Raw genomic sequence first — 50,101 nt, 5'->3', positions numbered from 1 at the left:
CTGCTGCGCAGGCTGGCCTCGGGCGCCGTCAGCAGGCCGGCCAGGGGCAGGGCGGCGACCGGGGCCGAGCGAACGGCCGGCGCGGCCGTCGTCACCGGCAGCGGCTTGAACACCGGCGCTGGCGCGTCGATCACCGCCGGGCGCGGGGGTGCCTCGGCCTGCGCCGCCGGCTGCCCCCACCAGGCCCAGGCCAGCAGCGCCAGCCCCATGGCCAGCGCCGCCGGCGGCGCGATCACCAGACCGCTTGTGGCCATGCGTCCGAGCCCCAGGTCACATTGCCCATGAAGAGCACCGGCGCGCCGTTGTTCTGCGCGTCATAGGCATGCCAGGCCATCACCGAGCCGTCGGCCAGCAGGGATTGCCCGCCCGGGCCCTTGAAGCGCGAGCCGCTGGACGCGAGGACGGTGCCGCCGCCGGACATCATCGAGACGCCGGCCTTGTCCACATAGGGGCCGGTGATGGAGGCCGAGCGGCCGACGACGATGCGGTAGGTGCTGTTGGCGCCCTGGCAGCAGGCGCCCTTGGAGGCGAACAGGTAATACCAGCTGCCCCGGCGGACGACGAAGCCGTTCTCGATGCCGTTGGCGGTGTCCTTGGCGATGTTGACGATGCCGCCCGTCGGTGGCTTCAGGTTGACCTTGCTGACCCGGGTGATGTGGATGCCGTTCCAGAAGGAACCGAAGACCATGTAGGGATCGCCATTGGCGGCCACGACGAAGGCCGGGTCGATGGCGTTGTAGCCGTCGCCGGACTTGGAGGTGAGGATGGCGCCCTGGTCCACCCATTGGCCGGCCTGGATGCCGCCGGCCGAGGTGGTCAGGCCGATGGCCGACTTCTGCGAGCCGAAGCTGGAGATGGCGTAGTAGCAATAGCCCAGGCCGTTGTACTCGCCGCAGCCGGGCGCCCAGACCATAGCCGTCTTGTTGCTGGGCAGATAGGTCTTCCACCAGGCCAGGCCGCTGCTGAAGATGGGGCCGCCCTGGGTCCAGGCCGTGCCATTGCTGGAGTATTTGACGGCGATGCCGCCGTTGTCGGTGGTCTCGAACAGCCACCAGGTCGAGCTGGTCTTGTAGACGTGGGGGTCGTGGGTGCCGATGGCGCCGGTCAGCGTCCAGGGCGCCGCCTGGGCGGGGGCCAGCAGTGCGCTGAGGGCGCATGCAGCAGCCCAGCGCGCGAGGCGCTTGCAAATCAGGAACATGGTTTGTCTCCGGGTGTGGCGGGCCGCCTCGTGCGAGCGGGCCTCGTGGTGCCCCGAACCGGCGCCAGTTCCGGGCGAATGAATTAAACATGACTATTTGCTGATAAACACCCCGCGATTACGCCGATCCAGCAATTGGCATCGATTAAAAGTAATACTTAAAGTTTTATGGCATCGACAAGGCATGTAAGCGTTGCCATGCAGCCCGGCAAATCTGCGGCGGCGGCTTCCTACAATGCTGCGATGCCCGAGACCGCTGTCCAAGACCTGCAAGAGCTGCCCTTTGTCCACCTGCGCATGCACACCGAGTTCTCGGTCGTGGACGGCACGCTGCGCACCGATGACGCGGCCGGCGCGGCGGCCAAGGACGGCCAGGTGGCGGCGGCCATCACCGACCTCGCCAACCTGTTCGGCGGCATCAAGTTCTATTCGGCGGCGCGCAAGAAGGGCGTGCAGCCCATCCTCGGCGCCGACTGCTGGGTCGAGAGCGACGCCACCGACAAGCCGCCGACGCGCCTGCTGCTGCTGGTGCAGGACAAGCAGGGTTATCTGAACATCTCCGAGCTGCTGTCGCGCGCCTGGATCGACAACGTGCAGCGCAACCAGGCCTGCCTGAAGCTGGAATGGCTGCAGGAGCTGGGCGGCGGGCTGATCTGCCTGAGCGGCGCCCAGCATGGCGGCCTGGGCCAGGCCCTGATGCAGGGCGACAAGGTGCGCGCCACCGAATGGGCGCAGAAGCTGTCGGCCCTGTTCCCGGGGCGCTTCTATATCGAGCTGCAGCGCGCCGGCCTGCCCGGCCAGGAGGCCCTGGTGCAGGCCAGCGTGCCGCTGGCCGCGGAGCTGGGCCTGCCGGTCGTCGCCACCCACCCCATCCAGTTCCTCAGCGAAGAGGACTTCGAGGCCCATGAGGCCCGCGTCTGCGTCGCCGAGGGCGAGACCCTGGCCAACCCCAAGCGCATCAAGCGCTTCCTGCCCAGCCAGTACTTCAAGACCCAGGCGCAGATGCGCGAGCTGTTCAAGGACGTGCCCAGCGCCATCCAGAACACGCTGGAGATCGCGCGGCGCTGCTCGCTGACGCTGGTGCTGGGCAAGCCGCAGCTGCCCAACTTCCCGACGCCGCTGCTCGAAGACGGCACGCCCATGCCGATGGACCAGTACTTCCGCGAGCTGAGCCATGAAGGCCTGGTCGGGCGGCTGAAGCACCTCTTTCCCAACGAGGCCGAGCGCGACAAGGAGAGGCCGCGCTACGTCGAGCGCCTGGACTTCGAGCTCGACACCATCATCAAGATGGGCTTCCCGGGCTACTTCCTCATCGTGTCGGACTTCATCCGCTGGGCCAAGGAAAACGGCTGCCCGGTCGGCCCGGGCCGGGGCTCGGGCGCGGGCTCCCTCGTTGCCTATGCGCTGCTGATCACGGACCTGGACCCGCTCAAATACAACCTGCTGTTCGAGCGCTTCCTGAACCCCGAGCGCGTCTCGATGCCCGACTTCGACATCGACTTCTGCCAGGGCAACCGTGACCGCGTCATCGACTACGTCAAGGACAAATATGGCCGTCCGGCGGTCAGCCAGATCGCGACCTTCGGCACCATGGCGGCCAAGGGCGCGCTGCGCGACATCGGCCGCGTGCTGGGCATGGGCTTCGGCCATGTGGACAGCGTCGCGAAGCTCATCCCGGCGCCGCCCGGCAAGACCGTGACCCTGGCCAAGCTGCCGCCCAACTTCGACCCGGACAAGGCCAAGATGGTCTATGCCCGCCACGAGTCGCCCGAGATCGAGGAGCGCGAGAAGGCCGACGAGGAAGTAGCCGGCCTGCTGGAGATGGCGGCGCGCGTCGAGGGCACGGTGCGCTCCATCGGCATGCACGCCGGCGGCGTGCTGATCGCCCCCGGCAAGATCACCGACTTCTGCCCGCAGTACCAGCAACCCGGCTCGACCAGCGCGGTGAGCCAGTTCGACAAGGACGACGTGGAGGCCATCGGCCTGGTCAAGTTCGACTTCCTGGGCCTGGCCACGCTGACCATCCTGGAGCTGGCCAAGGACTTCATCGTCGCCCGCCACCCCGACCGCAAGGACTTCGACTGGGCCCATGTGCCCCTGGTCGACAAGAAGGTCTTCGACCTCTTCGGCAAGGGCTACTCGGAGAGCGTGTTCCAGTTTGAATCGCCCGGCATGCAGCGCCTCTTGAAGGACGCCAAGCCCTCGCGCTTCGAGGACCTGATCGCCCTGGTGTCGCTCTACCGCCCGGGCCCCATGGACCTGATCCCTTCCTTCGTCGCGCGCAAGCACGGCAAGGAAACCATCGAGTACCCGCATCCGCTGCTGGAACAGGTGCTGGCCGAGACCTATGGCGTCTTCGTCTACCAGGAGCAGGTGATGCAGTCCGCCCAGGTGCTGGGCGGCTACAGCCTTGGCGGCGCCGACATGCTGCGCCGCGCCATGGGCAAGAAGAAGGCCGACGAGATGGCCGCCCACCGCGCGATGTTCCGCAAGGGCGCGGCGGAAAAGGGCATCAACGAGGAGAAGGCCGACGAGGTCTTCGACCTGATGGAGAAGTTCGCGGGCTACGGCTTCAACAAGTCGCACGCCGCCGCCTACGCCTTGCTGTCGTATCACACGGCCTGGCTGAAGACGCACTACACGGCCGAGTTCTACGCCGCGAACATGACCATTGAAATGGACGACACCGACAAGCTCAAGGTGTTGCTGGGCGACGCCAAGATCTTCGGCGTCGAGTTCCAGTCGCCCTGCGTGAACAAGGGCATGTACCGCTTCGAGCCGCTGTCCAACCGCCTGGTGAACTACGGCCTGGGCGCCGTCAAGGGCACGGGCCGCGGCGCCATCGAGGCCATCATCGCGGCGCGCGAGGCCGGCGGGCCTTTCCTGAGCTTCTACGACTTCTGCCTGCGGGTGGACCGCAAGTCGGTCAACAAGCGCGTGGTCGAGGCGCTGATCAAGGCTGGCGCCTTCGACGCCATCAACCCCGAGCGCTCCAAGCTGCTGGCCAGCGTAGCCCGCGGCTACACGCATGCCGAGACGACCGAGGCCAACGCCGACCAGGGCGGCCTGTTCGACTTCGGCGACACCCACGGCTCGTCCACCGCCGAGCCCGAGCTCGTGCATGCCGAGCCCTGGAGCATCAAGGAGAGGCTGTCGCTGGAGAAGACGGCCATCGGCTTCTATCTGTCGGGCCATCTCTTCGACCAGAGCGGCGCCGAGGTCAGGCGCATCGTCAAGCGCCAGATCGCCGACTTGGTGGACAGCCGCGAGCCCACGCTGGTGGCCGGCATCGTCAGCGGCATGCGCGTCATCAACGGCCAGCGCGGCCGCGTCGCCATCTTCAAGATCGACGACAAGAGCGACGCCGTCGAGGCCGTGGCCAATGAAGAGTTGCTGAATGCCAACAAGGAACTGCTGGCCGAGGACGAGCTCATCATTGCCCAGGGCAAGGTGCAGAACGACCGCTTCTCCGGCGGCCTGCGCATGAATGTGCAGGCGGTGTGGAGCCTGTCGGCGGCGCGCGCCAGGTTCGGCCGCCACCTGCTGCTGGGCAATGCGGGCGCGGCCGGCCTTGTCCACGAGCTGGTGCAGCGCTTCCCGCCCCGCGAGGTCGAGACCGAGGAGGGCGGCACCCGCAAGCAGGGCCTGCCGGTGCGGGTGGCCATGAAGGCCGAGCCCGAGAACGGCCGGGTCGGCGCGCGCTGGCTGGTCGAGCTGGGCGAGGCCAGCCGCTTCTGGCCGGCCGACGAGGCGCTGGCCAAGCTCGGCACGGCCGCAGAAGTTATCTACGAGAACTAGCCCAGTTGCGGGGTTGTTCGCCCCTGAGGACCCGAGCATTTCGGCGATGATTTCGCCAGATGCTGCAAGCCGTACCCAAGCCTTCTGCTCATTCAGCCGGGCTCGTCCGCCCGCAGCCGGTCACGGGGCTGATCCTGACCGGTGGCGGCGCGCGTGCGGCCTACCAGGTGGGTGTGCTGGCCGCCATCGCGCAACTGCGGCGCGACGCCGGCCAGACCCAGCACAACCCCTTTCCCGTCATCAGCGGCACCTCCGCCGGCGCCATCAATGCGTCGACGCTGGCCTGTCATGCCGATGACTTCGACGGCGCCGTCGACGGACTGCTGCATCTCTGGCAGGGCCTGCATGTCGAGAACATCTACCGCGCCGATGCCTTCGAGGCGGTGAGGAGCGGCGCGCGCTGGCTCAGCATGCTGAGCCTGGGCTGGGCCGTCGCCCGCTGGACGCGCAGCCGGCCCAAGAGCCTGCTGAACAACGCGCCGCTGCGCGAGCTGCTGGCACGCTATCTCGACATGCCGCGCATCGAGTCCATGCTGGACGGCGGCCATCTGCGCGCGCTGGCGCTGACGGGCTCGAGCTACACCTCGGGCCAGCACGTCACCTTCTTCCAGACCCATCACCACGTCGTGCCCTGGCTGCGCGAGCAGCGCATGGCGGTGCAGGCCAGGCTGAGCCTTGCGCATCTGATGGCCTCGTCGGCCATTCCCTTCATCTTCCCGGCCGAGCTGATCGAGCTCGAGGGCATGCCGGAGTGGTTCGGCGACGGCTCCATGCGCCAGAGCGCGCCCATCTCGCCGGCCGTGCACCTGGGTGCCGAGCGCGTCCTCGTCATCGGCGCGGGCCGCATGAAGGAGCCCGAGGGCCGGCGCGTCGCTGCCAACGAGCAGCATCCCAGCATGGCCCAGATCGCCGGCCACGCCCTGTCCAACATCTTCCTGGACGCGCTGTCGGTCGACGTCGAGCGCCTGCGCCGCATCAACCGCACCCTGGCCCTGCTGCCGCGCGAGACGCGGGCGGCGACGGCGCTGCGGCCCATCGAGCTGCTCGTCATCGCGCCCAGCCGCCGCCTGGACGACTTGGCCGGCGAGCATCAGGCCAGCCTGCCGCACTCGGTGCGCGCCATGTTGAGGGCCTTCGGCGTCAGCGGCAAGGGCAACAAGACCAGCGGCTCGGCCCTGGTCAGCTATCTGCTGTTCGAGCCCAGCTTCGTCAACGAACTGATCAACCTGGGCATGAGCGATACGCTGGCCAAGCGGGCCGAGGTGCAGCGCTTCTTCGGCTGGCCGGCGCGGGCGCCACAGATCGACCCGGCCGCGCTGCGCCGCAGCCGCTCAGCCGGCTTCGCCGCCGACTGCTGAGTAGGCCGCGCCTGCCACACGCAGGCCCGCCGCCGACAGCTTGCGCGCCGCGGCAGCCTTCACGCCGGGCACGCGCCGCATCAGGTCGGCCCAATCCTTGAAGGGCCGCGCGGCCAGCAGGCGCCGGACCAGGGATGGGCCGAGGCCGGGCAGGGATTCGAGTTGGGCGCGAGTCGCCGTATTGGCTTCGACCTCGGTCTGAGCCAGGGCAGGCGCCGCCGCCCACAGCAGCAGCGCCCTTCGCTTCACGGTTCGCCCGCCTGGGCCCTCACCATGGCGGCATAGGCGCCATCCCGGGCCAGCAGTTCGGCATGCGTGCCGGTCTCGATCAGCTTGCCGGCCCCCAGCACATGGATGGCGTCGGCGTCGCGGATGGTGGACAGGCGGTGGGCGATGACGATCAGCGTCTTGCGGCCGGACCAGGCCGCCAGGGCCTGCTGCACGGCGCGCTCGCTCTCGGTGTCGAGAGCCGAGGTGGCCTCGTCGAAGATCCAGATCGGCGCGTCCTTGTACAGGGCCCGCGCGATGGCCAGGCGCTGGCGCTGGCCGCCGGAGAGCTTGCTGCCATTGGCGCCGACGCTGGTCTCGACGCCCTCGGGCAGGTTCTGCACGAAGTCCCACAGATGGGCGGCGCGCAGGGCGGCTTCGAGGCGCGCTTCATCGCGCGGCTGGGCATAGGCGATGTTGTTGGCCACCGAGTCGTCGAAGAGCACGATGTCCTGGGACACGACGGCGAACTGGCGGCGCAGGCTCAGGCGTGTCAAGGCCTCGACGTCGTTGCCATCCAGCAGGATGCGGCCGGCGTCGGGCGCGCCGAAGCCCAGCAGCAGATGGATGATGGAACTCTTGCCCGCGCCCGAGGCGCCGACCAGGGCGGTCGTCTTGCCGGCGGGGAAGGTCAGGCTGAGGCCGTCCAGGGCCGGCTGGCCGGCGCCGGGGTAGGTCAGGCTCACGTCTTCCATGGCCAGCTCGCCATGGGCATGAGTCGGCAGCTCGAGCGTGCCGTTGTCGACCTCCTTGGGCGCATCCATCAGCTCGAAGCAGCCCTTGGCGATGACCGAGGCCCGGGTCAGCGGCGCCGCCAGGTCGGACAGGTGGCGCAGGCGCGAGGTCAGCAGCAGCAGGGCGGTGACGAACTCGGCAAAGGCCTGCACGCCGGTGCCTTCGGCGCGGGCCTGCCACAGCGTCACGCAGATGATGAAGGACAGGCCGATGGCCGCGACGAGCTGGGACAGGGGCTGGGCCAGGGCGCCGGCGGTGGCTGTCTTCAGGTTGTTGCGGCGCACCTCGTGGGCCGTGGCCGCGAAGCGCTCGCGCTCATGCGCCTCGGCGCCGAACTGGCGCACGACGCGCCAGGCGCGGGCGAGGTCGTCGACCTTGTTGACCAGCAGCAGCTGCGAGTCGTAGGAGCGCGAGGCCATCAGCCGCATGCGCTGGTTGACCTTCTTCATGATGAAGGCCATCGCCGGCGTGACGATCAGGCTGAGCAGCGTCAGCTTCCAGTTCAGGTAGAACAGATAGCCCAGCATGGCGATGGCCGGCAGGCCGTCGCGCAGCAGGCTCATGCCGACGTCGCCGACCAGCTGCAGGATCTGCTGCGGGTCGTTGACGACCTTGCTGACGGCCGTGCCCGGCTGCATCCGGGTGTAGTTCTGGGCGTCCAGGCGCAGCAGCGCATTGACGAGGGCCGCGCGGAAGTCCATCACGCTGCGCGTGACGGTCCAGTTGAAGAGGTATTGGCCCGCAAAGCCGAACACGCCGCGCATCAGATAGAGGCCGATCAGCACGACCGGGATCATCCACAGCGGAAAGGCGTCCTTGGCAAAGCCCTCGCCGAAGGCATAGCCGATCAGCTTGGGGATCATGGGTTCGGTGGCCGCGGCGCCGACATAGGCCAGCACCGTGAGCAGGGCGCCCCAGCGATGGGGGTAGACGAACTGGCCGAGGCGGCGGGCCGGGGAGACGTTGGTGTCGAGAGACATGGGGCGCGATTGTCTCTCCTACACTGCGCGCCCAATGCCGAACGATTCCGCCTTGAGAGCGCGCCCGAAAGTCGTTCACTTCGTGACCGGTGGCTTCTCCGGTGCGACCCAGGTGGCCGTCGACCTCTGCCTGTCGGCCCTGCAGGGCGGGCCTTTCGAACCCGTCCTCATCCTGAGGCAGAAGCCGCATACGCCCATGGCCCGTGTCGAGGCGCTGCTGGCCCAAGGCCTTCGAGTGCTTCTCGTCCCCGCTCATTGGATCCATAGACGCACTCAGATCGAGCTGGCACGCCTGCTGGCGCAGATCAAGCCCGTGGCCCTCCTCGCCCATGGCTTTCCCGAGCATCTGATCGGCCGCCAGGCCGGGCTGGACGCCGGCGTGCCGGTGCTGATCCAGGTCGAGCACAACTCGCGCGAGCGCTACATGCCCTGGAGCCTGCGCGAGAGCCGCAGCCTGGCCGCGAAGAGCGCGGCCCTGGTCGGCGTCAGCGAAGGCGTGCGCGAGAGCCTGCTGGCCCAGGGCCTGCCGGCGGACAAGACCCTGGCCATCCCCAACGGCGTCGACCTGTCGCGCTTTGCCGTGCCGGGGGGGCTGCGCGAGGCCGGCCTGGTCATGTCGGCCCGCTTCGCGCGCCAGAAGGACCATGCAACGCTGCTGGAGGCGCTGGCAAGACTCGCCGCGCAGGGCCTGAAGCCGCGCCTGCAACTGGCCGGCATTGGCCCGCTGCTGGCTCGGATGAAAGCCAAGGCACGGCAGCTGGGGCTGGACGGGCAGGTCGCCTTCCTCGGCCATCACGCCGACATGCCCGGCCTGCTGCGCTCCCAGGCCCTGTACGTGCTGTCCACGCATTACGAGGGCATGCCCCTGGCCCTGGTCGAGGCCATGGCGGCCGGCTGCGCCTGCATCGCCTCCGACGTCATCGGCGTGCGCGGCGTCATCGAGGAGGGCGTGACCGGCCTGCTGGTGCCGGAAGGGGATGCCGCGGCCCTGGCGGACGCCATTGCACGCCTGTTGCGCGACCCGGCGCTGGCCGCCCGCCTGGGTGCCGCTGCGCGCGAGCGCGCCCTGGCCGAACATGGCCTGGCGCTGATGCGGGAGCGCTACGAGGCGCTGATCACGCGCTGCGCCACCACTGCAGGCCACGCAGCCAGCGTCCCCGCCTGAAATAGGCGGCCAGCAGCGCGCGGCGGCTCAAGGGCGAGCTGCGGTCGAAGCGTTCGGCATCGGTGGGCAGGCCGGCCAGTGCTTCGCCGCCCAGCTGCTGCCGGCGGCGCTTGGCCCGCAGCAGGGTGCGGGCGCAGAAATGGGCGATTTCGAAACGCGTGTCGTCGTTCAGCGGCGGCAGCTCGGCGGCCAGGCCGGCCAGGGCCCAGGTCCAGTCATCCAGCCGCTTCAGGTCCAGCGTCGACAACAGGCTGCCACCGCGCTGGCGGTAGGCGATCCAGACCTCCGCCACATGCAGATGCCGCGGCGTGTGCAGGAACAGGCGCGGGTAGACGGCCATGTCCTCGAAGACGCGGCCTTGCGGAAAGCGCAGACCGGCGGGCCAGCAGGCACGGCGCACGATCTTGCTCCAGGGGTGGAACTGGCCGTGCACAAAGAAGCCGTTCAGGCGCTGGTCCACGTCGTCCATGACGACGCCGGCCGGGCCATCGAAGCTGGCGATGTGGCGGTGGCGCGGCTTGAGGGATTCGGTCGACGGGCCGTCGTCGAAGACGCGGAAGTCGCAGCTGACGAGGTCCGGCCTGTGCTGCTCGAGCAAGGCCTTCAGCCGCGGGATGACGCCGGGCTCGACGAGGTCGTCGGGGTCGATGAACCAGAGATAGTCGCCTTGCGCCTCATCCAGCAGCCGGTTGCGCGCCGCGCTGACGCCGCGGTTCTCGGGCTGGCGGATCAGCCTCGCCTGCGGCAGCAGTTGTTCAACCAGCGCTGCGGATCCGTCGGGCGAGGCGTCATCGACAAAGACCAGCTCCACGCCGTCGTCCAGCTGAGGCTTGAGCGAGTCCATGCAGGCTTTCAGCCAGGGCTCGACCCGATACATCGGGAACAGCAGGCTGAGCCAGGGCCGCATCACTTCTTCGGGCGGTCGACGAGCTGGACCAGGGCGCTGAAGGGCGAGACGAGTCCACGCCGCCAGTTGCGCTCCGCGACGGCGCGGTCACCGCCGCGCAGCTTCAGCACGGCGGGCAGCACGCGCGGGCAGGGCAGCAGGGCCAGGCGGGCATAGAGGTGGCGCTTGCGCCAGCCCACGCCGGCATGCCAGGCGAAGGGGCCGTCCTCGGCGCGCAGCAGCAGCAGGCGCGCCGCCTGGGGCTCGCGGTCCAGCAATTCGCCGGCGGCCACATGCATCAGCAGATAGCGCTGGAAGTCCTCCGTCAGGGCCTGCACGACGCGAGCGTGCCGGCCTTCGTTCTGCAGGCGCTGCAGCAGCGCCTCGGCGCCTTCGTCCAGCGCGCGGTCGAAGGCTGCGGCCAGGGCTGTCGCAAAGCGCCCGCCGGGCACCGAGGCCATCAGCCAGTTCTCGACGATGGGCAGTTCGGGCCGGGTCGTGTAGCGGTCGATGTAGAAGCCGACGTAGTCCGCGGCGCGGCGCTGGCGTGTCTCATGCAGCCAGGCCAGGTCGCGGCTCAGCAGCATGGAGGCGTCCATCCAGATGCCGCCGTGGCGGGCGAGCAGCTGGATGCGCAGCCAGTCGGCCTGGCGGTAGGCGGCCAGGGCGTCGAAGTCGGCGCGCAGCTCGGGCAGCCAGCTGGAGACGCTGTCGCGGTCCAGCAGGCGCACTTCATGGTCGGGCGCGAAGCGGCGCCAGTTGTCCAGGCAGGCCTGGATGAAGGCCGGGGCCGGCGAGGGCTGCCAATAGGTCCAGATGACCTTGGGAATGTCTTGCTGGCACAGCGGCGCGTTGTCGCCCACCATGACGGCGCGGGTCTGCGTCGGCACCTTGGCGCGCAGCAGGGTGGCCAGCTCGCGCAGCACCAGGCCGGCGATGATGGCCATCAGGCCCAGGACGACGATGTTCATTCTTTCCAGTGGTCGGCGATCCAGCGTGCCGGCCGCGCATGCCGCCAGTTGCCGTTGCTGCGGCCGGCCAGCGCGTCGGGCGGGTTCATGACGCCGTGGAAGATCAGGATGCGCGCGCCTTCGGGAATGAAGGGATCACGCCAGTAGCTTGTCGGCCAGGCCGGGATGCAGTGGTATTTGTAGCTGGCGCACCAGGCGTCATCCCAATACTTGAGCTTGCCCTGGCGGTGCAGCACGGCGGAAAGAAACGCCTGCTCGTTGCGGAAATCGGCCTTGGCCTTGGCCTGGTCGGCAACGAACTCGGTCAGCACGTCCTGGTGGGCACCCAGCTCCCAGCGGTAGACCGAGGAGTTGCCGGTGATGCGCCAGGGGCGCTTCCAGTCGTGGATGACGAGGAACTCTCCGGAGACCTCGAAGAAGGGCGTGATGTCGCCCACGATGACGACGTCCAGGTCCAGGAAGAGGGCCGTGCCGCTGAGGCCGTACTCGTTGACGAGGACGGGGCTGAAGGTGGTCAGCTTCTTCCAGCCGCGCTCGGGCTCGCCATTGGGCAGGGTCAGCTCGGGGATGGGGAAGCACTTCACCTCGGCGCGGATGCCTTCGGTGCGGTCGGTCAGGCAGACGAACTCGAAGTCGCCGCGCAGATGGCGGCGCACCATCGCGTAGAGGCGATTGACGTACTCGGGGCCGTACTTGGTGCCCCACTTCATGCAGACGATGGTTCTAGAGCTCTTCGACATGGCGTGGGGGGTAGGTGTCCCAGTTCAGGCAACCGGGGCACTGCCAGAAATAGTGGGCCGCCTCGAAGCCGCAGGCGGCGCAGCGGTAGCGAAGCAGGGGCTTGGTGGCCTTCTCCAGCGTCTGCACCAGGGGGCCGGCCTCGTCGGCGGGCAGGGCAGCGGCATTCAGCTTGAGCAGTTCGGTCGCCGCGGACAGGGCCGGCTGCTCACGCAGATGGGCCGCCAGGCGTTCGCGCTGGGGTTCGGCCTGCAGCGTCGCAAGCGCCCGCAGCAGATGCATGCTGGGCGCGCGCTGGTATTGCTCCAGCAGCAAGGCGATGGCGCGTTCGGGCTGGCCGAGGGCCTTGGCGGCCGCGGCGCAATCGGCTGCGACGAGATTGAAGGCGGCCGGGTTGGCGGCCAGCAGCTTGGCGAAGGCGGCCATGGCGGCTTCGGCCTGGCCCGCCTTCAGCAGCAACTGGCCCTGCAGCACATAGGCGCGGGCGGCTTCGGGGGCGCGGCGCTGGGCCTGGTCGAGCAGGGCGGGTACGAGGTCGGCATGGCCCTGCGACTGGGCAACGAGGGCTTGCTCGCAGAGGTAGTGGGCAATGCGGTTGGAGAAGGAGCCGGTGCCGGCCGATTCCAGCTCGGCGGCGACTTCAGCGGCCTTGGTCCAGTCGCGCGAGCGCTCGTACAGCGACAGCAGGGCCAGGCGGGCCTCGCGTTCGAAGGCGGTGCCGCGCAGCTCGGCATAGGCGGCCTCGGCGCGGTCGAACAGGCCGGCCTTGAAGAAGTCCTGGGCCAGCTCATGCTGGGCGCGGTCGCGGTCGGTCTTGGGCAGGTCGCCGCGGCGCAGCAGGTGTTCGTGCACGCGCACGGCGCGCTCGGTCTCGCCACGGCGGCGGAACAGGCTGCCGAGGGCGAAGTGCAGTTCGGAGGTGTCGGGGTCGTTCTGGACGGCCTCGATGAAGGCGTCGATGGCCTTGTCCTGCTGCTCGTTCAGCAGCAGGTTGAGCCCTTTGAAATAGGCCTTGGGCGACTCACGCTGCTCGAGCTTCCATTGCCGGGAGTCGAGCTTGGAGGCCAGCCAGCCGAGAACGAAGACGACGGGCAGGACGAAGAGCAGCCAGCGCGGATCAAACTCCATCTTGGTGGGCGGCGTAAGGGGCGGCGGGAACGTCGGGAGTGGGCGAGGGCGCGCCGGGCAGGGGCTCGACTCGCTGGGCGGCGCGGCGGTGGCGCCACCAGGACGGCACCATGGCCAGCACGCCAAAGGCGGCGCCGAAGCCGAAGGCCAGCAGCACGATGATGACTTGCGGCGCACGCCACTCGTGGCCGAAGAACCAGCGCACGACGGCCTCGTGACTGTTGTTCAGCGCGAAGGCGAACAGCGTGAAGAAGAGCAGGGCCCGCAGGAGCCAGACAAGGGTGCGCATGGCCCTGGATTCTGGCTCAGAGGCCGCTGTGTTTTTCGGGCCGAGCGCCGGGCCGCTCCCAAGCCGGCCCGTCTTGGCGATGTGCTTGCCGGTTGATCCGGCAAGCATCGCCGTCTCCGCGGGGGACCGGCCAAGGCAGTCCTTGGACGAGGGGCGTCATTCCGTCACGGGAAGATGCTTGTCGACTGCTTCGCGCAGGGCCTTGCCGGGCTTGAAGTGCGGCGCCAGCTTCTCGGGGATCATGACCTGTTCGCCACTGCGCGGGTTGCGGCCGACACGGGGCGGGCGGCGGCTGATGGAGAAGCTGCCGAAGCCGCGGATCTCGATGCGGTGGCCGCGCGCGAGGGCATCGCTCATCGCGTCGAGGATGGTCTTGACCGCGAACTCGGTGTCGCGCTGCGTCAATTGGCCAAATCGTTCAGCGAGGACGGCAACGAGGTCGGAGCGGGTCATGGCGTGCATCTGGAAAAATGAACAGGCTCGCTGGCGAAAAGGCCAAGCGAGCCTGTGGGGAGCATACCCGGCCTTCAGCAAAATGCTTCAGGCCGGGCAGGTCAACCGAGGGCTTAGTTGCCTTGGTTGTCCAGCTTGGCGCGCAGCAGGGCGCCCAGGCTGGTCGTGCCGGCGTTTTCACGCTCGCTCGACTGGCTCAGGCGCTGCATGGCTTCCTGGTTGTCGGCGTTGTCCTTGGCCTTGATCGACAGCTGGATGTTGCGGGTCTTGCGATCCACGTTGACGATGATGGCGGTGACTTCGTCGCCTTCCTTCAGCACGTTGCGGGCGTCTTCCACGCGGTCGCGGGAGATTTCCGAAGCGCGCAGATAGGCCATCACGCCGTCAGCCAGCTCGATCTCGGCGCCGCGCGGGTCGACGGTCTTGACCTTGCCGGTCACCGAAGCGCCACGGTCATTGATCGTGGTGAAGGCGGTGAAGGGGTCGCTGTCCAGCTGCTTGATGCCCAGGGAGATGCGCTCGCGCTCGACGTCCACGGCCAGCACGACGGCTTCGACTTCCTGGCCCTTCTTGAAGTTGCGAACGGCGGTCTCGCCGGTCTCGTCCCAGGACAGGTCGGACAGGTGCACCAGGCCGTCGATGCCTTGGGCCAGGCCCACGAACACGCCGAAGTCGGTGATCGACTTGACCGGGCCCTTGACCTTGTCGCCGCGCTTGACGTTCTCGGCGAACTCTTCCCAGGGGTTGGCCTTGCACTGCTTCATGCCCAGGCTGATACGACGCTTGTCTTCGTCGATTTCCAGGACCATGACTTCGACTTCGTCGCCCAGCGAGACCAGCTTGCTGGGGGCGATGTTCTTGTTGGTCCAGTCCATTTCGGAGACGTGCACCAGGCCTTCGATGCCCGGCTCGATCTCGACGAAGGCGCCGTAGTCGGCGATGTTCGTGACCTTGCCGAACAGGCGCGTGCCGGTCGGGTAGCGGCGAGCAACGCCGAACCACGGGTCGTCGCCCAGCTGCTTGATGCCCAGCGAGACACGGTTCTTCTCGGCGTCGAACTTCAGGACCTTGGCGGTCAGTTCCTGGCCGACCTGAACGACTTCGCTCGGGTGGCGGACACGGCGCCATGCCATGTCGGTGATGTGCAGCAGGCCGTCGATGCCGCCGAGGTCCACGAACGCACCATATTCGGTGATGTTCTTGACCACGCCCTGGACGATCGCGCCTTCCGACAGCGTTTCCAGCAGCTTGGCGCGCTCTTCACCCATGGAGGCTTCGACCACGGCACGACGCGACAGCACAACGTTGTTGCGCTTGCGGTCGAGCTTGATGACCTTGAATTCCATGGTCTTGCCCTCGAACGGGCTCATGTCCTTCACCGGGCGGGTGTCCAGCAGCGAGCCGGGCAGGAAGGCGCGGATGCCGTTGACCAGGACGGTCAGGCCGCCCTTGACCTTGCCGGAGACGGTGCCGGTCACGAAGTCGCCGGACTCCAGGGCCGTTTCCAGGCTCAGCCACGAGGCTAGGCGCTTGGCCTTGTCGCGCGACAGGATGGTGTCGCCGTAGCCGTTTTCGATGGCGTCGATGGCGACAGAGACGAAGTCGCCGACTTGGACTTCCAGTTCGCCCTGGTCGTTCTTGAATTCGTCGATGGGCACATAGGCCTCGGACTTCAGGCCGGCGTTGACGACGACGAAGTTGTGCTCGACACGAACGACCTCAGCGGAGATCACTTCGCCAGCGCGCATGTCGGAGCGCTGCAGCGACTCCTCGAACATGGCGGCAAAGGATTCCATGCCGGAGGCTTGGGCGGTTTGGGATTGGGACATGTTGATGGATCCTGATGCGCCGCTGATGCGGCGCTGCGGTGCAGGCGAACCTGCGGGTTAGTTGTTGAGTTCCGCCGGTCACGGGGAACTTGCGTTCCCCTGCCAATCGAACTGGCGTTCGATGGAGGCCGGCGGGCCCTGGCTTCTCAGGCCTGTGCCGTTCCGGCAATCGACGTACCCGAGGCGGGTCGCGATGTCAGAACGGCCTGCGCTGTTGCCACCAATCCAGCACCTGGTTCACCGATTCCTCGATGCCCAGTGCGGAGTTGTCCAGCAGCAGCGCGTCTTGAGCGGGAGCCAGAGGTGAGGCCGAGCGGTTCTTGTCCCGTTCGTCCCGCGCCTCCAAATCTTCGCGCAAGCCCACGATATTAGCCGAAATTCCTTTGGAAATCAATTGCTTATGGCGGCGCTCGGCGCGCGTGGCGGCGCTTGCCGTCAGGAATACCTTCAGCGCGGCGTCCGGGAACAGGGCCGTGCCCATGTCGCGGCCGTCGGCAACGAGGCCGGGCAGGCGACGGAAGCCCAGTTGCAGCTCGTGCAGGGCCTGACGCACGGGGGTGTGCACGGCCACCTGGGAGGCCAGCAGGCCGGTGGCTTCGGCGCGCAGCCGGGCGCTGACGTCCTCGTCGCCCAGGAAGACATGGCCGTCCCGGAAGCTGAGCTTGAGCGTCGGCACGATGGCGGCGACGGCCTCTCCGTTGTCCAGGTCCAGGCCGGCGCGGCGCGCGGCGAGGCCCGTGACGCGATACAGCGCCCCGGAATCCAGCACTTCGTAGCCCAGGGCCTTGGCGGTTTCGTCGGCCAGCGTGCCCTTGCCGGAGGCGGTGGGACCGTCGATGGTGATGACGGGGATGTCCTCGGCCCTGGCAGTCACGACGCCGAACAGCGTTTCGAAGTAGTCCGGGAAGGTCTTGGCGACGCAGTGCGGCTCCAGGATGCGGACCGGCACGGCGTTTTCGGTGACCAGGCTGTTGAAGGCCGCCAGCGAGAAGCACATCGCGACGCGGTGGTCGTCATAGGTATGGATGGCGGCGGCCTTCCAGTCGCCGAGCGGCTGCACGCGGATCCAGTCCGGGCCTTCCTCGACCGTGGCGCCCAGCTTGCGCAGCTCGGTGGCCATGGCGGCGATTCTGTCGGTCTCCTTGACGCGCCAGCTGGCGATGTTGGTCAGCGTCGTCGGGCCGTCGGCGTACAGCGCCATGACGCTCAGCGTCATCGCCGCGTCGGGGATGTGGTTGCAGTCCAGCGTGATGCCCTTGAGCGGCCAGGCGCCGCGGCGGACTTCCAGCCAGTTCGGGCCGGCAGTGACCTCAGCGCCCATGGCAGCGGCGGCTTCGATGAAGCGCACATCGCCCTGCAGGGATTCGCTGCCCACGCCTTCGATGCGCATGGGCGCGTCTGTCGCTGCGATGGCGCCCAGGCCGACGAAATAGCTGGCGGACGACGCGTCGCCCTCGACGAAGACTTCGCCCGGGGACACATAGCGGCTGCCGGCGGGGATGACGAAAGCCTCCCAGCCCTCGCGCCTGACCTCGATGCCGAAGCGCGCCAGCAGGGCCAGCGTGATCTCGATATAGGGCTTGGAGATCAGCTCGCCGATGACCTCGATGCGGATGTCCTTCACGGCCACCAGGGGCAGGGCCAGCAGCAGGGCGGTCAGGAACTGGCTGGAGACGTCGCCGCGCACCTTGACCGGTGTGTGCAAAGCGAGGTCAGACGGCCCGCGCAGTCGCAGCGGCGGGAAGCCGGGGTTGCCGAGGTCGTCGATGGCGCAGCCCAGGCCGCGCAGTGCATCGACGAGGTCGCCGATGGGGCGCTCATGCATGCGCGGCACGCCCGAGACTTCGAAGCTGCCGCCTTGGGTGGCGGCCAGGACCGCCAGAGCGGCGGTCAGCGGACGCATGGCCGTGCCGGCATTGCCCAGGAAGAGCTTGGCCTCCTTGGCGCGCAGGCGGCCACCCAGGCCGTCGATGACGATGGCGTCACCCTCGCGCCAGACGCCGCAGCCCAGGGCCCGCAGCGCGTCCAGCATGACGGCTGTGTCGTCGGAGGCCAGCAGGTCGCGCACGACGGTCTTGCCCTCGCTCAGCGCGGCCAGCAGCAGCACGCGGTTGGAAATGCTCTTGGAGCCGGGCAGGCGCACCGTGCCCGCGGCACCGCGCAAGGGCGGCAGGTCGAGGAAGGGGATCTTGAACATCACTTGCCGGCCGGGCGGCCGGGAGGGGTGGCAGGGGGCGGATTGCCCCAGGCGGAGCGGCCTTCGGCGATGGGGCGCAGCGCGGCTTCCAGGGCCGCGGTGTCACCGGCTTCGATCAGGGCTTCGAGCTGGTCCAGCATGGTGCGGAACCGCTTGGACTGGGCCAGCACCTCATGCTTGTTGGCCAGCAGGATGTCGCGCCAGACGGCCGGCTCACCCGCGGCGATGCGCGTGAAGTCGCGGAAGCCCGGGCCGGCCAGGCTGAGGTAGTCGCGTGCCGCCGGCTGCTCGGCGATGGCCTGGAAGTAGGCGAAGGCCAGCAGATGCGGCAGATGGCTGACGGCGGCGAAGGCGGCGTCGTGGTTGTGCGGGCGCATCTTCAGTACCGTCGAGCCCAGGGCCGACCAGACGTCGGTGGCCTTCTGCACCAGCTGCGGATTGGTGAAGGGCTGGGGCGTCAGGATGACCTGGCGGCCTTCGTAGAGATTGGCCTCGGCGTGCTGGACGCCGCCCGACTCCTTGCCGGCAATCGGGTGGCATGGCACGAAGCTGGAGGCGCGCTCGCCCAGGGCCCGGCGCGCGGCCTCGATGACGTCGCATTTGGTCGAGCCGACGTCCATGAAGAGCACGCCCGGATTGACCAGATGGCGGATGGCCTTGAGCGTGGCCTCGGTGGCGGACACCGGCACGGCGATCAGCACGATGTCCGAGCCCGAGACGGCCAGCAGGGCCGATTCGGCGGCGACGTCGATGACGCCCAGCTTCTTGGCCTGCTCGGTCGTCGACGGCGACTTGCTGTAGCCGACGACCCGACGCACCAGGCCGGCCTTCTTCATCGCCAGCGCGAAGCTGCCACCCATCAGGCCGCATCCGATCACGCCGAGCTGCTGGAACATGGTCAGACCTTAGTTTTTGACTGGGTAGGCGCCCAGCATCTTGAAGAAGGCGCAGAGCTCGCGCAACTCGGCCAGCGCGCCCGCGACATGGGGCTGGGTCGGGTGGCCGTCGAGGTCGATGTAGAAGTAATAGTCCCACTGGCCGGTGCGGGCCGGGCGGGATTCCAGGCGGGTCATGGACACGCCGTGCTTTTTCAGCGGCACCAGCAGGTCATGCATGGCGCCAGGGCGGTTGGGCACGGAGACGACCAGGCTGGTGCAATCGCGGCCGGTGGCCGGCGGTGTCGCCATGGTCTGGGGCAGGCAGATGACGGCGAAGCGCGTGCGGTTGTAGGCCTCGTCCTGGATGGCATGGGCCGTGATGTGCAGGCCGAACAGCGTCGAGGCGCGTTCGCTGCCCAGGGCCGCCCAGGCCGGGTTGGTGGCCGCCAGACGCGAGCCCTCGGCATTGCTGGACACGGCGCGCCGTTCGACGTCGGGCAGGTGCTTGTTCAGCCAGTTCTGGCATTGGGCCAGGGCCTGGGGATGCGCCAGCACGGCCTCGATGCCGTGCATGGACGGCTCCTTGCGCATCAGGTTGTGGCGGATCAACAGGCTGACCTCGCCGACCACATGGCAGGGCGTGTGCAGGAAGAGGTCCAGGGAGCGGGTGACCACGCCCTCGGTCATGTTCTCGACACCGACGACGCCGAACTGCGCACTGCCGCTGGCCGTCGCGTGGAAGACCTCGTCGAAATTGGCGCAGTAGGTCATGTCGGCGGCGCCGCCGAAATATTCCAGCGCCGCCTGCTCGCAGAAGGTGCCCATCGGGCCCAGCACGGCGACGCGCTGGGGCGATTCCAGCGCCAGGCAGGCGGACATGATCTCGCGCCAGATGGCCGACACATGCTCGGCCTTCAGCGGGCCGGGGTTGGCGGCGCGGATCTTGTCGATGACCTGGGCGACGCGGTCCGGGCGGAAGAAAGGCGTGCCTTCGGCGCGCTTGATCTCGCCGACCTGCTCGGCGACGCGGGCGCGCTGGTTCAGCAGTTCCAGCAGCTGCTTGTCCAGGCCGTCGATCTGGTCGCGCAAGGCGAGCAGGGCCTGGGAGGCGACGGGTTCAGCCATGGCGGGCCTCGAAATCCTTCATGAACGACACCAGGGTCTGCACGCCTTGCAGCGGCATGGCGTTGTAGATCGACGCGCGCATGCCGCCGACCGACTTGTGACCCTTGAGCTGCAGCAGGCCGGCCGCCTTGGCCTCGACGAGGAAAGTCTCGTTGAGCTTCTCGTCCTTCAGGAAGAAGGGCACGTTCATGCGCGAGCGGCAGGTCGGCTCGACGCGGTTTTCGTAGAAGCCGGAGCCATCCAGCGCCGCATAGAGCAGGGCGGCCTTGTCGATATTGCGCTGCTCGATGGCCGCGAGGCCGCGCTTGCCGGCGTATTCGAGCTGCTTGACCCACTGGAACACCAGGCCGGCGACGTAGATGCCAAACGTCGGCGGCGTGTTGTACATGGAGTTGTTGTCCGCCACGGTCTTGTAGTTGAAGGCAGTGGGGCAGATCTCCATGGCACGGCCGAGCAGGTCCTCGCGCACGAAGACCAGCGTCACACCGGCGGGGCCGATATTCTTCTGCGCGCCGCCGAAGGCCAGGCCGACGCGGCTCCAGTCGATGGGGCGGGACAGGAGATGGGACGAGCAGTCGATGACCAGCGGCACGCCGTTGTCGACGCGCGGCAGGTCGTGGAACTCGACGCCGTCGATGGTCTCGTTGGTGCAGACGTGGACATAGGCTGCGTCGCCGCGCAGTTGCCAGTCCCGGGGAATGGCGCGGCCGTTGCCTTCGGCGGCCACCTGCACATCGGCATAGCGGCGCGCTTCGGACGCGCTCTTGCGCGACCAGGAGCCGGTAACGACGACATCCACCTTGCCGCCGCGGCTGAGGTTCAACGGCACGATGGCGTTCTCGCCCAGGCCGCCGCCCTGCATGAAGAGGATGCGGAAGTTGGCCGGCACGGCGAGCAGCTCGCGCACATCGGCGAGGGCGCCCTCGAGGATGGCGCCGAACTCCTTGCCGCGGTGGCTCATCTCCATGACGCTCATGCCGCTGCCGCCCCAATCCAGCATCTCGGCCGCCACCCGGTGCAGCACCGGTTCGGGCAGGGTCGCCGGGCCGGCGGAGAAATTGAAGGGGCGGGCTGAGGTCATCGAGATTGGAAGGCTACTTCTTGGCGGGCGCCGAAGCTGCGGGCTTGGCAGCGGGCGCTGCAGGCTTGGGCGCGGGCGCGGTGGTGGCCGTCGGCGGGGGCGTCAAGCCCAGCAGCTTGGCGAGGCTGTTCTGCAGGGTCTTGAGGCGGCCTTCCAGCGTCGGGCCGGACTCGGCCATCACCTTTTGCGCGACGGCCTTCTGCAGTTCGATGCTGGCGAGGCCGAACTTCTGGCTGACCGGCGATTCTGCCCAGGCGATGATCTGCTTCAGTTCGTCCTCGTTGAAGCGTTCGTCCAACAGCGCCGAAGCCGTGGTCGGGACCGCCTTGGAGATCTTGTCCTTCAGATAGGGCACGTTCTCGTCGATGAACTTCTTCAGCTCGGCGTCCATGGCCTTGGCCGTGGCGTCGCGCTTGTCCGCCGGCACCTGCTGCAGGGCGGCGCGGCCGCCTTGCATCAGCTGGGGCAGCGGGCCCTGAACGAGGTTGGCCGCCAGGCTGTCGGCCAGGCCCTGCTGCTGCAGGGCGACGATCTTGTCGATCAGCGCCTTCTTGGCCGGGGAGGGGTCGGCCACGGCGGTGCCGGCGGCCAGGGCGAGGGCAAGGGCCAGGCCCAGCTTGCGAGAGGTCATTGATCAGTCCTTGGGGGCTTCAGGGGATTCATCGGCCGAGCCAGTTTCGCCGCCTTCGGCGCCGGCATCGGCTTCGTTGGCATCGTTCTCGACGATGCGCTGCAGGCCGGACAGCTTGCTGCCGTCATCCAGCGCGATCAGCGTGACGCCCTGGGTGGCGCGGCCGAGCTCGCGGATCTCGGCGACACGGGTGCGCACCAGCACGCCCTTGTCGGTGATCAGCATGATCTCGTCCTCGGGGCGCACCAGCGTTGCGGCGACGACGCGGCCGTTGCGCTCGCTCTGCTGGATGGCGATCATGCCCTTGGTGCCGCGGCCGTGGCGGGTGTATTCGACGATGGAAGTGCGCTTGCCGTAGCCGTTTTCGGTGGCGGTCAGCACGCTCTGGGTCTCGTCTTCGGCCACCAGCATGGCGATCAGGCGCTGGTCGGGCTCGAGCATCATGCCGCGCACGCCGCGGGCGGTGCGGCCCATGGGGCGCACATCGTCCTCGTCGAAGCGCACCGCCTTGCCGCCGTCGCTGAACAGCATCACGTCGTGATGGCCGTCGGTCAGCGCAGCGCCAATCAGGTGGTCGCCCTCGTCCAGGTCGACGGCGATGATGCCGGCCTTGCGCGGGTTGCTGAAGTCCTTGAGGGACGTCTTCTTGACCGTGCCCATGGCCGTGGACATGAAGATGAAGTGGTCTTCAGGGAAGCTGCGGAACTCGCCCGTCAGCGCCAGCACCACGGTGATCTTCTCGCCGGCCTGCAGCGGGAACATGTTGACGATGGGCTTGCCGCGCGAGTTGCGCGAGCCCTGCGGCACTTCCCAGACCTTGAGCCAGTAGACGCGGCCGCGGTCGGAGAAGCACAGGATCCAGTCGTGGGTGTTGGCGATGAAGAGCTGGTCGATCCAGTCGTCTTCCTTCGTCGCCGTGGCCTGCTTGCCGCGGCCGCCGCGGCGCTGCGAGCGGTATTCACTGAGCGCCTGGCTCTTGATGTAGCCGGTGTGCGAGAGCGTCACGACCATGTCGGTCGGCGTGATCAGGTCCTCGGTACCCAGCTCCTGGGCGTTGTGCTCGATGACGCTGCGGCGCGCGCCCAGCTTGGTCTGGCCGAACTCGGTCTTCAGCTGGGTCAGCTCTTCGCTGATGATGGTGGTCACGCGCGACGGCGTGGCCAGGATGTCGAGCAGGTCGGCGATCTCGGACATCACTTCCTTGTACTCGCCGACGATCTTGTCCTGCTCCAGGCCCGTCAGGCGCTGCAGGCGCATCTGCAGGATTTCGCCGGCCTGGGCTTCGGACAGGCGGTAGAGGCCGTCAGCCTGCATGCCGAACTGGGCTTCCAGGCCCTCGGGGCGGTAGGCGGCGCTGCCGCCTTCGGCGCGGGCCAGCATCTCGCGCACCAGCGACGAGTCCCAGCTCTTGGCCATCAGGGCCGCCTTGGCGACTGGCGGCGTCGGCGAGGTCTTGATGGTCTCGATGAACTCGTCGATGTTGGCCAGGGCGACAGCCAGGCCTTCCAGCACATGGCCGCGTTCGCGGGCCTTGCGGAGTTCATAGATCGTGCGGCGGGTCACCACCTCGCGGCGGTGCTCCAGGAACACGATGATCATGTCGCGCAGATTGCAGAGCTTGGGCTGGCCGTCGACGAGCGCGACCATGTTCATGCCGAAGCTGTCCTGCAGCTGGGTCTGCTTGTAGAGGTTGTTCAGCACCACCTCGGGCACTTCACCGCGCTTGAGCTCGATGACGACCCGCATGCCGGACTTGTCGGACTCGTCCTGGATGTGGCTGATGCCCTCGATCTTCTTTTCCTGCACCAGCTCGGCGATGCGCTCGAGCAGGGTCTTCTTGTTGACCTGGTAGGGGATCTCGTCAACGATGATCGACTGGCGGTTGCCCTTGTCGATGTCCTCGAAGTGGACCTTGGCGCGCATCACCACGCGGCCACGGCCGGTGCGGTAGCCGTCGCGCACGCCGGCCAGGCCGTAGATGATGCCGGCGGTCGGGAAGTCGGGCGCCGGGATGATCTCCATCAGCTCATCGACGGTCACTTCCGGGTTCTTCAGGGCGAACAGGCAGGCGTCGACGACTTCGTTCAGGTTATGCGGCGGAATATTCGTCGCCATACCCACGGCAATACCCGCCGAACCATTCACCAGCAATTGCGGCAAACGGGTCGGCAGAACCAGGGGTTCCTTATGGCTGCCGTCGTAGTTGGGCCCGAAATCGACGGTTTCCTTGTCGATGTCGGCCAGCATTTCGTGAGCGATTTTGTCGAGGCGAATCTCGGTGTATCGCATCGCCGCGGCGTTATCGCCGTCGATGGAGCCGAAGTTGCCCTGGCCGTCGATCAGCATGTGGCGCAGGCTGAATGGCTGGGCCATGCGCACGATGGTGTCGTAAATGGCCGAGTCGCCGTGCGGGTGGTATTTACCCATGGTCTCACCCACCGCCTGTGCCGACTTGCGGTACTTGGCGTTGTAGGTGTTGCCCATCTCGTTCATCGCGTACAACACGCGGCGGTGCACGGGCTTCAGGCCGTCCCGGGCATCGGGCAGGGCGCGTCCCACGATCACGCTCATCGCGTAGTCGAGGTAGGAGCGGCGCATCTCCTCCTCAAGGCTGATCGGCAGGGTTTCCTTGGCGAACTGGGTCATGCGCAGCATTGCGCGCGCCTACATGGGCGCGACGTCCTTGAAGGTAGGTGAAAGGCGCGAATTCTAAGGGCCGCGCCACCCTGTAGCAGCAGCGCAACATCGTCACCATGCCCTTGAACGTAGGCCGCCACAATGCGTCCGTCTCGGTGCCCCCATGGCACAATCGTCGAGTCCCTAGGAGAAACCCTAAAGTCTCTCCTGAGGTTAGAGGTTGAGTACTGACTCTCGCAGGGCAACTGCGGCATTCCTTGAGAGGAGAATCATGAAGAAACTGAATCGTGTGGCGTCGCTGTTTGCGGTGGCCGCTGTCGCCGTTGCTACGTCTGGCGCTTCGGCCCAGGCCATTGACAACTGGCGTGCAACCGACGGCACCGTCTGGAAGAACGGCACCAACGAATACTGCTGGCGTGACAATTTCTGGACGCCCGCCACGGCCGCCAAGGGTTGCGACGGCGAAATCAAGCCGGCGCCCAAGGCCGAACCGGTTGCTCCGGTCGCCCCGCCGCCCCCGGCTCCCGCCCCGGTTGCCCCGAAGCCCGCCGCTCCCCCGCCGCCGGCTCCGGTCAGCGAGAAGGTCACCTTCGCTGCTGACGCCTTCTTCGACTTCGACAAGTCGACGCTGAAGCCCGAAGCCACCGCCAAGCTGGATGACCTGGTCAGCAAGACCAAGGGCATCAACCTGGAAGTCATCATCGCCGTTGGCCACACCGACTCGGTGGGCAGCGATGAGTACAACCAGAAGCTGTCGATCCGCCGCTCGGAGGCCGTCAAGTCCTACCTGGTGAGCAAGGGCGTCGAACCCAACCGCGTCTACACCGAAGGCAAGGGCGAGAAGCAGCCCGTGGCCGACAACAAGACGACCGAAGGCCGCGCCAAGAACCGCCGCACCGAGATCGAAGTCGTCGGTACGCGCAACAAGTAAGCTCAGGCGCCCTCGGGCGCTTTGCGCAAAGCCCCGCACGGCCCGCCGTCCGGGGCTTTTCTTATTTCCGATTCCGTCATGACGATCAACGCCGACCCGCAAGAACTCGCCAAATTCGGCGAGCTGGCCCACCGCTGGTGGGACCCCGAAAGTGACTTCAAGCCCCTGCACCAGATCAACCCGCTGCGCCTGGGCTGGATCCAGCAGCAATGCCCGCTGGCGGGCAAGCGGGTCGTCGACGTCGGCTGCGGCGGCGGCATCCTGAGCGATTCCATGGCCCGGGCCGGCGCCCAGGTGCTGGGCATCGATCTGTCGACCAAGCCGCTGCGCGTGGCCGAACTCCATGCGATGGAAGCCGGCACCGAAGGCGTCGAGTACCGAGAGATTGCCGTCGAGGCGCTGGCCGCCGAGCAACCTGCAAGCTTCGACGCCGTCACCTGCATGGAGATGCTGGAGCATGTGCCCGATCCGGCCTCCGTCGTGCGTGCGCTGGCCACGCTGGTCAAGCCTGGCGGCTGGGTCTTTCTGTCGACGCTGAACCGCAACGCCAAGTCCTTCCTGCTGGCCATCGTCGGTGCCGAGTACGTGCTGCAGATGCTGCCGAAGGGCACGCACGAGTACGCGCGCTTCATCAAGCCGTCCGAGCTGGCCAAGTACTGCCGCGATGCCGGCCTGGAGCTGCAAAGCAGCCGCGGCCTGAGCTACAACCCGCTGACCCAGCGCTACAGCCTCGGCAGCGACACCGACGTGAACTACCTGCTGGCCTGCCGGCGTCCCGCTTGAAGCTCGCCGATCCCTGGTCACATCTGCGTGCCGTGCTGTTCGACCTGGACGGCACGTTGATCGACAGCGCCGCCGATCTCGCGGCGGCAGCGAATGCCATGCGTGTCGATCGAGGCCTGCCCGCTTTGCCCTTGGCGCAATACCGCCCGCATGGCGGCTCGGGTGCGCGCGGCATGCTCGCACAGGCCTTCGACGTGGCGCCGGGGCAGGCCGGGTATGAACCGCTCAAGCGCGAATTCCTTGATCGCTATGAACTGCTGATGCACGACAGCACGCGGCCGTTTGATGGCATCGAAGCGGAGTTGCTGGGTTTGGCCGACGGTGGCCTGGCCTGGGGCATCGTCACCAACAAGGCCGAGCGCTTTGCACTGCCGCTGGCCAAGGCCCTGGGCCTGGCGGCGGGCGCCATCGTCGGTGGCGACACCACCGGCCACACCAAGCCGCATCCGGCGCCTCTGTTCGAGGCGGCGCGTCGACTGAATGTGGCGCCCGAAACCTGCCTCTATGTCGGAGACGACGAGCGCGACATCCTCGCGGGTCGTGCTGCGGGCATGGCGACGGCCGCCGCCACCTGGGGCTATCTCGGTCACAGCGGCGAATTCCGCTGCTGGGGTGCAGACATCGAACTCGCCGCGCCCGGCGACCTCTTGAAGCAGCTCGGACTGGCCTAAGATAGGCAGTTCTGGGGCCGACCTGGTTTCGACGTGGGTGCGGATCCGGAGTAGGGCATGCCGAGCACCAGTCCGCTCGTAAAACCACTGGAAACAAAGTAACTGCAAACGACTCTACGTTCGCACTCGCCGCTTAATTGCGGATGAGCTTCTCAACGGCAGGCCGATGGGCCGGGCTGAGTTCCGCAAGGGGCAAGGCTGAGAAGTCACTCACATCGGCTGGCGTCTGACCGGGTCACTCGGTGGGGCGTGAGATCAAGTGACTGGCGGGAAAGCTAGCGTGCCACTGCGCGAGTTGACCGTGAGATTCAAATCAGCCGGCTAAGCATGTAGATCTGCCCGGTGATGGCTTGCGGACGGGGGTTCAATTCCCCCCGGCTCCACCATTACAGAGTTCAGCGAAGTGCGCTGAAGTGCAAAAGGCCTAAGTCAATCAACGACTTAGGCCTTTTTCTTTGTGCGTCAGCGTGCGGGTAAGTGCGCCCTCTTCCGGCTTCGGACCGGGTAACTTTCCGGGTAACTGCGATCGACCGGGTAACATGCTCCGCAGCGTTACCCGGTGTGATGCCGGACTTCGGGGGTGACATGGCGGCAAGTGACTTGCTCACAGACAAGGCGATCCGGGTGGCGCTCAAGGTGGCGGCCGAGTCCGGGAAGGCCCGAAAGATCAGCGACGGTGCCGGCCTGGTGCTCGATGTGCGCCCCACGGGCGCCGGCTGGTGGCGCCTTCGGTACTGGCTCGATGGGAAAGAGCGCATGCTGTCCCTTGGCACTTATCCCGATACCTCGCTAGCTCAGGCCCGCGCCAAGCGCGATGAAGCCCGGCGGCGGGTGGCTGGGGGGACCGATCCCAGCGGCGTTCGCAAGGCGGACAAGGCGGCCCAAGCCGAGGCCGCGAAAGCCCTGGCCCTGGAGGACGCCGGCCTGCCTCCTGCAGGCTCCTTTGAGGCGGTGGCCCGTGAGTGGCTGTCCACGGTCCACGCCGCAAAGGTCAGCGCCGGCCATCATGACCGGACTCGCGTCCGCCTTGAGCAAGACGCCTTTCCGTGGATCGGCCGGCGCCCGCTGGGTGAGATCGACGCGCCCGAGCTGCTGGCCGTGCTGCGGCGGGTGGAGGCCCGGGGCGCTATCGAGACTGCCCACCGCGTCAAGGATGCATGCGGCCAGGTGTTCCGCTTTGGCATCGCGTCGGGGGCCTGCGCGCGCAACCCAGCGGCGGACCTGAGAGACGCCCTGCGCCCGGTGCAGACGCGCCACCATGCCGCATTGACCGAGCCGGCCGAGGTGGCAAAGCTGCTGCGCGCGGCAGTGGGCTACGGCGGCCAAGCCGTGACGCGGGTGGCGCTCCTGCTGTCGCCCCTGCTGCTGCTGCGACCGGGCGAGCTGCGGCACATGGAGTGGGCCTGGCTCGACCTTGAGGCGGGCATGCTGACCGTGCCGGGCAGTGTCATGAAGCGAACGAAGGCGGACAAAGCGAACGGCCCGCCGCATCTGGTGCCCTTGGCACGCCAGGTCGTGGCGCTGCTCACTGAGCTTCAGGCCCTGACGGGTGAGGGCCGCTACGTGTTCCCCGCGCTGACTTCTCGTCAGCGCTGCATGAGCGAGAACACCGTGCGCAGCGCGCTACGCCGGCTGGGCTATGGCAATGACGAGATGACAGCGCACGGCTTTCGGGCGATGGCCCGCACCATGCTGGCCGAGCGTCTGAACGTGGCGCCCGAGGTGGTGGAAGCCCAGCTAGCCCACGCAGTGCCGGATGCCCTGGGGCGGGCCTACAACCGCACGCAGTACCTCGACCAGCGGCGGCACATGATGCACGCATGGGCGGATTACTTGGACCGGCTCAGGCAAGGAGCCGAGGTGCTGCCTATGGCCGGGCAAGCCGCCTGACTGCTGCGGCACTCACCACGAGCCGGACGGCCAGCCGGCCCCTCTTTACTGCGCGCGGTGGGGCGCGGCCGGGATCACCTTCGCGCGTTGAGCCCAAGCAGCGGAGCCCCAAGATTGAACACGGCGGCCCAATGCCTCCGCCCCGTGGGCTGCACTCGCAACTGCATCGGGGACGCGGGGGGCAAGGGCGTATGACGGCCAGCTTATGGGAAGCAATCCCAATAGCCATCGGGGTTCCCGTTCGATGGGCAGGGCTAGAAGGCAGACGGGGACAGAGGCGGGGACAAAACGGGGACATGGGGACAGTAGGTAGGAGCAATCTCTCTCATCTCTCGTGGGTCCTTCTGGGCCTCACCCTGCTGCGGGTAATTCGAACCGCATCGTCGGCCTGTTGCGGGACTCTCATAAGGGGGTTATGTGATGGGCCGAGGCAGCGTGCGCAGGCGGCGAAGCGTGCCGTGGGTCCTCCAGGTCAAGTTGGCATGCGGGTAATTCAAACCGAGGCATTGCTTTAGCCTAGACGCTGGCGACATAGGCAACACGCAACAGTCCCAAGGACTCCGCATGCATCCGCTAGCTTCCGCCAAGTGGCGCCCATGGCTGGCAGTGGAAAACTCCGCGTCGACGTTGTTGCGTCCGCCAAGGTGGGTGTGGGAGGCAGTTGCAAGCAGCTGCCCTGGCGCTCAGTGGAGATTGCCGGAAACGTCGCGCGACTGGATTGCCCGGCTCCCCGCGTGCTGGCTGTTCCCAGTCGTGCCGAAACTTGCTTGAACCTGTCGATGCGCCCAACTCGTGCGCCCAACTACGAGGCTTGGTAGTGGTGCGGCTTGGGGGCACGGGCCGAGACTCGCGTAGGAAACGGCGGCGCATTGGCGGCGCACGATCAATCGCGCCCCGCGTAAACGTTTTCGCCGAATGCGCGCCCATCAACAGGAGGTTGGAGCGGTCGGAGTGAATCTTTCCCGGCCCGCCCGTCTGAGTGGAGGCACCCCTTACTCCGAGGATTAGTTACGCGGAAATGACCTGTCTTCTCCGGACAATCCGGCCCGTCAAGAAACGTTAAGCCTGCTTGAGCGGGCACGCCGTCCCCATGAATCAGTCAGTTAGCCGACCGGCACTTCAGCCGGCCGCGGGCGAAGCATTGCCATCTGAAGCAACACACGAAGTTCAAGGAGACTCCCCAACCGCGCCACCAACCGATCCCCTCCAAGCGCTGAGCATCTTGGCTCGTCTGCACCATGTGGCAGCCGAACCGCATGCGCTTCGGCATCAGTTGGGCCTGGGTGAGACGGATGCCGTCACTCGGCAGGACCTGCTGCTGGCGGCCAAGCACATTGGACTCAAGGCCAAGGCAACACAAAGCTCCGCGGAGCGATTGACGTTGGTGCCGCTTCCGGCGCTCGCCGTCATGAGCGATGGTCGTGTGGTCGTGCTGGCTCAGTGCGATGGGCAGCGCGTCCTCTTCATGGATCCGTCCGCGACGGCCGCTGACGGTGCCCAGGCCGCCCGCCCCACCATCGAACCACTGGAGGTCTTCGCCGGACAGTGGGGCGGCGAACTCATCCTTGTCACCAGCCGCGCCTCCCTGGCCGGCTCGCTCGCCAAATTCGACTTCTCCTGGTTCATCCCCAGCATCGTCAAGCACCGCAAGTTGCTCGGCGAGGTGCTGCTGGTGTCGTTGTTCCTGCAGCTCTTCGCGCTGGTGTCGCCGCTCTTCTTCCAAGTGGTGATGGACAAGGTTCTGGTGCACCACGGGGTGACGACGCTGGACGTCATCGTCATCGGCCTGGTGGTCATCATGGTGTTCGAGAGCGCGCTGACCGTCTTGCGCTCCTACGTCTTCAGCCACACGACCAGCCGCATTGACGTCGAACTCGGCGCTCGCCTGTTCCGTCACCTGCTGAACCTGCCGCTGGCCTATTTCCAGGCTCGCCGCGTGGGTGACTCGGTAGCGCGTGTTCGCGAGCTCGAAAACATCCGCCAGTTCCTGACCGGCAACGCGCTCACCCTGGTGCTGGATGTACTGTTCTCGGTGATCTTCATCGCGGTCATGTTCGCCTACAGCGTGCCGTTGACCCTGATCGTGCTGGCATCCCTGCCGCTGTACCTGATCCTGAGCCTGGCGATCGTGCCCGTGCTGCGCGGGCGGCTTAACGAGAAGTTCGCCCGCGGTGCGGAGAACCAGTCACTGCTGGTGGAGACCGTGACCGGCATCCAGACCGTCAAGGCCAGCGCCCTTGAGCCGCAGATGGCTCGCCGCTGGGACGAGCAGCTGGCCGCCTACGTCAGCGCGTCACTTCGCACACAGACGCTGGCCCAGTATGGCCACGAGGGCATCAACTTGATCGGCAAGGCCGTCAACGCCGCGACGCTTTGGTACGGCGCCCACCTGGTCATGGAAGGCACGCTGAGCGTGGGCATGTTCGTCGCCTTCAACATGTTCGCCGGCCGGGTCGCCCAGCCCATCATGCGCATCGCGCAGATGTGGACCGACTTCCAGCAGACGGGCCTGTCGATGGAGCGATTGGGCGACATCCTGAACACCCGGACCGAACTGCCCGCGCAGAGCACCAGCCCGCTGCCCCGCCTGCAAGGTCGCGTGACGCTGGACAACCTGACCTTCCGCTATCGCCCCGATGCCCCGCCGGTTCTTCACGGCGTCAGCCTGGATGTGCGCCCTGGCGAAATCATCGGCATCGTCGGCCGCAGCGGCTCGGGCAAGAGCACCCTGACCAAATTGATCCAGCGTCTGTATGTGCCCGAGAGCGGCCGGGTCCAAGTTGACGGCCATGACATTGCACTGATTGACGCTGCCCAGCTGCGCCGTCAGGTCGGCGTGGTGCTGCAGGAAAACATGCTGTTCAACCGCAGCGTGCGCGAGAACATCGCCATTGCGGACCCCGCTGCCCCGCTGGAAACCGTTATCCATGCGGCCAAACTCGCTGGCGCCCACGAGTTCATCTCTGAACTGCCCCAAGGCTACGACACCATCGTCGGCGAGCAGGGCAGCAGCCTGTCAGGCGGTCAGCGTCAGCGCATCGCGATCGCGCGGGCGCTCTTCAGCCAGCCGCGCATCCTGATCTTCGACGAAGCCACCAGTGCGCTGGACTACGAGAGCGAGGCCATCATCCAGAAGAACATGCGCGCCATCTGCCAGGGCCGCACCGTCTTCATCATTGCGCACCGCCTGAGTGCCGTGCGACATGCCCATCGGATCATCGCGATGGACAAGGGGCGCATCGTCGAGATGGGCAATCACGACGAACTGATTTCCAAGCCTCAAGGCCTCTATGCCCATCTATGGCGCATGCAGGCCGGCAGCAGCGTGGAGGCCTCATGAACACGACCAATACTGTTTCAGCAGCGCAGGAAGCGCCACGCCACCCAACCATGGAATTGCTCGGCCGCTACCGGGCCATCTTCAAGGCGGCCTGGGATCGTCGCGATGAGCTGGCTGGGCCGAAGCGGATGCTGGACGAGCAAGCGTTCTTGCCAGCCGCCATTGCATTGCAGGAGACGCCGCCCCATCCGGCGCCGCGTCGCGCCATCATCGCCATCTGCGCGCTGTTCACCATCGCGCTGCTCTGGGCCTGCTTTGGCCAGATCGACATCGTCGCCGTGGCCCAAGGTCGTGTCGTTGTCAGCCAGCGCAGCAAGACGGTGCAGCCGCTCGAGACCAGCGTTGTCAAGGCGATCCACGTCAAGGACGGCGACAAGGTCAAGGCTGGCGACCTGCTTGTCGAGCTCGACAGCACGCTCACCGCTGCGGACAGCACGCGCGTGGCCGAGGAACGCAGCGCGACCAGGTCGGAAGGGCTGCGGTCCCAGGCCCTGCTCGCATCTCTTCGTCTGGGCGGCGTGCCTTCTTTGCCCGTCGCGGGCTTGAAGGACCTGACCGATGCGGATCGAGCCGGAGCCCAGATTCAGCTGCAAGGTGAGTGGGCGGATATCAGCGCGAAGCTGGCCAAGTACGCCGCGGAGGTTGCTCGACGAAAGGCCGAGATTGCCACCGCCGATCAGCTCGTTGGCAAGCTGCAGACAACTCTGCCTCTGGCCCAGCAGCGCGAGAAGGATTTCAAGTCGCTGACCGAGCAAGGCTTCATTGCCAACCATGCCGGACAGGACCGCACGCGCGAGCGCATCGAGCTGGAGCGTGATCTCGCCACAGCGCAGGCGCGCCTGATGGAAGTCAAGGCAGCTCTCGTGGAGGCTGAACAGGGCCTCAACGCCTATCGCGCGGAGACGCTCAGAACGCTGCAGGACCGGGAGGCCCAGGCTGGCCTCAAATCACGACAACTGGCGGAAGAGGGTGCTAAGGCCAACAAGCGCAACGAGCTGACCCGACTGACTGCCTCGGTAGCCGGCACTGTCCAGCAGCTAGCTGTGCATACGTCTGGCGGGGTTGTCACTCCTGCGCAGGTTCTTCTCATTCTGGTACCCGATGACGCCGAGGTCACCGCCGAAGTCGTGCTGGAGAACAAGGACGTGGGTTTCGTGCGCCAGGGGCAAGAGGCCACGATCAAGCTTGAGACCTTTCCGTTCACGCGTTACGGCACGGTGCAGGCCAGCGTCGAAAGCATCACCGCGGATGCGGTGCAGGACGACAAGCGCGGGGCGATCTTTCCGGCCAGTCTGGTGCTGAGCCAATCGACGATCAATGTTGATGGCAAGCGCATCAAGCTCGCGCCTGGCATGAACCTCACGGCGGAGATCAAGACCGGCAAGCGGCGGGTCATCGACTACTTGCTCAGTCCTGTGCAGCAGCACATGGACGAAAGCCTCAAGGAGCGTTGAGCATGCGCGTGCTCATCATTCATCAGAACTTCCCTGGTCAGTTCAGGCACGTCGCGAAGGCTTGGTCAGAACGGCCGGGCTGGCAGGTCATCGGCATCGGGCGCGATACCGCGCCTGGCATGCCTGAGCTGGAGAAGTCCGGCCGGCTCACCCTGATTCGCTACAAGCCGCACCGGGGCGTGCACGAAGCTCAGCACCACTACCTGCGCCGTATGGAAGACGCGGTGCTGCACGGTCAGGCGGTCGCGCGCGTGCTGCTCGGGCTCAAAGCAAAGGGCTTCACTCCCGACATCATCTTGGCTCACCCAGGGTGGGGCGAGACGCTCAACGCCAAGGATGTGTTCCCCGATGTGCGCTTGGTGCACTTCTGCGAGTGGTTCTACAACGCGCCGGCGGAAGGCAACGGTCTCGATCCGAACTGGCGGGGGGCGGACATCGGCTTCGATCCAGAGTTCCCGGTGACGTTCGACGATCGCGCGCGCATTCGCGCATGGAATGCGCTGCATCTGCTGAACCTTGAGAACTGCGACGCGGCGATCAGTCCGACGCACTGGCAGAAGGCCCAGCACCCCAAGGCCTATCTGGACAAGATCACCGTCGCTCATGAAGGTGTCGATACCGAAAATCTCGGACCGAATCCCAACGCCGCTATCAAGTTGCCCAACGGAGCCGTGCTCAAGGCCGGTGATCCCGTTATCACCTACGTCGCGCGGAACCTTGAGCCTTATCGCGGGTTTCATCAGTTCATGCGTGCGCTGCCGGCCATCCAGAAGGAACACAAGACTGCCGAAGTTGTCATCGTTGGCGGTGACGACGTCAGCTATGGACGCAAGCCCGAAGGTGCAAAGCACTGGCGAGAAAAGATGCTTAGAGAGGTTGGTTCTCGTCTAGATCCGGCCCGGACGCATTTTGTTGGCAAGTTGCCATATGAAGGGTACAAGCGAATTTTGCAGGTGTCTTCAATCCATGCCTACCTGACATACCCATTCGTTTTGAGTTGGTCGTTGCTGGAAGCAATGGCAACGGGTTGCGTCGTACTTGGTGCAGATACATCACCTGTCAGAGAGGTGCTGGTTGATGGAATTAACGGACGATATGTCAGTCCCCTTGATTCTTCGGCTATTGCATCTGCAATGATTGATGGGATGACCCTTTCTGAGGGTGCGAGGGACGCGCTTCGGGAGCGCGCTCAAACCTCTGTTCGGAATGCATATGGAATTCAAGGCGGAATTGACATGCTTTCGCGCATCTGTTGTGGCAAAAATATGCTTCGCGCATATTATTAATTGAATTTTGAGGCAGGAGATTATTGTGGCATTCGTGAACGAACACATCCCAGCATCGGATAAGGTTAAGTATGGAATCGTAGATGATTCCAACTTCTATCGTGCTGGAAGCTCGCAGTGGACGGTGGATAGAGATGAGGGCATGTTTCTGGTTTTTCGGGCGGCATATGGCCCAGAGGGTGCGCGGGATGAGAATTTTTGGGCATTTCAATGGCGGGGCCAATTGCTCGATGTACACATCAAGAACATTAATACAGAAAGCGATGCCAACGACAACGTGCGCGCTCGCAAGAAGATTCTGCACATAGGGGGAATGAGTGCCGAACTCACTGCGGCGAGACCCCAAATTGTTGAGGACCTAAAGCGGGCGCTTTCGGTTTACGGAGTGGCGGGTCTATTGGTTCCTGCCAAGTCATACCACCTCGACCTTGAAGACTGATAACTCGAATTGCTGAACATATGTCTTACTCGCTTGATGATGCTCTGTCGCTGCTCAGAACTACTCCAAGGACTCCGGAGGCACTAGTTGATCTTGTAAAGCAAGTCTCTGTTGAAGCTTCTGGCTCGATAACAGTTTTATACGGTGGCAGCTTGCCAGACGGCAGCAGTGCAACTGCAGTTGTTGCCAAAATGGTGGATGCGGGCGAAGACATCCGCGTTATTGATAAAACTGCGGTCGGTAAATTCCTTCTTACCAAGGAGTTTCTGACTGCTGCTGGTGAGGCTTCTGGGTTGACCGGCAACGATCTTAGAGCCTTCATTGACGGCACCCTAGGTCGACATGCTGCGACTGATTGGGTTTTTGCGACCGATATTAATAGCGGGCCGTGGGCAGCTGCATCGAAGAACTTCGCCGCCGCTACATCTGGGGAGGTACGCCTCCTGGCTTCAAGTGCTGCGCCAACAAGAATTTTCAACGTTGCAGAGTTGCCGGAACTGTTGAAAAACCCTTTGGTTACGAAGATTGAGGGGTACGAGGTTTCAGCTTTAAAGGCAATGTATCCTGGCGCCGGCAGAATACCGCCGGATACAACCGAATTGCTAGGTGGATTGAAGCTGGCGAGTGAGAGGAATATCGTTGTAAGCGGATTGACTGCCGTCCGAGATGCGGGGGGCACTGTCGTCAATGTATCCAAGGGCGATTTTTTGACGGCCAATCTTCATGAGGAAATTTTCCTTAGAACGCACTTGGATCGGCTAAAAGCCTGGAACGACCATTTATTGGCTGATCCTGAAAGAACGCGTGCATTTAAGGCGTTTGCCGATTTGCATGTAGAAACCCATACCGGCCTAGTTAGGCAGGGTGGGCAAGCGGTCTTGAAGGTCGCCAAAGGACTTGGTCTACTTGGAGGGCTGCTTTCCTTTGGCGTTGCTAGCGCACAAGCTGCGGACGCGGAATCGAGTGGTGATTCAGAGCGCGCAAAAGATATTATGACAGAATGGGCCGCCGATATGGCAGGCTCTGAAATCGGCCAGCTTGTCGGAGTGTCTTTCGGCACTCTGGCTGTTGCAGTTGCTGCGGCCGTGGGTATTACCATTAGCGCCCCATTGGGTGGAGCAATAGTTCTTGGAGCGGGCCTGATAGGAGGATTCTTTGGGTCGGATGCGGGAAAGGCTTTTGCAGAATATTTGAAGGATCGCGATCAAAATGGTAGAATTGATGCATTGGATAAGTTGCGAAATCTTGTATTTGGCGCGACTTGGACTGTTTCAGATGATCCCCCGCCAGATTTGATCGCCAAGGCGCTGGAGCAGAATGCAACTATCGTTCGAAGCTCGCTCAACCTTGCATACACGCGAGAGGATATTGTTGACCTCGCGAAAACGAGCATTGCGTGGCGCTACGCTCTGCGCGAGCTTAATGGTTTTGCCATTGAAGGGTTGAATTATTCTGAATTTAACCAAGATAAGAGTCTTGACCTGTTTGACCCCGCGACGGAGGTCGGTGCAATGTCCGAGGAGTACCTTAAGGACCGTGCTGCGATGCTCATGTGGAAGATTCGGTTTGATCGCGGTATGTCGGATGACGATGACGGCGTATCGTTCGATGGTCCGAAACCCTATAATGAAGATTGGGACAGTGCCACAACGAAGGGCAATTGGGACTTCGTTGATGAGAAAAAGCGCCTCGCCGGCAATTCGCCACTCACGCTCGCAATTGATGGCAGCGGTCTGAGCTTGCATGATCATCAAGTTGTGTTCGGTTCCTCCAAGGACGAGGGCTTGAAAGGTGAAGGCGACGACGACCGCCTTTACGGTGGCGGGGGCAAAGACACCATCGCGGGTGCAGCCGGTCACGACTGCATCGAAGGTAATGCTGGGGCCGACCTGCTGAAAGGTGACGCTGGCCGCGACACCCTGCGAGGCGGTGAGGGCAACGATGAGATCTATGGCGGATCGAACCAGGATTTGCTTCGCGGCGAGTCCGGATCGGATCAACTGTTCGGTGAAGCCAGCGACGACATCATCTTCGGCGGGGCGGGCAATGATTCATTGCAAGGCGACGCCGGCAACGACGTCCTGAACGGCGGCGCAGGTACGGATACTCTCGTAGGAGGGGCCGACAACGACTACCTCTTCGATGAGGGGGGCCTCGAGACCAATACGCTCAAGGGAGAGGCGGGGAATGACGTCCTCGAGATCAAGGGTGGAACCGGTACGGCGTTGCTCGATGGTGGCGCCAACAACGACATCCTGATCGGCGGTCAGGGCAACAACTCCCTGGATGGCGGCAGCGGCAACGATTCGATCAAGGGTGGTGACGGCTACGACATCGCCAAGGGTGGCGACGACGCCGACTTCATCGACGCAGGTGGCGGCAATGACGACCTCACCGGTGGCAAAGGTGCCGACTACCTGAAGGGCGGCGCAGGCAGCGACTCCTACATCTACGACGCCGATGACTTCGGGGTTGACTTGCTGGAGGACAGCCAGGGCAGCAATTCGTTGCGCTTCTCGGCTGGCAGTATTGGCGCCGCAACGTACGACGCCGCCAAGATGGCCTGGGTGTCAGGCAACGTGGAGATTCGCAAGTACGACCTTGGCGGCGCCACCACGCTTGCGATTGGCAAGACCGGCGACAAGCTCAACACCATCTATCTTCAGAACTGGCAGCCTGGCCAATATGGCATCTCGCTCTCTGGCGACGAGTCTGCGCGTACTCGTCCCGGTGTGGCCTTGACGAATCCGGTGACTCGGCTGGACAACAACTTTGTGGATGTTGCCGAAGGTGACGCCCTCGATGGTGGCCAAGGCAATGACCTTCTGTACGGCTTGGCAGGGAACAGTGTTCTTGTCGGCGGGACTGGCAATGACATCCTGGACGGAGACGCTGGCGACGACTGGCTTGAAGGCGGCGATGGCACCGACTTCATCATCACCGGTGAAGGTAAGGACGTTGCCTACGGTGGAATCGGCAACGACATCCTGCGCGCCGGTGGTGCGTTCACCATGAGCATGGGCACCAGGACTTCCACAGGTGAAGCGGTCGTCTACTGGGAAGCACAGAATACTGGCTTCTATTGGGATGACGATACAACGAAGCAGTTCAAGTATGTCGTGAGCGGACAGCAGCGCGCCATTGCGCACCCGGAATGGGCTGCATTCGACATCTCGTTCAACGCAACGGTCTGCACGATCAATGCGGAAAGCAGCCGCTTGTGGTGGCAGAACGCAACTCAGCCCAATCCCAGCCTCGAGCCAGCGCTCAACATCACGTTGAAGCTCGGCGATCCCGAATTCGTGCGGAGGGATGGAAGCTACTCCACAGCTCCCAGCGCCAGTTTTGGTCAGGCCAAAACCTACATCCTTGACTATGGCTACGCCGGCAACATGCTGAAGCCAGGAACCAATGCTGAAGGTGCGCGCCTCCATGGCGGTGTCGGTGATGACGTTGTCTACGGCGCAAACGACAACGACAAGCTCTATGGGGAAGAGGACAACGACCTTCTGGTTGGCTATGAGGGCGATGACGAGCTGTATGGCGGCGATGGCAAGGACGAAGTCTCGGGCGGCGGAGGTCGTGACTTCCTGGACGGTGGCGACAAGGACGACACCCTGTTCGGCGGCCTGGGTGCCGATGTGCTGTTCGGTGGCGATGGTGCCGACAAGTTGGTCGGCGATGCTCCATGGCTAGAGGGCACCAAAGACTACCCCGTCGGTGTCGATCGATCCCAAATGGGGGGCGACTACATCCAGGGTGGAAAGGGCAACGATTCCATCTGGGGCGACTTTGGCGATGACTACCTTTTCGGTGGGGATGACGCCGACATCGTGTTTGCCAGTGAAGGCGACGACCATGCTTTCGGAGAAGCGGGTCAGGACACCTTGTCGGGTGGTAAAGGCGGCGACTACCTCGATGGTGGCGCGGACAAGGATCGGCTGGACGGTGACGAAGGTGGCGACATCCTCCTGGGTGGTGCCGGGAACGACACCATCCATGGCGACGATGACGACGACATCGTGGATGGCGGCGCAGACAACGACGTCGTGTTCGGCGATACCGGTCAAGACAATGTGCGCGGAGGGGACGGCAATGACACGCTGTATGGTGACGGCGCCGGGTCCAAGGACGGTGCCGACATCCTTGAAGGTGGCACGGGCAACGACAAGCTGGTTGGTGGCGGCAAGAGCGACATGTATGTGTTCGCCAAGGGCGATGGCCAAGACGTCGTGCATGACGACGGGGCTGGCGGTTCGCGCAACACCATCGTCTTCAAGTTCACGAGCGGGGATGTCCGCAAGCTTGAGCGCTCCGGCCAAGATCTCATCATCAAGTACGGCACCAGCGACCAGGTGACGGTGACGGGCTACTACAGCGCCAGCGCGTTTAGTCTCGGATCACCGGGTTCCGACGAGGGTGAGGAAGAGTCCACCGAAGCCCAGCCGCCCGTGGCGGAGATCCGCTTCGAAGACGGCACGGTCTGGGGCACTAGCGAAATCCTGGCAATGGCACCGCCGCCAGTCGTCGCGCCGACGCCAGATCCGTTTGCGGGCCTCGAATCGACCTACTTCGTCAACGCGCTGCTGCTGCGCGAACAGGTTCGATCCGCAGGAAAGCATGCGCTCAGCTTCTCGTTCGCCAATTCCTTCTTCCCGGAAGTCACCGGCTTCCATCTGTTCAGCGAATCTCAGAAGCAGGCAGTGCGCGACGCTCTATCCCGCTTCAGCGCAGTACTGAATCTGACGTTCACGGAGGCCGCGGACGGTGCAGCTGCAGACCTGACTTTCCACCTGGATGACCTTGAGTCCGATGGCCATGGTGGTGCGGCGGGCTATGCCCGTCCTGCGACAGGCGAGATCCATCTGAACAGTGAGCTGTACTCCGCTTTGCGCCAAACCGAATTCAATGAGTTCGTGACGCGCGACTCGCTAAGTGCGGGTCATGAAGGCTTCGAAGTGCTGCTGCACGAGATCGGCCATGCGCTGGGCCTCAAGCATCCGTTCGAGCCGCCGGTGCTGCCGAACGCCGAGAACTCGACGGCCAACACTGTCATGTCGTACACGTCGTCGGGTGCATATGCAACACAGTTGGCTGCGTTCGACGTCGCCGCGTTGCAATATCTGTATGGCGTGTCCACCACCATCGGCGCGGGAAGCAACGTTCACACCATCAGTGAGCGTTGGATTCAGGACAGCTCTGGCGTTGACTCTGTTGATGCCAGCTCGGAGACGATCGACGTCAACATCAACCTGACGCCGGGCTCCTGGATCTTCAAGGGCACGAAGGCCGAAAGCATCCTCGCTGAGAACCAGGCCTTTGTCGGTTTCGGAACCCAAATCGAGGGCGGGTATGGCGGTTATGGCAATGACACGCTGACAGGTAATGACCTCGCCAACGTGCTGCGGGGCAACGACGGTGCCGACGCGGTGTTTGGTGGCGCAGGGAACGACACCATCGACGGTGGCGTCGGCGACGACTTCTTGTCGGGCGGTTTGGGGGATGACTCGCTACAAGGCGGGACGGGATCCGACACCTACGAATGGGGATTGGGTGCTGGCAAGGACATCATCAATGAGTCGTCTTCGGGGAACTCGATGTATGTCGACACGATCAAGGTGACCGGCGGCCTCACGTCGTCCCAGGTCGTGATCATTCGGACGGCGGCGGGAGATCTGCTGGTCCAGTCCAAATTCAGCGGCGACCAGATCCTGGTCAAGCAGCACTTCGGTACCCGGCCAATTGAGCGCATCACGTTCGATGATGGAACGGTGTTGGATTCAGCGGGCATACAGGCCGCCACCGTTCAGCCGATGACCGAGGGCAATGACTACTTCAGCGGCAATGAGACTGGAGAGACGGTTGATGGCCTTGGTGGCGATGACAATCTGTACGGCAGGGGTGGAGCCGACCAGCTCAGCGGTGGCGCCGGCAATGACGCCCTTGAGGGGGGCGATGGCGCTGATACGTTGAACGGTGATGCCGGCCGCGACTACATCTTGGGCGGCAATGACAACGATGTGTTGAACGGGGGCGAGGGCAACGATCAAATTGACGGCGGCGGCGGCGATGACACCATCAGTGGCGGTGCTGGCGATGACTACATGATTGGCAGCTACGGCAACGACGTATATACGTTCGGCCGTGGCGATGGCAGCGATTCCTTGTCTTTCACACTGGACGTCTATCGGACAGTCACTGTTCGGTTCCGGGCGGGCGTAGCTGCATCGGACATCGTTTGGACCAGTAGTTCGGGTGACCTGATAGCGACTATCAGTGGCACGACTGACAGTTTCAGGCTCGGCGGCTATCTGGCCAACACGCCGAATCAAGCTGACTTGTCGAGCGTGCGCTTTGAGTTTGCAGATGGGGCCACATTCACCGGTGCCGACTTTGAGCAAGCTCTATTCAGCGGGACAAATGGCAACGACTCGCTGATCGCACGACCATGGGGCAGTTCCATGTCGGGTGGAAACGGGCATGACACCTTGGTCGGTGGGGCCGGCAGCGATACGCTGAACGGTGGCGATGGCCAAGACAGTCTGACTGGCAACGACGGCAATGACCTGCTGATCAACGGCGAGACCATGGTCGGCGGCGCTGGCGACGACAGCTATGTGGTTGACGCCTGGGGAGCCGGCAGCGTCGTGCCGACGATCACGGACGTGAGCGGCGCTGACACTTTGCTGCTTCCGGTCGGAGTGACAGCTGCCGACGTGAGAGTGCGAAGCAATGTGGGCGACTCGTCACTGAGACTTGCTCTGGCGACGGGCTTCCTTAGCCCTCCGACGATCCTGGTCACGGGTTATTTCAACGCGTCGCCAGAGAATCGCGTAGAACAGATCAAGTTCCGCGACGGCACTGTCTGGTCGTTCAGCGATGTGGTAGCTCGCGCCGAAATCAATCACTTGACTGAGGGCGCTGACTTTGGCATGTACGGCTTCGCCTGGGACGAGACCATCAATGCCAAGGGTGGCAATGATCTGGTCAATGCTCAAGGAGGAAATGACCTTCTCGATGGTGGCCAGGGCGATGACTCCCTGTATGGCGACGCGGGCAATGACACGGTGGTCGGCGGCGCTGGCTCGGACTCCCTGTACGGCGACGACCATTGGGCGGCGCTGGGTGGTGATGACGTCATCGACGGCGGATCTGGCAACGACACCATGTTCGGCGGCCATGGTAACGACACCTACGTCTTCGGCCGCCGGTCCGACTCAGACACCGTCAACGAGACGAGTGGCACGGACCGGGTCCTGCTGGACTCAGGCATCACCACTGCGAACGTTACTCTCTACAACGACAGCGACGACCTGGTCATCGTGCTCGATGCCGGTCGTATTCAGTTGCGAGTGGCAGGGCATTTCAGCGTCGGAGCTTCGGGCCAGAAGATCGAATCTGTGGTTTTCGCCAACGGAACGATCTGGGATCAGGCATACATCGACTCCCACGTTTCTGGTGCTGGAGTAGCCAACAACTTCACCGGCACTTCTGGCAACGACAGTTTTGCGGTGGACTACACCTGGGACACCATTGTTGAAGGTGCCAACCAAGGCACTGATACGGTGACCAGCTCGACGTCCTACATGCTGCCTGACAACGTCGAGAACCTGACGCTCACGGGGCTGCTGAATCTCTGGGCTCGAGGCAACTCACTCAACAACGTCATCGTCGGCAACGCGGGCGACAACAAGATCACCAGCTCGGTTGGTGCGGACACTTTGAGGGGCGGCGCGGGCAACGACTACTACGACATCCGCGTCGGTACGTTCAACACACAGGACAAGACGCTGTCCGCGGTTACCGTCGTTGAGAACGCCGGAGAAGGTGTGGACACGGTATTCGTCAACACCAACGACTACACCTTGCCCGCACAGGTAGAAAACTTGGTGCTGCAGGATGCGATGGTCTCTTTTAGACAGCAGCCGCAGAACACTTACATCCGGGATGTCTTCACTGGCAATTCGCTGGGCAACGTGATCGATGCGTCGGCAATGAATCACTGGACTCGACTGGACGGCGGGGCGGGAGCGGACACGGTACTTGGCGGTCAGACCAACAACGTGTTTGTCGTGGATGACATCAATGATGTGCTGACCTCAGGCTCAGCTGTTGCTATCGACACCATCGAAACGAATCTCAGTTGGACCTTGGCCGCTGGTTTTGAGAACTTGACCCTCACCGGTGGCGCGCCCGTCACGGGGACTGGCAACGCGGCAGGAAATGTCCTTGATGGAAGCAGCAGCAGTGGCGCAAACCTCCTGACCGGCGGACTGGGCGACGATACCTACGTGCTAGGTGCTGGAGACACACTGGTAGAACGTGCAGGTGAGGGCAACGACACCGCGATGCTGTCCACCGGCGCCTTGGGTAGCTATCAAATCACAAGCTACACGAATGTCGAGGCGCTTTCCCTCGGCTTCAACATGGGCGCTTCTACGTTGCTTGGCGGCGCCGCCAACGACACCCTGGTGGGTAACGGCCGAGGTAACACCATAGATGGTGGATCCGGAAACGACTTCCTGGCTGACCAGCTGCCGACCTCGGAGACTGGCGCCGTCATGCTGGAGGAGAACTCCGATGTGCTGAAGGGCGGCGATGGGGACGACTACTTGATTTCCCGCTCAGGCGGAGATCTGCTGGTGGGCGGAAGGGGTAACGACACGATTCAGGTCGACTATTACTGGTCTCTGTATGGTCCCGGCAGTGGCGCCGTCCGCTTCAACAATGGAGACGGTGCGGACTTGATCAAGGGCAGCCGGGCAATCAGCGTCCTAGTGGGTGGTTGGACACTTCTCGATCTCAATATCAGCGTCGAAGGCTCCAGCCATGTCCTTAGCTTCGGCAATGGCACGGACAAGATCACGATCGAGAACGCGTCCCGTGGCATCTCCTTATTGTTCGACGATGGCACGAGCGTCAGTGCGACTGAATATGCATCGTTGGCGGTAACCGGCGGTCATGGCCCCGCCACGGTGGATGCTGATTTCCTGATCGGTACCAACCTGGCCGACTCGCTGGTTGGCCTGGCAGGTGACGACACCATCCTGGCGGGCGGTGGGGACGACTATGTCGATGGCGGCGACGGCTTTGGCAAGGTCTACGGCGGCGACGGAAACGACACGCTGATCGGCGGCGCCGACGCGGACACCATCACCGGCGGAGCAGGCAACGATCGCATTGACGTCAAGGGCGCCGCTGCAGGCTACAGCAATCAGGCAAACGGTGGTCTTGGCAACGACACACTCTTGGGTGGTGCTGGCGATGACTGGCTGTACGGTGAAGAGGATTCCGACGAGCTTCGGGGTGGTCTTGGCGACGACCATCTTTCCGGCGGTGCTGGTGACGACACTCTTCTGGGTGAAGGCGGCAATGACCAACTGGCGGGTGGAGATGGCAATGACAGCTTGAGCGGCTCAGTTGGCTACGGTGACGCCGGCAACGACACGTTGATCGGCACGTCTGGCGCTGACAGCCTCGATGGCGGGATTGGCAACGACTCGTTGTCTGGCCTGGCTGGTAACGACACTCTCCGCGGTGGGGATGGATTGGACATCCTTGAGGGGAGCGCCGGAAACGACAACCTTGATGGCCAACTCGGCAATGACATCTATCGCTTCGCGCGTGGCGACGGCTCTGACACGATCATCAATACCTTCAGCGATGGCAGCTCCGATGAGCTTCAGTTCGCCGCAGGCATTTTGCCAAGCGACGTCACTGTCTCCAGGAGTGGAAGCGTCGACGTGCGCTTTGCCATCAATGGCACAACAGACGCCATCCTGGTCACGGGATATCTCAACTACAACGCGCCATTGAGGCTGATCCGGTTTGCCGACGGCACAACCTGGGATATCAATGTCGTGTGGGAGCAGATGTCGACCATCAGTGGTACTTCGGGAGCTGACACCCTGACAGGTGGCACAGGCCACGACAAGATGTTTGGCCTAGAAGGCAACGATCGGCTCACCGGCCTGGGCGGTTCTGACATGCTGGACGGCGGAGCAGGCACCGACACGCTGATCGGCGGTGCAGGTGACGATTCCTATGTGGTCGACGTGACGGCTGATGTCATCACCGAGGCTTCGGGTGAGGGTACGGACAGCGTCACGTCGTCTGCGACATATACGCTTCCCACCAATGTCGAGCACTTGACGCTGACGGGTTCAGCCAATATCAACGGGACCGGCAACTCCATGCCCAATCAGCTGGTCGGCAACGGCGGCAACAACCGCCTGGACGGCGGCTCCGGTGTCGACACTCTGATCGGTGACGCCGGCAACGACGTCTACGTCGTGGATAACGGTGCTGATGCCATCATCGAAATGCCTGGCGACGGCACCGACAGCGTGGAGTCCAGTGTCACGTACACGTTGAGCGCTGAGGTGGAGAACCTGACGCTCACGGCTTCCACCGCCATCAACGGTACCGGCAACGCGCTGAACAACATGCTCGTCGGAGGCAGCGGTGCCAATACGCTCAACGGTGGTGATGGCAACGACACGCTGAACGGCGGTGCCGGCACCGACTCGCTGGTGGGCGGCAAGGGCGACGACAGCTACATCGTCGATGCCACCACAGATGTCATCACCGAAGCAGCGGGTGAAGGCATCGACAGCGTCAGCTCGTCGGCGACCTACACTCTGTCGTCGGCCAACGTGGAGAACTTGACGCTCACCGGCTCCAGCGCCATCAACGCCACGGGCAATGCACTGGGGAACGTTCTCACCGGCAACAGCGGTGCGAACCGCATCGATGGTGGTGCAGGTGTGGACACGATGGTCGGCGGCGCAGGCAACGACACTTACGTGGTGGACAACGCCGGCGACGTCATCACCGAGCTGGCTGCGGGTGGCACCGATGCCGTGGAATCCAGCATCACCTGGACGCTGGGCGCCGAATTGGAGAACCTCACGCTGACGACGACTGCGGCGATCAATGGCACAGGCAATGCAGCGGCCAACACGCTGACCGGCAACAGCGGCGCCAACAGACTGGACGGCGGTGCTGGAATCGACACCATGGTGGGCGGCGCAGGCAACGACACCTACGTTGTGGACAACACGGCCGACGTCGTGACCGAGGCCGCCAGCGGCGGCACGGACACCGTCGAGGCGAGCGCCACCTACACGCTGGCTGCCGAGGTGGAGAACCTGACCCTCACGGGCACCGCTGCCATCAACGCGACCGGCAACGGCGTGGCCAACACGCTGCGCGGCAACGCGGGCGACAACACGCTGGACGGCAAGGCCGGCAACGACACCATGATCGGTGGCGCGGGCAATGACATCTACGTGTTCGATGTGGCGACCGATGTCGCGACGGAGGTCGCTGGTGAGGGAACTGACACGATCCAGATCGGCGTGACCCTGACCACCTTGGTCGCCAACGTCGAGAACGTGACGTTGACGGGTACGTCCAACATCAACGCCACGGGCAACACGCTGGCCAATGTGCTGACCGGCAACAGCGGCGCGAACAACCTGAGTGGCGGCGACGGTGACGACACGCTGAACGGCGGTGCGGGCAACGACACGATGGTCGGTGGCAACGGCAACGACACCTTCTATGTCGACGCCACGACTGACGTCGTGACCGAGGCCTCTGGGGGCGGCACGGACACCATCATGTCGTCCGTCTCGCTGACGACGGCCCTGGCCACCAACGTTGAGAACGTGACGCTGACGGGGTCCTCCAACCTCACGGCGCTGGGGAACACCGGAGCCAACGTCATGACGGGCAACAGCGGTGCGAACAGCCTCAACGGCGCCGACGGCGATGACACGCTGGATGGCGGTGCGGGCAACGACACGCTGACGGGTGGCGCGGGCAACGACACGTTCTACGTGGACTCCACCGCCGATGTCGTCACCGAAGCCTCGGGAGGTGGGACCGACACCATCATGACCTCGGTCACGCTGCCCAGCCTGGCCGCCAACGTCGAGAACTTGACCTTGATTGGGACCGGCAACATCGACGGCACCGGCAGCAGCGGGGCCAACGTGATGATCGGCAACGCTGGCAACAACACGCTGACTGGCAACGATGGCGCCGACACCCTGGACGGCAAGGCCGGCAACGACACGCTCAAGGGCGGGGCGGGTGCCGACACCTACTGGTACGGCGTGGGCTACGGCTCAGACCTGATCATCGACAGCGACGCCACCGCCAACGTCAAGGACGTGGTGCGATTCAGTGCGGGCATTGTCCAGGCCGACATCCGCTTCACGCAGAGCGGCAACGCCCTGGTGGCGACGATCAAGAGCACCAACGAGGCGCTGACGATCCAGGACTGGTACCTGAGCGCCAACAACCGAGTCGAGGAATTCCGCTTCAACGACGGGACGGTGCTGACGAACGTACAGGCTCAGGCGCTGGTGGGCGCCATGGCGGCCTTCAATCCGTCGGGCGCTGGCACCGCGATGGTGCAGGAGTCGGATTCGTTCCGGCATACGGGCATCGCGGTTTCGGGCACTGCGTGACGTTGATCGAGACGGGGGCATTCTCCCCGTCGTTCAGATTCGCCAGCCGGTTTCATCCCTCAAATGCAATACGTCGCCCAACGACGTTGCCCTGCGCTATTTGCGATCCACAGCTTCTGAGTGGAAGTTTGAATTCCTCCGATCGATTTTTGGAGGAGTTTCACGTCGGTTGCTTATTGTTGGGGTTGCGCGCTCACGTAAAAGATTCTATCAACTTTCGTGTCCCTTGGATCTGTGGCCTCTGAGGGTATCGTTTCGCAAGAATATTAATTATCAGGAGGAAATAGCATGCCAATTCCAAAAAGCCTAATTGCCACCTCGAACACCGAAGGCCTTGAGCACGTTGTCAAATTGCACGTCTCGCCGGCTGACCTGTATGGTGGTTTCTCGGCTGTTCAGAACTACGTTAATAGCGAAGTTAAGGATCCTCAAGAACTTCGTGACGCATCCATTAATGCGGCCAAGGTTGCGGAGACTTTGATCGCCATGATGGCAAAGATCTCCCCCTTGTACGGGGCCGGTATTGGTATGGCGAGCCTTGTTAACAATCTGGGCAAAGTCAAGGCCGAGCTTGATAAAGGGACAGGGGTCAATACATCGCTGATTTGGTCTATTGTCGGAGATTTGTCCGGCCTTGTCTCTGGCGCTGCGTTTGTAGGCGCAGCGGCAGGTGCAGCGGTACTCTCTGCTCCAGTTCTGATCACTATCGCGGTAGGGACCGCTGCCCTCGGCTTGGGAGCCGCGGTTATGGGGGCTTATGCCGGCTCACAGGAGAAGGCAGCTGAGAATGATTTGATGATGAGGTGGAGCGCAGGAATTCTTGATGAGATGGGATTTGGCTCTGCGAAGTGGTCATTGGAAGACCAGAAAACTTACTCGCGCCTTTACGCTAACCATGCTTCGATGGGGCCTGCACTGCAGGTCCTACGTGCCGTAGATTCCTCCTTGGCGTTGAGTCAGGCGCTTAAGGCACTAAGTCAAGCTGAAGTTGGGTCGTGGCTTGATGACGGCAGTAGCCGACTCGCAGAGGCTTCGACGACTTTGCGAATGCTTATGAAAATCCTTAGCGGACAGTCGCTCGCCCCGGCGACCAATATGGATGCTTATGTTGACCAATTGAAGACGAGCTGGGATACGTTAAAGCGATCTGCTGGATTGGTCAGCATCTCTCTCTCTCACGACCCGGAAGTGGCGCGGGTGGACTTCGCCGCCTACTTGTCCCTGGTCTATGGAGCGCCCTTCTCCTTGCGAATTGCCAACAACAATGCGCCAGGCGCTGCAGCGTTTTATGCCGTGAACCAAGGTGCGTATGACGAATGGCTGGCTGACAAGGCCAACATCGCAGCCAAAAACTTTGATGCGTTGCATGTCACTGATCAGGAGCTGAAGGATCGAGCCAAGATGTACAACCTCTTGGCTGAAAGAAATGCGAAAGATGAGGGAGGGGTAATCGTTGGGCTGCCGATCAGCGAGAACGCCGAATACACGGATCTGGCGACGTTCAAGACGGTTTTTGTTGGTGCCGTACCATTTAAAAGCCAAATCTACTTTGGCACGACAGGTGATAACGTCAGAGTAGGTGAAGACCGTTACGGCGATCGGCTGTATGGCGGGAAAGGTGCGGACAATCTCTCTGGCCTCGGAGGTAATGACCGCCTCGAAGGGGGCGATGACAACGACAAACTTGACGGTGGGTCGGGAATTGATACGCTGATTGGCGGCAATGGCGTCGACGAACTCATTGGGGGGGCGGGAGAGGATCTTCTTCAAGGGGGCGCAGATAATGACGCGCTTGATGGTGGCGCAGATGCGGACGTCTTGATTGGCGGCTCAGGAAATGATGAGTTAACGGGCGGTAGCGGCGCGGATTTTCTCAACGGTGGTGCGGGCACCGACAAGTTGTATGGTGGTGCCGACAACGACTACCTCTTCGACCAAGGCGGTTCTGACACAAGCACGCTGAGGGGTGAAGGTGGAAATGACATTCTCGAAGTCAAGGGGGGAACCGGCAGCACATTCCTTTACGGCGGTGAGAACAACGACATCCTGATTGGCGGCCAGGGCGACAACTCACTGGACGGAGGAACTGGCAACGACTCGATCCTTGGTGGTGCGGGATACGACGTCATCAAGGGAGAAGATGACGCTGACTATGTTGACGCTGGTGCCGGCAATGACTTGATCAGCGGTGGCAAGGGTGCCGACTACCTAAAGGGCGGCGAGGGCGGCGATACCTATGTCTACAAAGAGGTGGATTTCGGCGTCGACCTTCTGGAGGACAGCCAGACCGGCAGCTCCTTCGAGTTCACCGAAGGGACTCTCGGCAGGGCGGTCTACGACGCTCCCAGGATGGCCTGGCTGGCCGACAACGGCTTTGAGATCCGCAAGTACGACCTGGGCGGTTCAACGACCCTCTCGCTGAGCAGGGCAGGTGACAACCTCAACACCATCTACCTTCGCAACTGGCAGCCCGGCCGGTACGGC

Annotated in this window: 29 protein-coding genes, 1 other RNA gene and 1 pseudogene (1 of these 31 running past the window's edge); 14 read left to right on the top strand and 17 right to left on the bottom strand. The window is 64.3% G+C overall.

Features of this window, described 5'->3' with window-relative positions; translation table 11 throughout:
* Both AC07OY_RS27420 and AC07OY_RS27415 read right to left on the bottom strand, forming a co-directional pair.
* Positions 1–254, bottom strand: a pseudogene (locus AC07OY_RS27420) (hypothetical protein); the annotation flags it as partial.
* Positions 233–1,198 carry a glycoside hydrolase family 43 protein gene (locus tag AC07OY_RS27415; RefSeq protein ID WP_495045771.1) on the bottom strand — a complete coding sequence of 322 codons (966 nt, stop codon included), beginning with the start codon at positions 1,196–1,198 and terminating at the stop codon, positions 233–235. The gene AC07OY_RS27415 and the pseudogene AC07OY_RS27420, both read right to left, overlap by 22 nt.
* A 243-nt stretch (positions 1,199–1,441) precedes the next feature.
* On the opposite strand from AC07OY_RS27415, the gene dnaE reads away from it, so the two are divergent.
* On the top strand, positions 1,442–4,996 hold the full coding sequence (gene dnaE / locus AC07OY_RS27410) for a DNA polymerase III subunit alpha (RefSeq protein ID WP_495045770.1): 3,555 nt from the start codon (positions 1,442–1,444) through the stop codon (positions 4,994–4,996).
* Positions 4,997–5,055: 59 nt separating this feature from the next.
* Positions 5,056–6,354 (top strand): patatin-like phospholipase family protein, encoded by a 1,299-nt coding sequence (locus AC07OY_RS27405; protein WP_495045769.1) that lies wholly within the window; start codon positions 5,056–5,058, stop codon positions 6,352–6,354.
* On the opposite strand, the gene AC07OY_RS27400 is transcribed toward AC07OY_RS27405, so the two are convergent.
* Together AC07OY_RS27400 and AC07OY_RS27395 are read right to left on the bottom strand one after the other, a co-directional pair.
* On the bottom strand, positions 6,328–6,603 hold the full coding sequence (locus AC07OY_RS27400) for a ComEA family DNA-binding protein (protein ID WP_495045768.1): 276 nt from the start codon (positions 6,601–6,603) through the stop codon (positions 6,328–6,330). The genes AC07OY_RS27405 and AC07OY_RS27400 overlap by 27 nt on opposite strands.
* Positions 6,600–8,336 carry an ATP-binding cassette domain-containing protein gene (locus AC07OY_RS27395; RefSeq protein ID WP_495045767.1) on the bottom strand — a complete coding sequence of 579 codons (1,737 nt, stop codon included), beginning with the start codon at positions 8,334–8,336 and terminating at the stop codon, positions 6,600–6,602. The genes AC07OY_RS27400 and AC07OY_RS27395 overlap by 4 nt, the downstream gene beginning before the upstream one ends.
* A gap of 34 nt (positions 8,337–8,370) precedes the next feature.
* Here AC07OY_RS27395 and AC07OY_RS27390 point away from each other — a divergent pair, with 34 nt between their 5' ends.
* Complete coding sequence (locus AC07OY_RS27390; protein WP_495045766.1) at positions 8,371–9,501, top strand: glycosyltransferase; 1,131 nt, start codon at positions 8,371–8,373, stop codon at positions 9,499–9,501.
* On the opposite strand, the gene AC07OY_RS27385 is transcribed toward AC07OY_RS27390, so the two are convergent.
* The 13 genes from AC07OY_RS27385 to gyrA all read right to left on the bottom strand — a co-directional run bounded on the left by AC07OY_RS27385 (position 9,452) and on the right by gyrA (position 24,353).
* Positions 9,452–10,408 (bottom strand): glycosyltransferase family 2 protein, encoded by a 957-nt coding sequence (locus AC07OY_RS27385; RefSeq protein ID WP_495045765.1) that lies wholly within the window; start codon positions 10,406–10,408, stop codon positions 9,452–9,454. The two genes, AC07OY_RS27390 and AC07OY_RS27385, sit on opposite strands and share 50 nt — an antisense overlap.
* Positions 10,408–11,358 (bottom strand): glycosyltransferase family 32 protein, encoded by a 951-nt coding sequence (locus AC07OY_RS27380; protein WP_495045764.1) that lies wholly within the window; start codon positions 11,356–11,358, stop codon positions 10,408–10,410. The genes AC07OY_RS27385 and AC07OY_RS27380 overlap by 1 nt, the downstream gene beginning before the upstream one ends.
* Complete coding sequence (locus AC07OY_RS27375) at positions 11,355–12,098, bottom strand: glycosyltransferase (protein ID WP_495045763.1); 744 nt, start codon at positions 12,096–12,098, stop codon at positions 11,355–11,357. Before AC07OY_RS27375 ends, AC07OY_RS27380 begins: the two co-directional genes overlap by 4 nt.
* On the bottom strand, positions 12,082–13,224 hold the full coding sequence (lapB, locus tag AC07OY_RS27370; RefSeq protein WP_495045762.1) for a lipopolysaccharide assembly protein LapB: 1,143 nt from the start codon (positions 13,222–13,224) through the stop codon (positions 12,082–12,084). Before lapB ends, AC07OY_RS27375 begins: the two co-directional genes overlap by 17 nt.
* Entirely contained in the window at positions 13,214–13,513 is a 300-nt protein-coding gene (locus AC07OY_RS27365) for a LapA family protein (RefSeq protein ID WP_495045761.1), read from the bottom strand. Before AC07OY_RS27365 ends, lapB begins: the two co-directional genes overlap by 11 nt.
* Before the next feature lie 156 nt (positions 13,514–13,669).
* The gene (locus tag AC07OY_RS27360; RefSeq protein ID WP_495045760.1) at positions 13,670–13,966 is read right to left on the bottom strand and encodes an integration host factor subunit beta; all 297 of its coding nucleotides are present in this window, start codon (positions 13,964–13,966) and stop codon (positions 13,670–13,672) included.
* A gap of 113 nt (positions 13,967–14,079) precedes the next feature.
* Positions 14,080–15,795 (bottom strand): 30S ribosomal protein S1, encoded by a 1,716-nt coding sequence (gene rpsA, locus AC07OY_RS27355; protein ID WP_495045759.1) that lies wholly within the window; start codon positions 15,793–15,795, stop codon positions 14,080–14,082.
* A gap of 196 nt (positions 15,796–15,991) precedes the next feature.
* Positions 15,992–17,992, bottom strand: coding sequence for a bifunctional 3-phosphoshikimate 1-carboxyvinyltransferase/cytidylate kinase (locus tag AC07OY_RS27350; protein ID WP_495045758.1), 2,001 nt, complete (start codon positions 17,990–17,992; stop codon positions 15,992–15,994).
* A complete protein-coding gene (locus tag AC07OY_RS27345; RefSeq protein ID WP_495045757.1) occupies positions 17,992–18,888 on the bottom strand; it encodes a prephenate dehydrogenase in 897 nt (298 codons plus the stop codon). Before AC07OY_RS27345 ends, AC07OY_RS27350 begins: the two co-directional genes overlap by 1 nt.
* Positions 18,889–18,897: 9 nt before the next feature.
* Entirely contained in the window at positions 18,898–19,995 is a 1,098-nt protein-coding gene (gene pheA / locus AC07OY_RS27340; protein ID WP_495045756.1) for a prephenate dehydratase, read from the bottom strand.
* Complete coding sequence (gene serC, locus AC07OY_RS27335) at positions 19,988–21,076, bottom strand: 3-phosphoserine/phosphohydroxythreonine transaminase (RefSeq protein ID WP_495045755.1); 1,089 nt, start codon at positions 21,074–21,076, stop codon at positions 19,988–19,990. Before serC ends, pheA begins: the two co-directional genes overlap by 8 nt.
* A gap of 13 nt (positions 21,077–21,089) precedes the next feature.
* The gene (locus AC07OY_RS27330; RefSeq protein ID WP_495045754.1) at positions 21,090–21,707 is read right to left on the bottom strand and encodes a DUF2059 domain-containing protein; all 618 of its coding nucleotides are present in this window, start codon (positions 21,705–21,707) and stop codon (positions 21,090–21,092) included.
* A 3-nt stretch (positions 21,708–21,710) separates the two neighbouring features.
* Entirely contained in the window at positions 21,711–24,353 is a 2,643-nt protein-coding gene (gene gyrA, locus AC07OY_RS27325) for a DNA gyrase subunit A (protein WP_495045777.1), read from the bottom strand.
* Between the two features lie 262 nt (positions 24,354–24,615).
* Here gyrA and ompA point away from each other — a divergent pair, with 262 nt between their 5' ends.
* The 11 genes from ompA to AC07OY_RS27270 all read left to right on the top strand — a co-directional run.
* Positions 24,616–25,275 carry an outer membrane protein OmpA gene (gene ompA / locus AC07OY_RS27320; protein ID WP_495045753.1) on the top strand — a complete coding sequence of 220 codons (660 nt, stop codon included), beginning with the start codon at positions 24,616–24,618 and terminating at the stop codon, positions 25,273–25,275.
* A gap of 78 nt (positions 25,276–25,353) precedes the next feature.
* The gene (gene ubiG, locus AC07OY_RS27315) at positions 25,354–26,058 is read left to right on the top strand and encodes a bifunctional 2-polyprenyl-6-hydroxyphenol methylase/3-demethylubiquinol 3-O-methyltransferase UbiG (RefSeq protein ID WP_495045752.1); all 705 of its coding nucleotides are present in this window, start codon (positions 25,354–25,356) and stop codon (positions 26,056–26,058) included.
* The gene (locus tag AC07OY_RS27310; RefSeq protein WP_495045751.1) at positions 26,055–26,729 is read left to right on the top strand and encodes an HAD-IA family hydrolase; all 675 of its coding nucleotides are present in this window, start codon (positions 26,055–26,057) and stop codon (positions 26,727–26,729) included. Before ubiG ends, AC07OY_RS27310 begins: the two co-directional genes overlap by 4 nt.
* Positions 26,730–26,742: 13 nt before the next feature.
* Positions 26,743–27,115, top strand: a transfer-messenger RNA (tmRNA) gene (gene ssrA / locus AC07OY_RS27305).
* A 214-nt stretch (positions 27,116–27,329) separates the two neighbouring features.
* The gene (locus tag AC07OY_RS27300) at positions 27,330–28,619 is read left to right on the top strand and encodes a tyrosine-type recombinase/integrase (RefSeq protein ID WP_495045750.1); all 1,290 of its coding nucleotides are present in this window, start codon (positions 27,330–27,332) and stop codon (positions 28,617–28,619) included.
* 1,090 nt (positions 28,620–29,709) lie between these two features.
* A complete protein-coding gene (locus tag AC07OY_RS27295; RefSeq protein ID WP_495045749.1) occupies positions 29,710–31,959 on the top strand; it encodes a type I secretion system permease/ATPase in 2,250 nt (749 codons plus the stop codon).
* Positions 31,956–33,413: an HlyD family type I secretion periplasmic adaptor subunit gene (locus AC07OY_RS27290; RefSeq protein ID WP_495045748.1), complete on the top strand. Its 1,458-nt coding sequence runs from the start codon at positions 31,956–31,958 to the stop codon at positions 33,411–33,413. The genes AC07OY_RS27295 and AC07OY_RS27290 overlap by 4 nt, the downstream gene beginning before the upstream one ends.
* 2 nt (positions 33,414–33,415) lie before the next feature.
* Positions 33,416–34,699 carry a glycosyltransferase family 4 protein gene (locus tag AC07OY_RS27285; RefSeq protein ID WP_495045746.1) on the top strand — a complete coding sequence of 428 codons (1,284 nt, stop codon included), beginning with the start codon at positions 33,416–33,418 and terminating at the stop codon, positions 34,697–34,699.
* Between the two features lie 34 nt (positions 34,700–34,733).
* A complete protein-coding gene (locus AC07OY_RS27280; protein WP_495045745.1) occupies positions 34,734–35,138 on the top strand; it encodes a hypothetical protein in 405 nt (134 codons plus the stop codon).
* A gap of 20 nt (positions 35,139–35,158) precedes the next feature.
* Positions 35,159–47,617: a calcium-binding protein gene (locus tag AC07OY_RS27275; RefSeq protein WP_495045744.1), complete on the top strand. Its 12,459-nt coding sequence runs from the start codon at positions 35,159–35,161 to the stop codon at positions 47,615–47,617.
* A gap of 288 nt (positions 47,618–47,905) precedes the next feature.
* Positions 47,906–50,101 carry the 5' end (the start) of a calcium-binding protein gene (locus AC07OY_RS27270; RefSeq protein WP_495045743.1) on the top strand. Its footprint extends 9,564 nt past the window's final position, so 2,196 of the gene's 11,760 nt are visible here — the first part of the coding sequence; it begins with the start codon at positions 47,906–47,908; its stop codon lies off the right edge, out of view.

The organism is Roseateles sp. GW821-FHT09H10 (genome assembly GCF_059415865.1).
The sequence above is the reverse complement of the archived record's forward strand: the minus strand, read 5'-3'. Positions and strand labels throughout refer to the sequence as shown.

Coding starts and splice junctions, on each gene's coding strand:
- AC07OY_RS27415 (WP_495045771.1), bottom strand. CDS start 1,198: ATGTTCCTGATTTGCAAGCGCCTCGCGCGCTGGGCTGCTGCATGCGCC.
- dnaE (WP_495045770.1), top strand. CDS start 1,442: ATGCCCGAGACCGCTGTCCAAGACCTGCAAGAGCTGCCCTTTGTCCAC.
- AC07OY_RS27405 (WP_495045769.1), top strand. CDS start 5,056: ATGCTGCAAGCCGTACCCAAGCCTTCTGCTCATTCAGCCGGGCTCGTC.
- AC07OY_RS27395 (WP_495045767.1), bottom strand. CDS start 8,336: ATGTCTCTCGACACCAACGTCTCCCCGGCCCGCCGCCTCGGCCAGTTC.
- AC07OY_RS27390 (WP_495045766.1), top strand. CDS start 8,371: ATGCCGAACGATTCCGCCTTGAGAGCGCGCCCGAAAGTCGTTCACTTC.
- AC07OY_RS27385 (WP_495045765.1), bottom strand. CDS start 10,408: ATGCGGCCCTGGCTCAGCCTGCTGTTCCCGATGTATCGGGTCGAGCCC.
- AC07OY_RS27380 (WP_495045764.1), bottom strand. CDS start 11,358: ATGAACATCGTCGTCCTGGGCCTGATGGCCATCATCGCCGGCCTGGTG.
- AC07OY_RS27375 (WP_495045763.1), bottom strand. CDS start 12,098: ATGTCGAAGAGCTCTAGAACCATCGTCTGCATGAAGTGGGGCACCAAG.
- lapB (WP_495045762.1), bottom strand. CDS start 13,224: ATGGAGTTTGATCCGCGCTGGCTGCTCTTCGTCCTGCCCGTCGTCTTC.
- AC07OY_RS27365 (WP_495045761.1), bottom strand. CDS start 13,513: ATGCGCACCCTTGTCTGGCTCCTGCGGGCCCTGCTCTTCTTCACGCTG.
- AC07OY_RS27360 (WP_495045760.1), bottom strand. CDS start 13,966: ATGACCCGCTCCGACCTCGTTGCCGTCCTCGCTGAACGATTTGGCCAA.
- rpsA (WP_495045759.1), bottom strand. CDS start 15,795: ATGTCCCAATCCCAAACCGCCCAAGCCTCCGGCATGGAATCCTTTGCC.
- AC07OY_RS27350 (WP_495045758.1), bottom strand. CDS start 17,992: ATGTTCAAGATCCCCTTCCTCGACCTGCCGCCCTTGCGCGGTGCCGCG.
- AC07OY_RS27345 (WP_495045757.1), bottom strand. CDS start 18,888: ATGTTCCAGCAGCTCGGCGTGATCGGATGCGGCCTGATGGGTGGCAGC.
- pheA (WP_495045756.1), bottom strand. CDS start 19,995: ATGGCTGAACCCGTCGCCTCCCAGGCCCTGCTCGCCTTGCGCGACCAG.
- serC (WP_495045755.1), bottom strand. CDS start 21,076: ATGACCTCAGCCCGCCCCTTCAATTTCTCCGCCGGCCCGGCGACCCTG.
- AC07OY_RS27330 (WP_495045754.1), bottom strand. CDS start 21,707: ATGACCTCTCGCAAGCTGGGCCTGGCCCTTGCCCTCGCCCTGGCCGCC.
- gyrA (WP_495045777.1), bottom strand. CDS start 24,353: ATGACCCAGTTCGCCAAGGAAACCCTGCCGATCAGCCTTGAGGAGGAG.
- ompA (WP_495045753.1), top strand. CDS start 24,616: ATGAAGAAACTGAATCGTGTGGCGTCGCTGTTTGCGGTGGCCGCTGTC.
- ubiG (WP_495045752.1), top strand. CDS start 25,354: ATGACGATCAACGCCGACCCGCAAGAACTCGCCAAATTCGGCGAGCTG.
- AC07OY_RS27295 (WP_495045749.1), top strand. CDS start 29,710: ATGAATCAGTCAGTTAGCCGACCGGCACTTCAGCCGGCCGCGGGCGAA.
- AC07OY_RS27290 (WP_495045748.1), top strand. CDS start 31,956: ATGAACACGACCAATACTGTTTCAGCAGCGCAGGAAGCGCCACGCCAC.
- AC07OY_RS27285 (WP_495045746.1), top strand. CDS start 33,416: ATGCGCGTGCTCATCATTCATCAGAACTTCCCTGGTCAGTTCAGGCAC.
- AC07OY_RS27275 (WP_495045744.1), top strand. CDS start 35,159: ATGTCTTACTCGCTTGATGATGCTCTGTCGCTGCTCAGAACTACTCCA.